This is a genomic window from Photobacterium sp. GB-56, assembly GCF_003026105.1.
Lineage (GTDB): Bacteria > Pseudomonadota > Gammaproteobacteria > Enterobacterales > Vibrionaceae > Photobacterium.
Map to the genome: position 1 here is coordinate 1 of NZ_PYNW01000018.1, position 57,671 is coordinate 57,671.

Annotated in this window: 59 protein-coding genes, 1 rRNA gene and 3 pseudogenes (1 of these 63 running past the window's edge); 20 read left to right on the plus strand and 43 right to left on the minus strand. The window is 43.3% G+C overall.

The genetic code is table 11. From position 1 onward, the window contains the following. A 16S ribosomal RNA gene (locus C9J42_RS18275) occupies nt 1–118 on the minus strand; the annotation flags it as partial. A gap of 424 nt (nt 119–542) precedes the next feature. On the opposite strand from C9J42_RS18275, the gene C9J42_RS18280 reads away from it, so the two are divergent. Beyond that, a complete protein-coding gene (locus C9J42_RS18280; protein ID WP_107287968.1) occupies nt 543–1,091 on the plus strand; it encodes a gamma carbonic anhydrase family protein in 549 nt (182 codons plus the stop codon). Nucleotides 1,092–1,144: 53 nt separating this feature from the next. On the opposite strand, the gene C9J42_RS18285 is transcribed toward C9J42_RS18280, so the two are convergent. The 4 genes from C9J42_RS18285 to C9J42_RS18300 all read right to left on the minus strand — a co-directional run bounded on the left by C9J42_RS18285 (nt 1,145) and on the right by C9J42_RS18300 (nt 3,777). Beyond that, nucleotides 1,145–1,408, minus strand: a complete 264-nt coding sequence (locus C9J42_RS18285; RefSeq protein ID WP_107247637.1) for a DUF1488 domain-containing protein — start codon at nt 1,406–1,408, stop codon at nt 1,145–1,147. 5 nt (nt 1,409–1,413) lie between these two features. Continuing rightward, nucleotides 1,414–2,235, minus strand: coding sequence for a shikimate dehydrogenase (aroE, locus tag C9J42_RS18290; RefSeq protein WP_107208057.1), 822 nt, complete (start codon nt 2,233–2,235; stop codon nt 1,414–1,416). Nucleotides 2,236–2,298: 63 nt separating this feature from the next. Then, nucleotides 2,299–3,207, minus strand: a complete 909-nt coding sequence (gene hemF / locus C9J42_RS18295; protein ID WP_107247635.1) for an oxygen-dependent coproporphyrinogen oxidase — start codon at nt 3,205–3,207, stop codon at nt 2,299–2,301. 12 nt (nt 3,208–3,219) lie between these two features. After that, a complete protein-coding gene (locus C9J42_RS18300) occupies nt 3,220–3,777 on the minus strand; it encodes an L-threonylcarbamoyladenylate synthase (protein ID WP_107287969.1) in 558 nt (185 codons plus the stop codon). A gap of 194 nt (nt 3,778–3,971) precedes the next feature. Here C9J42_RS18300 and purE point away from each other — a divergent pair, with 194 nt between their 5' ends. Together purE and C9J42_RS18310 are read left to right on the plus strand one after the other, a co-directional pair. Continuing rightward, a complete protein-coding gene (gene purE / locus C9J42_RS18305) occupies nt 3,972–4,460 on the plus strand; it encodes a 5-(carboxyamino)imidazole ribonucleotide mutase (RefSeq protein WP_005372382.1) in 489 nt (162 codons plus the stop codon). Beyond that, nucleotides 4,460–5,578, plus strand: a complete 1,119-nt coding sequence (locus tag C9J42_RS18310; protein ID WP_107287970.1) for a 5-(carboxyamino)imidazole ribonucleotide synthase — start codon at nt 4,460–4,462, stop codon at nt 5,576–5,578. Before purE ends, C9J42_RS18310 begins: the two co-directional genes overlap by 1 nt. A 43-nt stretch (nt 5,579–5,621) precedes the next feature. Here the strand turns inward: C9J42_RS18310 and C9J42_RS18315 are convergent, their stop codons facing one another. The 4 genes from C9J42_RS18315 to C9J42_RS18330 form a co-directional block, all read right to left on the minus strand. Continuing rightward, on the minus strand, nt 5,622–6,197 hold the full coding sequence (locus tag C9J42_RS18315; protein ID WP_107247632.1) for a topoisomerase DNA-binding C4 zinc finger domain-containing protein: 576 nt from the start codon (nt 6,195–6,197) through the stop codon (nt 5,622–5,624). Nucleotides 6,198–6,289: 92 nt separating this feature from the next. Next, entirely contained in the window at nt 6,290–6,763 is a 474-nt protein-coding gene (locus C9J42_RS18320) for a DUF494 family protein (RefSeq protein WP_005372379.1), read from the minus strand. Nucleotides 6,764–6,765: 2 nt separating this feature from the next. Then, nucleotides 6,766–7,863: a DNA-processing protein DprA gene (gene dprA / locus C9J42_RS18325; protein ID WP_107287972.1), complete on the minus strand. Its 1,098-nt coding sequence runs from the start codon at nt 7,861–7,863 to the stop codon at nt 6,766–6,768. A 6-nt stretch (nt 7,864–7,869) separates the two neighbouring features. Beyond that, nucleotides 7,870–8,931 carry a LysM peptidoglycan-binding domain-containing protein gene (locus C9J42_RS18330; RefSeq protein ID WP_107247630.1) on the minus strand — a complete coding sequence of 354 codons (1,062 nt, stop codon included), beginning with the start codon at nt 8,929–8,931 and terminating at the stop codon, nt 7,870–7,872. A 357-nt stretch (nt 8,932–9,288) separates the two neighbouring features. Here C9J42_RS18330 and def point away from each other — a divergent pair, with 357 nt between their 5' ends. The 5 genes from def (at nt 9,289) to C9J42_RS18355 (ending at nt 15,077) form a co-directional block, all read left to right on the plus strand. Beyond that, complete coding sequence (gene def, locus C9J42_RS18335; protein WP_045084609.1) at nt 9,289–9,798, plus strand: peptide deformylase; 510 nt, start codon at nt 9,289–9,291, stop codon at nt 9,796–9,798. A gap of 16 nt (nt 9,799–9,814) precedes the next feature. After that, nucleotides 9,815–10,759: a methionyl-tRNA formyltransferase gene (gene fmt, locus C9J42_RS18340; RefSeq protein WP_107208065.1), complete on the plus strand. Its 945-nt coding sequence runs from the start codon at nt 9,815–9,817 to the stop codon at nt 10,757–10,759. Nucleotides 10,760–10,847: 88 nt separating this feature from the next. Then, nucleotides 10,848–12,128 carry a 16S rRNA (cytosine(967)-C(5))-methyltransferase RsmB gene (gene rsmB, locus C9J42_RS18345; protein ID WP_107287973.1) on the plus strand — a complete coding sequence of 427 codons (1,281 nt, stop codon included), beginning with the start codon at nt 10,848–10,850 and terminating at the stop codon, nt 12,126–12,128. 120 nt (nt 12,129–12,248) lie between these two features. After that, entirely contained in the window at nt 12,249–13,625 is a 1,377-nt protein-coding gene (trkA, locus tag C9J42_RS18350) for a Trk system potassium transporter TrkA (protein WP_107208067.1), read from the plus strand. A gap of 6 nt (nt 13,626–13,631) precedes the next feature. Beyond that, a complete protein-coding gene (locus C9J42_RS18355; RefSeq protein WP_107208068.1) occupies nt 13,632–15,077 on the plus strand; it encodes a TrkH family potassium uptake protein in 1,446 nt (481 codons plus the stop codon). A gap of 63 nt (nt 15,078–15,140) precedes the next feature. Here C9J42_RS18355 and C9J42_RS18360 read toward each other — a convergent pair whose 3' ends face one another. Together C9J42_RS18360 and C9J42_RS18365 are read right to left on the minus strand one after the other, a co-directional pair. Then, on the minus strand, nt 15,141–15,800 hold the full coding sequence (locus C9J42_RS18360) for a hemolysin III family protein (protein WP_107208069.1): 660 nt from the start codon (nt 15,798–15,800) through the stop codon (nt 15,141–15,143). 174 nt (nt 15,801–15,974) lie between these two features. Continuing rightward, complete coding sequence (locus C9J42_RS18365) at nt 15,975–16,655, minus strand: FadR/GntR family transcriptional regulator (RefSeq protein ID WP_107208070.1); 681 nt, start codon at nt 16,653–16,655, stop codon at nt 15,975–15,977. 346 nt (nt 16,656–17,001) lie between these two features. On the opposite strand from C9J42_RS18365, the gene C9J42_RS18370 reads away from it, so the two are divergent. From C9J42_RS18370 to C9J42_RS18385, 4 genes are all read left to right on the plus strand, one after another. Continuing rightward, nucleotides 17,002–17,202 (plus strand): hypothetical protein, encoded by a 201-nt coding sequence (locus C9J42_RS18370; RefSeq protein ID WP_107208071.1) that lies wholly within the window; start codon nt 17,002–17,004, stop codon nt 17,200–17,202. A 174-nt stretch (nt 17,203–17,376) separates the two neighbouring features. Further along, a complete protein-coding gene (locus C9J42_RS18375) occupies nt 17,377–17,643 on the plus strand; it encodes a YihD family protein (protein WP_005372361.1) in 267 nt (88 codons plus the stop codon). A gap of 298 nt (nt 17,644–17,941) precedes the next feature. Continuing rightward, entirely contained in the window at nt 17,942–18,928 is a 987-nt protein-coding gene (locus C9J42_RS18380; protein ID WP_107208072.1) for a serine/threonine protein kinase, read from the plus strand. 74 nt (nt 18,929–19,002) lie between these two features. After that, nucleotides 19,003–19,605: a thiol:disulfide interchange protein DsbA/DsbL gene (locus C9J42_RS18385; RefSeq protein WP_107208073.1), complete on the plus strand. Its 603-nt coding sequence runs from the start codon at nt 19,003–19,005 to the stop codon at nt 19,603–19,605. A 65-nt stretch (nt 19,606–19,670) separates the two neighbouring features. Here C9J42_RS18385 and C9J42_RS18390 read toward each other — a convergent pair whose 3' ends face one another. Beyond that, complete coding sequence (locus tag C9J42_RS18390) at nt 19,671–21,197, minus strand: YifB family Mg chelatase-like AAA ATPase (RefSeq protein ID WP_107287974.1); 1,527 nt, start codon at nt 21,195–21,197, stop codon at nt 19,671–19,673. Between the two features lie 390 nt (nt 21,198–21,587). Here C9J42_RS18390 and ilvG point away from each other — a divergent pair, with 390 nt between their 5' ends. The 5 genes from ilvG (at nt 21,588) to ilvA (ending at nt 27,916) form a co-directional block, all read left to right on the plus strand. Next, on the plus strand, nt 21,588–23,234 hold the full coding sequence (gene ilvG, locus C9J42_RS18395) for an acetolactate synthase 2 catalytic subunit (protein ID WP_107287975.1): 1,647 nt from the start codon (nt 21,588–21,590) through the stop codon (nt 23,232–23,234). After that, entirely contained in the window at nt 23,234–23,482 is a 249-nt protein-coding gene (gene ilvM, locus C9J42_RS18400) for an acetolactate synthase 2 small subunit (RefSeq protein WP_005372349.1), read from the plus strand. Before ilvG ends, ilvM begins: the two co-directional genes overlap by 1 nt. 20 nt (nt 23,483–23,502) lie before the next feature. Continuing rightward, a complete protein-coding gene (gene ilvE / locus C9J42_RS18405) occupies nt 23,503–24,435 on the plus strand; it encodes a branched-chain-amino-acid transaminase (protein WP_107287976.1) in 933 nt (310 codons plus the stop codon). Nucleotides 24,436–24,515: 80 nt separating this feature from the next. Continuing rightward, nucleotides 24,516–26,357, plus strand: coding sequence for a dihydroxy-acid dehydratase (ilvD, locus tag C9J42_RS18410; protein ID WP_105061266.1), 1,842 nt, complete (start codon nt 24,516–24,518; stop codon nt 26,355–26,357). Between the two features lie 5 nt (nt 26,358–26,362). Continuing rightward, nucleotides 26,363–27,916 carry a threonine ammonia-lyase, biosynthetic gene (ilvA, locus tag C9J42_RS18415; RefSeq protein ID WP_107287977.1) on the plus strand — a complete coding sequence of 518 codons (1,554 nt, stop codon included), beginning with the start codon at nt 26,363–26,365 and terminating at the stop codon, nt 27,914–27,916. Nucleotides 27,917–27,976: 60 nt separating this feature from the next. Here the strand turns inward: ilvA and C9J42_RS18420 are convergent, their stop codons facing one another. The 22 genes from C9J42_RS18420 to C9J42_RS18525 all read right to left on the minus strand — a co-directional run bounded on the left by C9J42_RS18420 (nt 27,977) and on the right by C9J42_RS18525 (nt 48,976). Beyond that, entirely contained in the window at nt 27,977–28,369 is a 393-nt protein-coding gene (locus C9J42_RS18420; protein WP_107208078.1) for a helix-turn-helix transcriptional regulator, read from the minus strand. Nucleotides 28,370–28,537: 168 nt separating this feature from the next. Beyond that, the gene (locus C9J42_RS18425) at nt 28,538–28,915 is read right to left on the minus strand and encodes a helix-turn-helix transcriptional regulator (RefSeq protein WP_107208079.1); all 378 of its coding nucleotides are present in this window, start codon (nt 28,913–28,915) and stop codon (nt 28,538–28,540) included. A 241-nt stretch (nt 28,916–29,156) separates the two neighbouring features. Further along, on the minus strand, nt 29,157–30,992 hold the full coding sequence (gene glmS / locus C9J42_RS18430; RefSeq protein WP_107208080.1) for a glutamine--fructose-6-phosphate transaminase (isomerizing): 1,836 nt from the start codon (nt 30,990–30,992) through the stop codon (nt 29,157–29,159). A 25-nt stretch (nt 30,993–31,017) separates the two neighbouring features. Further along, nucleotides 31,018–31,788, minus strand: a complete 771-nt coding sequence (locus C9J42_RS18435; RefSeq protein ID WP_107287978.1) for a DeoR family transcriptional regulator — start codon at nt 31,786–31,788, stop codon at nt 31,018–31,020. Between the two features lie 215 nt (nt 31,789–32,003). Next, nucleotides 32,004–33,362: a bifunctional UDP-N-acetylglucosamine diphosphorylase/glucosamine-1-phosphate N-acetyltransferase GlmU gene (glmU, locus tag C9J42_RS18440; RefSeq protein WP_107287979.1), complete on the minus strand. Its 1,359-nt coding sequence runs from the start codon at nt 33,360–33,362 to the stop codon at nt 32,004–32,006. A 242-nt stretch (nt 33,363–33,604) separates the two neighbouring features. Next, nucleotides 33,605–34,027 carry a F0F1 ATP synthase subunit epsilon gene (locus C9J42_RS18445; RefSeq protein ID WP_005372333.1) on the minus strand — a complete coding sequence of 141 codons (423 nt, stop codon included), beginning with the start codon at nt 34,025–34,027 and terminating at the stop codon, nt 33,605–33,607. A gap of 17 nt (nt 34,028–34,044) precedes the next feature. Next, entirely contained in the window at nt 34,045–35,451 is a 1,407-nt protein-coding gene (gene atpD / locus C9J42_RS18450; RefSeq protein WP_107208084.1) for a F0F1 ATP synthase subunit beta, read from the minus strand. 32 nt (nt 35,452–35,483) lie between these two features. Continuing rightward, nucleotides 35,484–36,350: a F0F1 ATP synthase subunit gamma gene (gene atpG, locus C9J42_RS18455; protein ID WP_005372328.1), complete on the minus strand. Its 867-nt coding sequence runs from the start codon at nt 36,348–36,350 to the stop codon at nt 35,484–35,486. Nucleotides 36,351–36,394: 44 nt separating this feature from the next. Beyond that, nucleotides 36,395–37,936, minus strand: a complete 1,542-nt coding sequence (gene atpA, locus C9J42_RS18460; RefSeq protein WP_005372324.1) for a F0F1 ATP synthase subunit alpha — start codon at nt 37,934–37,936, stop codon at nt 36,395–36,397. 16 nt (nt 37,937–37,952) lie between these two features. Next, nucleotides 37,953–38,486 carry a F0F1 ATP synthase subunit delta gene (atpH, locus tag C9J42_RS18465; protein WP_045130846.1) on the minus strand — a complete coding sequence of 178 codons (534 nt, stop codon included), beginning with the start codon at nt 38,484–38,486 and terminating at the stop codon, nt 37,953–37,955. A 16-nt stretch (nt 38,487–38,502) separates the two neighbouring features. Then, on the minus strand, nt 38,503–38,973 hold the full coding sequence (gene atpF, locus C9J42_RS18470) for a F0F1 ATP synthase subunit B (RefSeq protein ID WP_005372318.1): 471 nt from the start codon (nt 38,971–38,973) through the stop codon (nt 38,503–38,505). A 79-nt stretch (nt 38,974–39,052) separates the two neighbouring features. Beyond that, nucleotides 39,053–39,310 (minus strand): F0F1 ATP synthase subunit C, encoded by a 258-nt coding sequence (atpE, locus tag C9J42_RS18475; protein ID WP_005372317.1) that lies wholly within the window; start codon nt 39,308–39,310, stop codon nt 39,053–39,055. A 64-nt stretch (nt 39,311–39,374) separates the two neighbouring features. Further along, complete coding sequence (atpB, locus tag C9J42_RS18480) at nt 39,375–40,178, minus strand: F0F1 ATP synthase subunit A (RefSeq protein WP_107208085.1); 804 nt, start codon at nt 40,176–40,178, stop codon at nt 39,375–39,377. 8 nt (nt 40,179–40,186) lie between these two features. Continuing rightward, on the minus strand, nt 40,187–40,576 hold the full coding sequence (locus C9J42_RS18485) for a F0F1 ATP synthase subunit I (RefSeq protein WP_107208086.1): 390 nt from the start codon (nt 40,574–40,576) through the stop codon (nt 40,187–40,189). Between the two features lie 177 nt (nt 40,577–40,753). Further along, nucleotides 40,754–41,653, minus strand: coding sequence for a ParB/RepB/Spo0J family partition protein (locus C9J42_RS18490; RefSeq protein ID WP_107208087.1), 900 nt, complete (start codon nt 41,651–41,653; stop codon nt 40,754–40,756). 8 nt (nt 41,654–41,661) lie between these two features. Next, the gene (locus C9J42_RS18495; protein ID WP_105061258.1) at nt 41,662–42,459 is read right to left on the minus strand and encodes a ParA family protein; all 798 of its coding nucleotides are present in this window, start codon (nt 42,457–42,459) and stop codon (nt 41,662–41,664) included. A gap of 16 nt (nt 42,460–42,475) precedes the next feature. Next, nucleotides 42,476–43,096, minus strand: a complete 621-nt coding sequence (rsmG, locus tag C9J42_RS18500; protein ID WP_045153763.1) for a 16S rRNA (guanine(527)-N(7))-methyltransferase RsmG — start codon at nt 43,094–43,096, stop codon at nt 42,476–42,478. Between the two features lie 10 nt (nt 43,097–43,106). Continuing rightward, nucleotides 43,107–44,996 carry a tRNA uridine-5-carboxymethylaminomethyl(34) synthesis enzyme MnmG gene (gene mnmG / locus C9J42_RS18505; protein WP_107287980.1) on the minus strand — a complete coding sequence of 630 codons (1,890 nt, stop codon included), beginning with the start codon at nt 44,994–44,996 and terminating at the stop codon, nt 43,107–43,109. Between the two features lie 426 nt (nt 44,997–45,422). Continuing rightward, a complete protein-coding gene (mioC, locus tag C9J42_RS18510; protein ID WP_107208090.1) occupies nt 45,423–45,869 on the minus strand; it encodes an FMN-binding protein MioC in 447 nt (148 codons plus the stop codon). Nucleotides 45,870–46,243: 374 nt separating this feature from the next. Then, nucleotides 46,244–47,005: an ABC transporter ATP-binding protein gene (locus C9J42_RS18515; protein WP_107287981.1), complete on the minus strand. Its 762-nt coding sequence runs from the start codon at nt 47,003–47,005 to the stop codon at nt 46,244–46,246. Further along, nucleotides 47,002–48,036 (minus strand): iron ABC transporter permease, encoded by a 1,035-nt coding sequence (locus tag C9J42_RS18520; RefSeq protein ID WP_107208092.1) that lies wholly within the window; start codon nt 48,034–48,036, stop codon nt 47,002–47,004. Before C9J42_RS18520 ends, C9J42_RS18515 begins: the two co-directional genes overlap by 4 nt. Further along, nucleotides 48,029–48,976 carry an ABC transporter substrate-binding protein gene (locus tag C9J42_RS18525; protein ID WP_233217797.1) on the minus strand — a complete coding sequence of 316 codons (948 nt, stop codon included), beginning with the start codon at nt 48,974–48,976 and terminating at the stop codon, nt 48,029–48,031. The genes C9J42_RS18520 and C9J42_RS18525 overlap by 8 nt, the downstream gene beginning before the upstream one ends. 135 nt (nt 48,977–49,111) lie before the next feature. On the opposite strand from C9J42_RS18525, the gene C9J42_RS18530 reads away from it, so the two are divergent. Beyond that, nucleotides 49,112–49,663, plus strand: coding sequence for a cobalamin adenosyltransferase (locus C9J42_RS18530; protein ID WP_107208094.1), 552 nt, complete (start codon nt 49,112–49,114; stop codon nt 49,661–49,663). Nucleotides 49,664–49,726: 63 nt separating this feature from the next. On the opposite strand, the gene mnmE is transcribed toward C9J42_RS18530, so the two are convergent. From mnmE to C9J42_RS18575, 9 genes and pseudogenes are all read right to left on the minus strand, one after another. Continuing rightward, nucleotides 49,727–51,094 (minus strand): tRNA uridine-5-carboxymethylaminomethyl(34) synthesis GTPase MnmE, encoded by a 1,368-nt coding sequence (gene mnmE, locus C9J42_RS18535; protein ID WP_107208095.1) that lies wholly within the window; start codon nt 51,092–51,094, stop codon nt 49,727–49,729. Nucleotides 51,095–51,207: 113 nt separating this feature from the next. Further along, nucleotides 51,208–51,870: pseudogene (gene yidC, locus C9J42_RS18540) on the minus strand (membrane protein insertase YidC); the annotation flags it as partial. A gap of 151 nt (nt 51,871–52,021) precedes the next feature. Further along, nucleotides 52,022–53,656: a membrane protein insertase YidC gene (yidC, locus tag C9J42_RS18545; protein ID WP_107208097.1), complete on the minus strand. Its 1,635-nt coding sequence runs from the start codon at nt 53,654–53,656 to the stop codon at nt 52,022–52,024. 2 nt (nt 53,657–53,658) lie between these two features. Next, entirely contained in the window at nt 53,659–53,916 is a 258-nt protein-coding gene (gene yidD, locus C9J42_RS18550; RefSeq protein ID WP_083784444.1) for a membrane protein insertion efficiency factor YidD, read from the minus strand. After that, nucleotides 53,883–54,239: a ribonuclease P protein component gene (rnpA, locus tag C9J42_RS18555; RefSeq protein ID WP_005372259.1), complete on the minus strand. Its 357-nt coding sequence runs from the start codon at nt 54,237–54,239 to the stop codon at nt 53,883–53,885. The genes yidD and rnpA overlap by 34 nt, the downstream gene beginning before the upstream one ends. Before the next feature lie 15 nt (nt 54,240–54,254). Next, nucleotides 54,255–54,392, minus strand: a complete 138-nt coding sequence (gene rpmH / locus C9J42_RS18560) for a 50S ribosomal protein L34 (RefSeq protein WP_005372258.1) — start codon at nt 54,390–54,392, stop codon at nt 54,255–54,257. Between the two features lie 204 nt (nt 54,393–54,596). Then, a complete protein-coding gene (locus C9J42_RS18565; RefSeq protein ID WP_233219387.1) occupies nt 54,597–54,824 on the minus strand; it encodes a hypothetical protein in 228 nt (75 codons plus the stop codon). A gap of 53 nt (nt 54,825–54,877) precedes the next feature. Further along, nucleotides 54,878–55,051 (minus strand): annotated as a pseudogene (locus C9J42_RS21750) (amino acid ABC transporter permease); the annotation flags it as partial. Nucleotides 55,052–55,102: 51 nt separating this feature from the next. Next, a pseudogene (locus tag C9J42_RS18575) lies at nt 55,103–55,336 on the minus strand (transporter substrate-binding domain-containing protein); the annotation flags it as partial. A gap of 465 nt (nt 55,337–55,801) precedes the next feature. Between C9J42_RS18575 and dnaA the strand changes: the two are divergent. Both dnaA and dnaN read left to right on the plus strand, forming a co-directional pair. Next, entirely contained in the window at nt 55,802–57,208 is a 1,407-nt protein-coding gene (dnaA, locus tag C9J42_RS18580; protein ID WP_107208098.1) for a chromosomal replication initiator protein DnaA, read from the plus strand. A gap of 1 nt (nt 57,209) precedes the next feature. After that, nucleotides 57,210–57,671 carry the 5' portion of a DNA polymerase III subunit beta gene (gene dnaN, locus C9J42_RS18585; protein ID WP_107261420.1) on the plus strand. 639 nt of this gene lie beyond the right edge of the window, so only the first 462 of its 1,101 coding nucleotides appear in the window; the start codon lies at nt 57,210–57,212; its stop codon lies off the right edge, out of view.

Below are 57,671 nucleotides of genomic sequence, written 5' to 3' on the forward strand. Positions count from 1 at the left end.
TCACCCGTCCGCCGCTCGTCAGCATTGATAGCAAGCTATCAATCTGTTACCGCTCGACTTGCATGTGTTAGGCCTGCCGCCAGCGTTCAATCTGAGCCATGATCAAACTCTTCAATTAAAGTTTTGTGGTCTTTCGACCGGCTCAATGAATACTGTTAAAATACCGCTAACTAGAAGCTAGTTAGGATATTTGAATTGACTGTGCCAAATAATCCTTCTCCATAAAGAGATGAGTTATTTGTATTGGTCACTAGTATCATTGATAAATCTTTCGACTTAACTTTTCAACGAGTGCCCACACAGATTGCATGGTCAAATTGTTAAAGAACAATACTGAACTCGGTAACCGCTTGCGCCGTTGCCTGTCTCAGTGGGGTCGTAGTATAGAGAGTTCGATCACATTAGCAAGGGCTAAAGTGAAATAATTCTGACATATTTAATCACTCGAACAAATAATACTCAGAGTGCTATTGATTGACTACAATTCACGCGTCTATTTAGTTACTCTTGGTTAAAAATCCGTCCCCTATACAGGTATTACTATGACTTCCTCATTACGTAGCTATAAAAATATTCATCCAACACTGGAAAATAATGTCTATGTTGATCCATCTTGTGTTTTAGTGGGGGATATTCGCTGTGATGATGACAGTAGTATTTGGCCTTTAGTCGCTGCGCGTGGCGATGTGAACTACATCACTATCGGTAAACGCACGAATATTCAAGATGGTAGCGTGCTACACGTTAGCCGTGTCAGTGATGATCACCCTGATGGCTTTCCGCTGATTATTGGTGATGATGTAACGGTGGGACATAAAGCGATGTTACATGGTTGCCAAATAGGTCATCGTGTTTTAGTGGGGATGGGCACAATTATTTTAGATGGGGCTATTATCGAAGATGATGTCATCATTGGCGCAGGCAGTTTGGTTCCACCCAATAAACGCATAGCATCTGGTTTTCTTTATGTTGGCAGTCCTGCAAAACAAGCCCGCCCTTTAACGGACAAAGAGAAAGCCTTTTTATCACAATCAGCAGATAACTATGTGCGACTCAAAAATGAGTACCTTTGCGAAGAACTTCCGCTGTAAATAAAAAGAAGCCTTATCTAACGATAAGGCTTCTCGATAATTATTTGAGTGACTTAGCCAATAACGACATCACCATTATCGTCAAAACATTCATCTTCAATCATTTCTTCAGCCAACTCTTCAAGATCAAAACGCAATGAAGAAAACTCAGCGAGGATATCAGCTTCGTTATTTAAGGCTTTACCACTGTGCTGTTGTAGCCAGTTTAAGGTTACCCAACAGATGATCAGTGCGCCGCCTTGCTGAGCTGGGAAGTTAACGGCTTGGCGAACAGCATCCCATGATTGAATATCTGAAAATAGAATATCTTGGTTCATTACTTTTACTCTTGTAAAGTTCGGCGCAACTCACGTTGTACTTGTTTAGCTCCCGGACGAAGCCCGCGCCATAACATAAAGCTTTCCGCAGCTTGTCCAACGAGCATTCCTAACCCATCTAACACCTTTACTGCGCCATGCTCTTTCGCCCAACCATTAAAAGAGGTTATTGCTGAGCCATACACCATGTCATAGCACGTGGTATTCGTACCAATCACCGTTGGAGATATCGCTGGCACATCTCCAGATAGGCTGGCTGACGTTGAGTTGATGATCACATCAAAGGTTTGGTTTTCGAGTTCGGCGTGCTCTAGTGCAATAACATTACCGTAAGAAGAAAACAGCTCTGCCAATTGTTTTGCTTTGCTTACTGTGCGGTTGGCTATAACCAATTGTTTAGGTTGCTGTGCTAATAATGGTAAAAGCACACCACGAGCAGCACCACCGGCACCTAACAATAAGATGCGTTGATCTTTTAATTCGACCTGTTGATTGATCAGATCTTGAACAAGGCCTTCACCATCAGTGTTATCACCTAATACACCGCCGTCATCCAATTTCTTAAGTGTATTTACGGCACCAGCCAAGCGAGCACGTTCAGTTAGCTTGGTCGCATATTGATAAGCTTGCTCTTTAAATGGCACCGTAATGTTACAACCTTTACCACCATCATTAAAAAACATATCTGCCGCTTGCACAAAACCATCAATGGCAACAAGTTGACTGGTATATGTCATCTGTTGACTTGTTTGACGGGCAAATAAGGTATGAATGAATGGAGATTTACTTTGTCCGATTGGGTTACCAAATACGACGTACTTATCCATATACGAATTCTCTCTTTATATTAAGAAGGCTCTATCACTCCGTGATCTGAGCTCAATAATTGATTACCACTCTCGTGGTTTTAAATAATCTTGATACAGTCGCGCTTCTGCTGAATTGGGCTCTGGTTCATAGCAGTACTCCCAACGTGCTAATGGTGGCATCGACATTAAAATAGATTCCGTTCTTCCGCCACTCTGTAAACCAAACAAAGTGCCACGATCATAAACCAAATTAAATTCGACATAACGTCCACGACGGTATAACTGAAACTCCCGTTCACGTTCACCATAGGGTAGATAATAACGCTGTTGTACTATCGGCATGTAGGCATTGATAAAGCCATTACCTACCGCTTGCATATAAGCAAAACTCTTATCAAATCCCCATTGATTGAGATCATCAAAGAATAGACCGCCTATACCGCGGGTTTCATTACGGTGCGGTAAGAAGAAGTATTTATCACACCATGCTTTGTGCTGTTGATAAACATCATCACCAAACGGCGCACACAACTGTTTAGCTGTATCATGCCAGTGTTGGCAATCTTCTTCGAAAGGATAGAACGGGGTAAGATCAAAGCCACCACCAAACCACCAAACCGGAGCTTCACCGTCTTTTTCTGCGATAAAGAAGCGAACATTGGCATGAGAGGTTGGCACATAAGGGTTGCGAGGGTGAATAACCAATGACACGCCCATAGCTTCAAAACGACGACCTGCTAATTCTGGGCGATGTGCTGTTGCAGAAGCTGGCATTTCAGCACCATAAACATGAGAAAAATTCACACCTGCTTGCTCGAAGATTTCGCCATCACGTAATACACGACTACGACCACCGCCACCTTCTTCACGCTGCCATTGGTCTTGTTCAAATACGACGGTTGTTTCTTGTTGCTCTAATGCTTGGCAAATACGATCTTGTAAATCCAACAAAAAGGCTTTAACTGCACTTTTATCTACTTGGCTATCCATACTCTTTATCCCTTACCCTTGACGGAAGATATTGCCATTAAGCGCATCACGTATCTCGGAAGGATTGGTACGTCCGCCTGTTTCACCTTGCAAGATTGCAGCTAAACAATGTCCTAACTGTTGTTCAACCTCTTGCGCTGTTCGACCTGGCTCTTGGCCTGTTAAATTTGCGCTGGTTGAGGTAATAGGTTTACCAAACTCCAAACATAAGCGTTGCACGAGTGGATGATCACTCACACGTACCGCAATCGTAGTAAATTGCCCCGTTAAAAACGAGGAAACATTGGGCTTAGTCGGCATTACCCAAGTCACAGGTCCTGGCCATGTTGCCATCACGGTTTGCTTTTGTTGTTCGGTCAATTGGTTTTCATCAATATATGACAGCAGCTGATCGTAATTCGCCGCGATCAAAATTAAGCCCTTTTCCACTGGGCGTTGTTTGATCGCTAATAGTTTTTCAACCGCTTCTTGATTATCCGGATCACAGCCTACACCAAACACCGCTTCGGTTGGGTACCCGATCACTTCACCTTGCTTTAAAGCTGCGACGACTTGAGCAAAATTCTCCACAGTATCCTCATTATTTGTTCAGCAAATATTGTTGTTTTACTTTCTCAATTTCATTCTACCTACTCCTTAGTCACAACTCCATGCTCGGTTATAAGACAGTCAATATTCATGACGCAAACGTTTTCCTTTGAGCTAAATCACCGTATAATGCAGCCATCAACACGATGTTAAGTTATGACCTGAAGGAGAATGAGATGAAAGTTGGAATTATCATGGGTTCAAAATCTGATTGGCCAACCATGCAACATGCGGCTGAGATGCTTGATCGTTTCAATGTTCCTTATGAGACAAAGGTCGTTTCGGCTCACCGCACGCCACATTTACTAGCCGAATACGCTGAAAGTGCACAAGAGCGTGGCATTAAAGTGATCATCGCAGGTGCTGGCGGTGCAGCTCACTTACCGGGGATGACAGCGGCTTTCACTAGCGTGCCTGTATTAGGCGTACCAGTGCAATCACGTGCATTAAAAGGAATGGATTCATTGCTTTCTATCGTTCAAATGCCGAAAGGTATTGCTGTTGGTACCTTAGCAATTGGTGATGCAGGGGCTGCCAATGCAGGTCTCTTAGCCGCACAAATTATCGGCACTCAAGATGAGCAAGTACTGGCCGCTATTGATGCTTTCCGCAAAGAGCAAACAGAAACGGTATTAAGCAACCCAAATCCAGCAGAGGATGCATAATGAATAATGTGCTAGTCCTTGGTGCTGGCCAACTTGCCCGTATGATGGCACTGGCTGGCGCTCCTATTAACATCAATGTGATCGCTTATGATGTAGAGAGTGATAAAGTGGTTCATCCTCTTACCCAACAAGCAATGTCGAACTCGCTCGTTGAAGCGATTAATGACGTTGATGCGATCACTGCCGAGTTTGAACATATTCCTCACGATATTTTAGATATTTGTGCTGCCAGCGAGAAGTTCTTCCCAACGCCAGAAGCAATCAAAGCCGGTGGCGATCGTCGTCTAGAAAAAGCGTTATTAGATAATGCTGGCGTGCGCAACGCTAAATACCATGAAATCACTGAACGTGCAGATCTTCTTACTGCAATTGAAAAAATCGGGTTACCGCTGGTGTTAAAAAGTGCATTAGGTGGCTACGACGGTAAAGGGCAGTGGCGCTTAAAAGAAAGCGCACAGATTGATGATATTTGGCCTGAAATGGCGCAATGTATTGCTGATTCTCCTAATCAGGCTATTGTTGCTGAGCAATTTATTCCTTTTCAACGCGAAGTATCATTGATTGGTGCCCGTAATCGCAGTGGTGATATTCAGGTATTTAACTTAACTGAGAATGTCCATACTGATGGCGTACTAAGTTTATCAACTGCGATTGTGGGTGACTCACCACTGCAAGCGCAAGCCGATAACATGTTCCGTGCCGTCGCTAATAGCCTTGATTATGTCGGCGTGTTAGCTATCGAGTTTTTCGATCTCGATGGCGAACTACTGGTAAACGAAATCGCACCACGGGTTCATAACTCAGGTCACTGGACACAGCAAGGTGCAGAAACATGTCAGTTTGAAAACCACTTACGCGCGGTATGTGATTTTCCTCTTGGTAGTACTCAACTCATTCGTCCAAGTGCGATGATCAATATCTTAGGTTTAGATAGCATTCCTGATGCGGTTTATGCCCAAGAAGGTTGCCATGTACACTGGTACGGTAAAGAAAAACGAGCAGGGCGTAAAATGGGGCACATTAACGTGTGTGCTGATACACCAGAGCAATTGCAGTATCGTTTGATCATGTTATCAAGCTTGCTGGATGAGAAGGATTTCCCCGCACTGCCGCGTTAATATTTACTCCAATTTAAAAAGCCTGCGTCTGAGCAGGCTTTTTTTATGCTGTTTTATCAACACTATCAGGATCTTGATAAGCATGGCACTTTCTATCTGCACATTGCAGTTTCACACCACTGGCTAATTTCTTTTCAATTAGCAAACCAAAGCCACATTGTTGGCACGTACCGACAACGGGTTTGTTATTCACAGCAAAGCGACAGCTTGGATACTGATCACAGGCATAAAACACTTTGCCATAACGGGATTTACGCTCAGTTAAATGGCCTTTATGACATTCAGGACATCCAACATCGGTATTCTCTGCTTTCTTTTCCGTTGAGGCTAAATAGTGACAAGCAGGGTATGCTGAACACCCAATAAACATCCCATAACGACCTTGGCGTAATACCAATGGGCTCTCACATTCAGGACAAGGCATATCGAGCTCTTTCACTACATGTCCATCGTTGTGATTTAATGGCTGAATATAGTCACAACTCGGATAATGATCGCAACCAAGAAAAGGACCACGCTTACCAAATCGCATCACTAATTCGCCACCACATTGTGGGCACGGTGTATGTGATAACGCCTGCTCATGGGCAGAGAATAAAGGTGGGTTATTGGTTGTCATTACTGCTCGCTTAAAAAGGAATATCGCGTTTTACACGCTATCGCGACAAATAGCATAGATACAATAACGGGCCACTTTAAGGCCCGCTAATTTTAATGCACTGCACCGTCTTCCGCACCGTATAGCAACTCTTCCATCTGGCTATACGCTGTTTCATTACCGGGGGCATTAAACAGCACCATTAAGATAATCCACTTCAAATCATCTAATGAAAATTCATTGGTATCGAGCTCCATGATCCGATCAATCACCATTTCACGGGTATCGGCATTTAGCACATGGATTTGCTCAAGATACATCAAGAAACCGCGACAAGTGACATCCATACGGATCATCTCTTGCTCGGTATACACACGCATAGATGTTGCTGCGCAGTTATTTACATAAGGAGTATGTTCAGTTTCTTGTAACGCTGCGAGTTGTTCTAACCAATTAAGCGCTTTATAAATATCATCTTGATGGAACCCAGCACGAATTAACTCTTCGGAAAGTTCATCTTGATCAAACATCAACTCAGCATCACTTTGGATGTAAGTTTCAAACAGGTACATAAGAATGTCCATCATGACTAGCTCCTCCTCGTTCTGACATAACCACCAGGTACTGCACTGACCAGGCCCAGTAATTCCAACTCTAAAAGTTGGGTTAATACTTCATGGACAGGCTGTTCACAGCGTTCAGCAACTACATCTACGGGTGTTGCTTCGGTGCCTACGTTAGCCAACAGAGCTGGAAATGGCAATTCTTCATTTTCAGGTTGTGGAAAAGGCAAGCCTATTTGGTTATTTATTGCGCACTCAGTTAAGGTTCCGACTTCATTAAAGATATCTGCGGGGCTTTCTACCAGTTTAGCACCAGATTTTATCAATGCATTACAGCCTCGACTTTGCGCATTATAGATAGAGCCTGGAAGGGCAAACACTTCTCGTCCTTGCTCTAACGCATAACGCGCAGTAATCAATGAGCCGCTTTTTTCTGCCGCTTCAACTACCAATACGCCTGTCGACAATCCACTGATCACTCGATTGCGACGCGGAAAGTTTTGTGGACGAGGTTTTTCATCAGGCCAAAACTCTGAAACCAATGCCCCTTGCTCTACAATCTCATTCGCTAACTGACGATGGCGAGCAGGATAAATTTGATCTAAACCAGAGCCTAACACCGCAACGGTAGCGCCGCCGGACTTCAATGCCCCCAGATGAGCTTGTCCATCAATTCCTAAAGCAAGTCCGCTGGTAACCACATACTCCGCTTGCCCTAGTGCATACCCGAAATTAAATGCCGCCTCTCTACCATCAATGGAAGCGGCGCGACTACCAATAATCGCCACTTGTGGTTGAGCTAGATAAGCGACCTCACCACGGACAAATAACAGTGGTGGTGGAGATGATATCTGTTTAAGTAAATAAGGGTAGGCAGGAGAATCTAGAGTCAAAATATGTTGATCTGGGTGTTGCTGCCAACGCAACGCTTGATCGATACGTTGTTGGTTGGGTGAAGTAATCGCAGTGGCTTGTTGGTGAGTCAAACCTAGCTGACACAACTGATCAAATGAAGAGCCAACACATTGTTGCGCCGAAACATGACGCAAGAGTTTATTAATGCGATGACCACCTAAATACGGTGTCATCGCTAATACTAACCATGGGTAGAGTGATTCACTCATGAGATCTTAACGCGTTGGTGGAACAGCAATAACACCCGGCTTGAATGGTTCTAAGCTTTGCATCACCACAGCTAAACTAAAGTGCTCATAAGGACGAAGCACCATTAATTTACCCACTGAGACTTCACCCAACTGGGTAGAGCCTGCTAATGGGTTATCTTTGTAATGGTAACTGCCTTTTTTACCTTGAACTTTGGCACCTTGTTTGTATAAATCAAATACAAAGCCTGATTCCACACCATCTAAATGCCCACGATCTAATACCACAACATCGAAGCTAGAGATGTAGCTACGCCCTTCAAGTTGCCCAATCACATTGGCAGTCATTGACTCTGGCGGTGTTGAGGGTGAAAACGATAAGTTAGGCTCTCCGCTCACTAATAATGGTAATAAAATATCGTTTTGACTGATTTCCTGACGGTAGGTATCAACCCGTAATTGACTGGTTTTATCATCGGCTGCAGTGACGGTTAAATCAGCAATCTCCTTTAATGTCATGACCTTTACATCAACTTCAGGGCTTGTCTCCGTTGCTGAATCATTACGTGTAAACGTTTCTTCAATACGGTAAACACGCCATTGTGTTGTCGGTGCCAAAGGCTGATCTGCCCATACAATATCACCGACAGACAAGTAACCTCGTTCATCGCTTGAGCCTAACACTTGCGGTTGTGTTTTGGCTGATTCTTGACTGATTAATTTATTTTCAGCCACGTACTCCAACATTAAGTATCCCGGTAGGGTCGTAATAGGATCACGAATAACTCGCGCTTTTGGCGACAGTTTTACATGCTTTTTCAAACTCAGTTTTGGCTGCCCATTAACCCAGATAAGATGGAGGCGATCACCTGGGTAAATAAGGTGTGGGTTTTTAATGTAGCTATTCTTTTCCCACAATTGTGGCCATGACCATGGATTTTCGAGAAACACGCCAGAAATATCCCACAACGTATCACCTTTCTTAACGATGTAGACTTCTGGTATATCTTTTTTAAGTAATGGAGATGGCGCAGCAAACAGAGAGGGGATAAAAAGCATAAAGCTAAGAATAATGCCCAATTGCTTCATGAGATCGCTTCCTTGGATAACACAACCGAATCGTAAGGCTCCGCCTTACAACAAATAAAATACGTTTATCGTCTCAGACTGGCATTAGCCTATTGATATGTCGACTGTTTAACGATGAGCAAAAAGCGCTTTTCGGTTCACGTCACTATTTATAGATAACTGTTGCAACTCAATAGCGTCAAGTTTGCTTACGGCTAACACTAATCACTTTGCCAATAAAATACTGACGGACGCTTTTTCATTCTTTGTCTTTCACCTATGACAAAAAATTCGGTACTGTTATTTGATCTTTAAAATGACTAGAATTAGACCAACAGCGTTTTATTTTTTAGTTTCCGTTAACGAATTCGAGTCCTTATGTCTGTATTACACGTTCTAACCTTTCCTGATGAACGCCTACGAACTGTAGCTAAACCAGTCGAAGCGATAACACCTGAAATCCAAACAATTATCGATGATATGTTGGAGACCATGTACGACGAAGAAGGCATTGGTCTTGCGGCAACCCAAGTTGATATTCACCAACGTATTGTAGTGATTGACGTATCAGAAGAACGTAACCAACCTATGGTACTAGTGAACCCTGAAATTACTGAAGAGCACGGTGAAGATGGTATTGAAGAAGGCTGTTTATCGGTTCCTACCGCGCGAGGTTTTGTACCACGCGCAGCAGGCGTAAGTGTTACTGCGCTGGATCGTGACGGTAAAGAATACAGCTTCAAAGCTGATGGCTTATTGGCGATTTGTGTACAACATGAATTAGATCACTTAGCTGGCAAGCTATTTGTTGACTATTTATCACCTTTAAAACGTCAGCGCATTAAACAGAAACTAGAAAAAATTAAACGCCATAACGCAAAAAACTAATTATTTAGAGGTTACCTTGAGCAAACCATTACGCATCGTTTTTGCAGGTACTCCTGACTTCGCCGCCCGTCATTTGGCGGCGTTGTTGTCTTCACAGCACCAAGTTGTTGCTGTTTACACTCAACCTGATCGCCCAGCGGGTCGTGGTAAAAAACTAACGGCAAGCCCAGTTAAAAATATCGCGCTTGAACATGATATTCCGGTTTATCAACCAGCTTCATTACGCAATGAAGAAGCACAACAAGAATTAGCTGCCATTGACGCAGATATCATGGTTGTGGTGGCATACGGCTTATTATTACCGCAAGAAGTATTAGATACGCCACGTTTAGGTTGTATTAATGTACACGGTTCTATTCTTCCACGTTGGCGTGGTGCAGCGCCGATCCAACGCTCTATTTGGGCGGGAGATACAGAAACTGGCGTAACTATCATGCAGATGGATATCGGCCTTGATACGGGTGATATGCTAAAAGTGGCAACCTTGCCAATTGAAGCATCAGATACTAGCGCTACCATGTACGAAAAATTAGCCGATCTTGGCCCTGATGCCTTAATTGATTGCTTATCTGATATTGCTAATGGCACAGCCGTAGCCGTTAAGCAGGACGATGAGCAAGCAAACTACGCCAAGAAGCTGAGCAAAGAAGAAGCGTTAATTGATTGGACAATGGATGCCGCTGCGATTGAGCGCTGCGTTCGTGCGTTTAACCCGTGGCCAATGAGTTACTTCACCGTTGCAGAGCAAAACATCAAAGTTTGGCAAGCGGCTGTTGAAGCTGACAATCAAGGTAAAGCACCGGGTACAATTTTATCTGCTGATAAGCAAGGTATCTTAGTTGCGACAGGTAATGGCGCATTGCGCTTATTATCGCTGCAACCGCCAGGTAAGAAAGCGATGACAGCAGCAGATTTGCTTAATTCTCGTCGAGAATGGTTTGAATCTGGCGCTCAGCTATAAATATCAAGGCCAGTGTGTAGTCACTGGCTTTTCTTTTTAAGTTCCACATTGTTATCGCCAGCACTAACGGCGAGTTCAGGAAACAGCTATGAATGTAAGAGCCACAGCGGCCAAAGTTATTTATCAGGTCGTCGATCAAGGGCAGTCATTAACCGCCGCGCTTCCTGCTGCGCAACAAGATATCAGAGAGCGTGACCACGCTTTATTGCAAGAGATCTGCTATGGCGTACTTCGCTGGCTTCCTCGCTTAGAATCTATTACTCAAGCGTTAATGGATAAGCCGTTAAAAGGTAAGCAACGCGTATTCCACCACTTAATTTTAGTGGGCTTATATCAACTCGGGTACATGCGAATTCCAGCACATGCCGCAGTAGCTGAAACAGTAAATGCAACGAAAACACTTAAAAAGCCACAACTTCGCGGGCTTATTAACGCTATTTTACGTAATTATCAGCGTCAACAAGAAACCTTAGATGCGCAAGCTATCAGCCATGATGCGGGTAAATATGGTCATCCAAGCTGGCTATTAAAGTTATTAAAAGAAAGCTATCCCGAGCAATTTGCTGATATCTGTGAAGCGAATAACACCAAAGCACCGATGTGGCTACGTGTTAATCGCCAACACAATACTCGCGATGCCTACCGCGCTTTATTAGATGCCGAGGACATTGCAACCGAGTTACACCCACAGGCTGCAGATGCGCTACGTTTAGTTTCGCCATGCGATGTCACTCAGCTTCCTGGCTTTAGTGATGGCTGGGTCTCGGTACAAGACGCTGCAGCTCAGTTAGCGGTGGATTATTTACAGCCTAAAGCGGGTGAGTTAATTCTTGATTGCTGCGCAGCTCCTGGTGGTAAAACAGCCCACATCATTGAACATGTACCATCAACCAAAGTGGTTGCGATTGACTGTGATGAAAATCGCCTTAAACGTGTACACGAAAACTTGGCACGTTTGAACCTGGATGCAACCGTATTATGCGCTGATGCCCGTTACCCAGAACAATGGTGGCAAGGTGACAAATTTGATCGTATTTTGCTAGATGCGCCATGTTCAGCGACGGGGGTTATTCGTCGTCACCCAGATATTAAGTGGCTACGTCGTGGCGAAGATATTGCGGCACTGGCAACACTTCAAGCAGAGATCTTTGACGCAATGTGGCTGCAATTAAAACCGGGCGGTACGTTGGTTTACGCGACATGCTCTATTACGCCACAAGAAAACTGCGATCAGGTAAAAGCGTTTTTAGCACGAACGTCAGATGCGACATTAATTGGCAGCGATCCAGCGAAACCTGGTCGTCAAATTCTGCCAGGTGAAGAGTCGATGGATGGTTTTTACTACGCTGTACTAACAAAAGCAGAGTAATCATTGTTGAAATAAAAGCGGAACTTGCTCTCAAGATTCCGCTTTTTCATATTTTATAACGCCGATCAGAACGTTGTACTTACAGCTGATCTCTACAGGCATTTACATCAGGCATAGACTATGAAAATTATTATTCTCGGTGCCGGACAAGTTGGCGGCACCCTTGCTGAAAACTTGGTTGGTGAGAATAACGATATCACTATCGTTGATAAGGATCCCGAGCGTCTGCGTGAACTGCAAGACAAATACGACCTTCGAGTTGTACAAGGCTTTGCCAGTCACCCTCGCACGTTACGAGAAGCAGGGGCACAAGATGCTGATATGTTGGTATCTGTTACGAACTCCGATGAAACTAACATGATCGCATGTCAAATTGCGTTCTCTCTTTTCAATACGCCTAACCGTGTTGCTCGTATTCGTTCACCTGAATACTTACGAGAGAAAGAACAACTGTTTCAATCTGATGCGGTTCCTGTTGATCACTTAATCGCACCAGAAGAATTGGTGACCGATTACATTGAAAAACTGATTGAATACCCAGGCGCATTACAGGTTGTTAGCTTTGCAGAAGATAAAGTCGGCCTTGTTGCGGTAAAAGCCTACTATGGCGGTCCGCTAGTTGGTAATGCATTATCTGCATTGCGTGAACACATGCCACACATCGATACCCGCGTAGCGGCGATTTTCCGTCAAGGTAAACCGATTCGTCCACAAGGTACCACGATCATTGAAGCTGATGATGAAGTCTTCTTTGTCGCCGCAAGTAACCATATTCGTTCCGTAATGAGTGAACTTCAGCGCCTAGAGAAGCCTTATAAGCGTTTGATGATTGTTGGTGGTGGTAACGTTGGTGCTGGTTTAGCTCGTCGTTTAGAGCAAAGCTACAGCATCAAACTGATTGAACGTAATCAAGAGCGTGCTGAGAACTTGTCTGAAATGCTACAAAATACCATCGTATTTTGTGGTGATGCCTCAGATCAGGAATTGCTCAGCGAAGAGCATATCGAGCAGATCGATGTCTTTATTGCGGTTACTAACGATGATGAAGCCAATATCATGTCAGCCATGCTTGCTAAGCGTATGGGCGCAAAGAAAGTGATGGTGCTTATCCAGCGTGGTGCTTACGTTGATTTGGTGCAAGGCGGTACCATTGATATTGCGATTTCACCGCAACAAGCGACGATTTCAGCGCTATTAACCCACGTGCGAAAAGCCGATATCGTTAATGTATCATCATTGCGTCGCGGCGCTGCAGAAGCCATTGAGGCTATCGCTCATGGTGATTCCAGTACCTCTAAAGTCGTTGGTCGTGCAATCAGCGATATTAAATTACCACCGGGTACCACCATTGGTGCTGTTGTCCGTGGAGAAGAAGTATTAATCGCCCATGACCGTACCGTCATCGAGCAAAACGATCACGTGGTGATGTTCCTTGTTGATAAGAAGTACATCCCAGATGTTGAACGTCTCTTCCAACCTAGTCCTTTCTTCTTGTAACTGATCATGGTTAATTATCGTCCCATACTGTTTGTACTAGGGTTAGTGCTGTCTAAGCTAGCCCTGTTCATGTACGTGCCGACATTAGTCGCCTTTTTTACCGGTACCGAAGGGTTTATTGATTTCGCCACTGCGGTGCTGATCACCCATTCTGTTGCCTTTTTATTTTTAACTTTAGGTAAAACCCCAGAGTTTAAGCTTAGCGTGCGAGACATGTTCTTGATCACCACCTTAGTTTGGACTGTCGCCAGTGCTTTTGCGGCCTTACCTTTTGTATTTATTAATCACATTAGTTTTACCGATGCTTACTTTGAAACTATGTCAGGGATCACCACAACGGGCTCTACCGTTTTAAGTGGTTTAGATGATATGGCACCCAGTATTTTGCTGTGGCGATCAACACTGCAATGGCTCGGTGGGGTTGGCTTTATCGTGATGGCAGTAGCGATCCTCCCGATGCTGAACGTCGGTGGTATGCGTTTATTCCAAACCGAATCATCAGATTGGTCAGATAAAAGCTCACCTCGAACCAAGAGCGTTGCAAAGAATATCGTTAATGTTTATCTCACGTTAACTCTGCTCTGCATTATCTCGTTTATGTTTGCAGGGATGAATACATTTGATGCCATTAACCATGCTTTCACAACCATTTCGACGGGCGGTTATTCCACTTCTGATGGCTCCATGAATCACTTCTCGCACAGTGCACAATGGGTTGCCACAGTCTTCATGTTTGCTGGCGGCTTGCCATTTTTGCTGTTTGTCCAAGCCTTGAAAAAACGCCATCCAAAAACCTTATTTGGTGATGCTCAAGTAAAAGGCTATGCCTTGTTTGTGACCGTTGCCAGTTTAATTGTGGCTGCATGCTTGTTCTTCAATAAAGATTATTCGTTGATGGATTCGCTGCGATTATCATTTTTCAACATCATTTCTGTTGTGACAACCACAGGTTTTGGCTTGGGAGATTTCACCGCATGGGGACCATTGCCGAGTATTATTTTCGCCTTCACTTTATTGGTAGGCGCTTGCTCAGGGTCGACCAGTGGCGGAATAAAAATCTTTCGATTCCAGATCGCGTTTGCCTTACTACGTAAGCAAATTATGCAATCTATCCACCCATCGGCGCTATTTGTCCAACGCTATAATGATAGACCTGTCACTGACGATATTGTGCGCTCGGTTGTTGCATTAGTATTGACCTTTATCATGACCATTATCTTCATTGCTGCGATATTAGGTCTGCAAGGGCTTGATCCCATCACCAGCATTACAGGTGCTGTCACCGCAGTTGCTAACGTAGGACCGGGGATGGGGAGCATTATCGGTCCAACGGGTAACTTCGCGAGTTTGCCTGATTTATCAAAATGGACCTTAAGCTTAGGTATGTTGATGGGACGTTTAGAAATTTTGACTGTGTTAGTCGTATTTTCACCTGCATTTTGGCGAGATTAATAGCACTAAAAACAAAAAGGGAGCGCATTGCGCTCCCTTTTTTATCCATTTCAACGCGATGAACTACACAGGTTTGACGTAGAAATAAATCGCACAAAAGTGGCAAATAGAACCACCTAATACAAATAAATGCCAAATTGCATGGTTATACGGAATACGTTTATTGACGTAGAAAATCACCCCAAGTGAATAAATCACACCGCCTAAAGCAAGTAACACTAAACCACCCGTCGATAAAATAAGTGCTAATTGATAAATCATAATTAGCGATAACCAACCCATGGTTAAATAAGTGATCAGTGATAATTTCTCAAATCGATAAACAAATGCAATTTTGGCAATAATACCGATAATCGCCAGTCCCCAAATCACGCTCATCAAACCAATGGCTAATGGCGTCCGCAGAGAAATCAATAAAAAAGGCGTATAAGTACCAGCAATAAGAAGATAAATCGCACAATGATCGAACGTTTTTAACGCACGTTTCGCTTTAGGTGATGAAACCGAATGGTAAAGGGTAGAGGCTAAATAGAGCAATATCATGCTCACCGCATACACGGTATAGCTGATAAGACTTAACGTGTCAGCATTAACAGAGAATGCTTTCTCAAGTAATAAATACAACCCAAGCAAGCCAAATAACAGCCCGATCCCATGGCTTATACTGTTCGCTACTTCCTCTGCAACAGAATACCCTTGTTCTGTTGCCACCGATTTGTTCATCACTCAACCACCTCACGCTAACATGACATTATTCTACTATAACCACACCACTCAGCTTACACTTGTAAGCTGAAAATAAGCAAGTCAGGATTCGTGATATTTATAATAATGAGATAAAAACATACGTAATAAAAACGGAGCGCTCGTGATAAATAAGCAATACTCCGTTAGTTATTATTTTTGTAGTAGTGATAAGGTGGCTTGTCGAGCAGCATCTGGATCGCGAGCAATAATGCCATCAACGATTTGTTGGTGAGCATCAAGTTTTAAAATACGTTCACGCGTAACAACACGGAAGTAGTTTTCAAATACCGCTTTAAACAAGTTACCAAACGGACTAATAAAATGATTTCCAGAGGAAAAATAAATCAGTTGATGGAAACGTGTGTCGACTTCAATCCAATGTTCTTGATCGAAGTTATCGCCCATTTCATGCATTTCAGCCAACAGCTTTTGTAGCTCTTTACGCTCCTCATCTGTTGCGTGAATAGCTGCTAATGCTGCCGCTTCTGGCTCTAACATTAAACGCGCTTGTTGATATTCCTCTAATAATTCAGAATCGGCATCAAAATCTAACCAAGCCAGTAAATCTTGATCAAGATAGTTCCAATTCTTTTTCGGCATCACGCGTGTACCAATACGTGGCCGAGGCAACACCATTCCTTTGGCAGCCAACATTTTGATTGCCTCACGAACAGCTGTACGGCTTACACCATACATGTCACCTAATTCGACTTCACCCGGTAAAATATCACCAGGCGCTGTTTCTCCCGCCAAAATACGGCGGCCTATAGACTCAGCTAATCGATAAGATAAATTTCGGTTGGCAACAATGCGTTGCTGCTCTTGCTCCATACATCCTCTCCAAAGGCTTCTTTTATAATATGGTTATTCCATAAAATATGTGCAGTGTAATACACACATCGTATTACAACATAAACGGATCTGAATACGCCAAGCGAAAGCACTTTTACTATTCTTTTTTTACGGCATGCTTAATCAACCATCTTAATGCTTCAATCTTAGCATTTTAGCGGCTACTTTTTACTCGACTTTTAAAATTGCTATTGTTATTCTCAGCGCAAACTAATTAACAACCAAGCGATATACTGATGGATGGGGTAAACCCAGTAGGGAATTTTCCCTTCAGCGATCAGCTTGCTAACTTCCGGCCATGGATGAGCCTGACAACAGGTGATTTATGCGACCAGCATCTCCCGTCAGGTATGTAAGTACCCCTCGTAGCCCTTCACGCCTTCGTGCAACGGCTCATGCTCCACATTTTAAAACGAAACAGACAGCCGTTGTTGAGATTTCATTGACGAATAACGATATAAAACTAAAGCGTGATGAGTTAGAGACTCAAATACAGTCATTAATCGCCAAGCAAAATATCGCGTAATGATAATAAAGCGATTGAGATAAAGCAGCTTCGGCTGCTTTTTTTACTTCGTTTTGTCATTACAACACCGCACAACAGATTGTAACCCCGTGTGCTTTGTTATAATTTACCCCTATTAAAACTATGACAATTTGCTCGTAATAACGATCACTCAGCCTCAACTACGGAGTCACTATGAAAACGCATCGCGTCAATGAGCTCATCGAACTGCTTCATCCTGAATGGCAAAAAGATCCTGATCTAAATTTAGTGGAGTTTTTATTAAAGCTGGCTGAAGAAGCAAAGTATAACGGCCCATTAGAGTCACTCACTGATGATGTACTGATTTATCATTTGAAGATGCGTAACAGTGATAAAGACGCCATGATCCCTGGGCTTGCAAAAGATTGTGAAGATGATTTCAAAACCGCTATCTTACGCGCTCGCGGTATTATTAAATAATCTCACTATTATTTAACGTTAAAAGCCAGTGAATATTCACTGGCTTTTTTGTGCCCAAACCACCAGTTTAAGCACTGATTTTAGGCTGAACCATCGCCTTGCGTTACAATTATGTTATTAACAAAGCGTGATACATATTAATGGTTAACACTCAGCGCCGACACTCGATTTATTCGTCGTCTTCGCTAAACTAATGACAACACATGTTCGCTAGGGCGGGAGAGATCTACCCCTGAATTCTCGTTATCTCAAGATTAAGGTAAACTGCAGCCTTAATTTCCATCTTTAAGGCTGTTTCATGGAAAAAAACGATTTTTGTTTTTCGAATCTCACACCTGATTTGCTACTTGATGCCTTAGATAGCATTGATGTTCGTGCAGAATCAGGATTACTGGCTCTCAATAGTTATGAAAATCGGGTCTACCAGTTTAAAGCAGAAGATGGCGCACGTTATGTCACCAAGTTCTATCGCTCAGAACGTTGGAGTGATGAGCAAATTGAAGAAGAGCACCAATTTACACAAGAATTGGCTGACAATGAAATTCCTGTTGCCGCACCTCTAAATATCAATGGGAAAACACTACATACCTTTAATGGTCATCGTTTTGCTTTATTTCCAAGTGTCGGCGGTCGACAATTTGAAGTCGATAATTTTGACCAATTAGAATGGGTCGGTCGCTATTTAGGTCGCATTCATCTCGTGGGGCAACGCCAGCCTTTTCAACACCGTCCAACCATGGGTCTGGATGAATACGTCTATCAGCCTCGAAAATTATTAGAGCACAGTCAGTTTATACCCGATCATCTTAAGAATGTTTTTTTTGCCGATCTTGATCTACTGATTAAAAACCTTGAACAGCATTGGTCGTCTGATTGGCAAGCGATTCGTCTTCATGGTGACTGTCACCCAGGTAATATTTTATGGCGTGATGGCCCAATGTTTGTCGATCTTGATGATGCCCGTAATGGTCCTGCTGTCCAAGATTTATGGATGCTATTAAACGGTGAGCGCGCCGATCAACTAGCCCAACTGGATACGTTACTTGAAGCTTATGGTGAATTTGCAGATTTTGATCAACGTCAATTGCAACTAATCGAGCCTTTACGCGGTCTTAGAATGGTGCATTATATGGCATGGTTAGCAAAACGATGGCAAGATCCTGCATTTCCCCGTGCATTCCCTTGGTTTGCTGATGCAAAATACTGGGAAGGGCAAGTTCTTGCATTCAAAGAACAAATTGCCTCGCTGCATGATGCACCATTACAACTCATGCCACAGTGGTAAACACAAAAACGTATTAACATAAAAATTCAGGTTATATTTATAACCGTGATAAGGATAATCAGGGAGTTATATCAATGTTCAAGAAGTTACTCACGCTAGCTAGTGCAGCGTTACTATCATTTTCAGTGCACGCCGCAAAATTTACTGAAGGTGATTACTACAAAGTTCTCGATCTACCAAAATCTGAAACCCCCATTGTGACTGAGTACTTCTCTTTATACTGCCCGCATTGCTATCAGTTTGAACCTATGATCAAACAGCTAAAAACTAAATTGCCTGAAAATGTAAAGTTCCAAAAAAGGCATGTTTCATTTATGGGCGGCCCAATGGGTAAAGTAATGAGTAAAGCCTTCGCGACTTCTGTGGTATTAGGTGTTCAAGATAAAATGGTACCGGTGTTCTTTAACCGTATCCACACCATGAACAAGCCACCACGTAATGAAGAAGAAGTGCGTCAAATCTTCATTGATGAGGGAGTTCCTGCGGCTGAATTTGATGGTGCATATAATAGCTTTGCAGTAAATTCAATGGTAAGCCGTTCTGATAAAGCCTTTGAAGATGCAGGCCTAACCGGTGTGCCTGCTGTTGTGGTTAACAACAAGTACCTTGTACAAACAGGTAAAATCAAATCAGCGAACGAATACTTTGAGTTAGTAAACTACTTACTGAAAAAGTAATCTCATCTAAAAATAAAAAAGGGCTGTAATGCCCTTTTTTATTATCCAAATAACGACACTTTTTGTTATATAACTTGGCTATTAATCTGCTTAAGCAGCCTATCCATTGCGCGATAGCCTAACGCTTCCGCTAAGTGCCCTCTAGAGATATCAGGCTCTCCCGCCAAATCCGCTATCGTACGCGCCACTTTAATGATTCGATGATAAGCTCGTACCGATAAACCTAACTGATGAAGCGCATTTTCTAAAAATGCCGCATCAGCTTGCTGAAGTGGGCAATACTGCTCTAACTCTCGCGTCGATAACAGCGCATTCACCTTACCACTGCGAGTCAACATTAGCTGACGAGCATGATCGACCCGCGCTTTAATCGTTACTGTTGAATCACCTCGATCTCCCCCTTTAGTTAACGTTCCTCGGGGTAGAGCAGGGATCTCAATCGACATATCAAACCTATCAAGTAATGGGCCACTCAACCGACTTAAATAACGTAATATCGCCTGTGGGTTGGTACGTGTTTGGTTACCGTCATAATACCCAGAAGGGCTTGGGTTCAACGCACCGATCAATTGAAATCGCGCAGGAAACGTTGTTTTACTGGTCGCACGAGAAATCACAATATGACCTGACTCTAATGGCTCGCGTAAAGAATCTAAAACTTTACGTTCAAATTCAGGCATCTCGTCTAAAAATAAAAGCCCATTGTGCGCCAACGATATTTCTCCCGGTTTAGGTACCGAACCACCGCCCACTAATGCCGCCATAGAGCTCGAATGGTGTGGCGTACGAAAAGGCCTTTTTAACCAATTTCCTTGGTGTAAGGATTGTGGTGTGAGCGAGGTGACGGCCGCGGTTTCTAACGCTTCCTCATGACTCATCGGCGGCAGTAAATCACATAACCTTGATGCCAACATAGTTTTTCCCGTCCCCGGAGGACCGAGGAACAAAACATTATGACCGCCTGCGGCGGCTATTTCTAGCGCACGTTTCCCTTGTTGCTGCCCGATAATATCTTGCATATCTCGCTCTAAAGGAGCCGCTGTTTCTTTAAGCTGCTCACTAAAATTTAATGCTAATTGTTGTTGACCGCATAAATAGCCACAAACGGCTAATAGATTGGATGCTGATTTATGAACCTCTTTACCGACGAGAGCCACTTGATCGCCATTACTGTCAGGCACCACAAAGCAACGCTTCACCTTTAATGCAGCTAAAGCCGCAGGCAGTGCCCCCTTTACAGGTCGTAACTCTCCCGATAATGCTAATTCACCGATAAACTCATGCTCTGATAATTTATCTGTTGGGATCTGACCTGATGCCGCTAAAATACCTAACGCTATAGGTAAATCAAATCGCCCTCCTTCTTTAGGCAAATCAGCAGGGGCTAAGTTGACAGTGATACGTCGTGATGGGAACTCAAAATTCGCATTAATAATTGCACTTCGAACCCGATCTTTAGCCTCTTTTACCGTAGTTTCAGGTAGCCCTACTAATGTAAAACTTGGCAACCCATTACTTAAGTGGACTTCTACCGTTACAGGTGGAGCCTGCACTCCCACACAAGCTCGACTATGAACAATCGCAAGCGTCATGAACCATCACCTCACTGAGATAAAAAAACATTCGTTAATGAAATATTTATTTTTAGTTTCATAAGATGCCTGTAAATGCAGCTCGTTTGCTAAAAAAACCACAGTTTTTGCTTGTCATGCGATAGATGTCTGTGTTACCACTAACATATAGCAACAACTAGACAACAAAAGTTGGACAAATATACATGCGCTTAACAACATCCCTCGTACTCATTATTAAAGTCATTGTGGTGATTATGTCACCGCAGCGGGGATTTGCTGGCGCAAAGTAGCGCAAAGACGCAAACAAAAAGCCCCCGCACTGAGAAGTTCGGGGGCTTTTTTCAACAAATGGATTTGAGTAATCGTTATCATCTCAAATAGATCTCGCAAAGCAAGCAAGGAGCTGCGATGACAGGGGCAGAATTAGTCGTAAAAGCGCTGCATCAGCAGGGTATCAAAACCGTATTTGGTTACCCAGGCGGTGCCATCATGCCAATTTATGACGCGTTATATGATGGTGGAGTAGAGCATATCCTCTGCCGTCACGAACAAGGAGCAGCAATGGCTGCTATTGGTATGGCCCGATCCACCCAAGATGTCGCTGTCTGTATGGCAACATCAGGTCCAGGTGCCACAAACCTCGTCACTGGACTTGCTGACGCCTTTATGGATTCAGTCCCCCTAGTTGCGATTACTGGACAAGTTGCCAGCACCCATATTGGAACCGATGCCTTCCAAGAAATGGATGTGATTGGGATGTCTTTATCATGTACCAAACACAGCTATCTGGTCACCGATATCAATGAACTTGCACCAACCCTTGCTGAAGCATTCGTAGTCGCTAAAGCCGGTCGTCCGGGCCCTGTTATTGTCGATATAGCCAAAGATGTACAGCTTGCACAAGCGCCAACCGAATTACTCCCCCCAATTGAACCACCAGCGGTTCCAACGGTTAATAGTGAAGCTATCACTGCAGCGCAACAATTATTAGATCAAAGTCATCGTCCCGTAATGTATGTCGGTGGTGGGGTGCAAATTGCCCATGCAACCGATACGTTACGTCAATTTTTAAACCTTAATCCAATGCCTTCGGTCAGTACTTTAAAAGGCTTAGGGTCTATTGAACGCCATGATCCCCATTACCTTGGCATGCTTGGTATGCACGGCACAAAAGCAGCCAACCTAGTGGTACAAGAAGCGGATTTATTAATTGTGGTTGGCGCCCGATTTGATGATCGCGTAACCGGAAAATTGGATACCTTTGCGCCACACGCAAAAGTAATTCATATTGATATTGATGCGGCTGAATTTAGTAAATTACGTCATGCTGATGCGCCATTACGTGGCGATATTAATACTATTTTGCCTCAGTTAGAGCTGAGCCAAGATATCAGCCGTTGGCTCACTCACAGTGAACATATTCGTAAAATCGGTAAATGGCGCTATGACCATCCTAGCGAGCTGATTTACGCACCATTACTGCTTAAACAATTATCAGATATGATGCCTGATAGCAGCATGATATCGACTGATGTTGGTCAGCACCAAATGTGGGCTGCACAGCATATTCAACCTCGTGCGCCACAAAACTACATTACATCAGCCGGTCTTGGCACCATGGGTTTTGGCTTGCCAGCGGCAATGGGAGCCAGTGTTGCCCGTCCTGATGATCAATCTATTCTGATCTCTGGTGATGGCTCGTTTATGATGAATGTACAAGAATTGGGAACCTTAAAGCGCCGCAGTATTCCCGTCAAAATGGTACTTATCAATAACCAGCGCTTAGGTATGGTACGTCAATGGCAATCGCTGTTTTTTGATGGTCGCCACAGTGAAACCATCCTAGATGATAACCCTGATTTTGTGATGTTAGCTAAAGCGTTTAATATTCCGGGAAAAACCATTACTCGCAAAGAAGAAGTGGTTCCTGCACTGGAAGAAATGCTCGCCAGTAAAACCGCTTACTTACTGCATGTGCTAATTGATGAAGAACAAAATGTATGGCCACTGGTTCCACCGGGTGCTGCAAACCAAGATATGCTGGAGAACACCTAATGGAAAGATATTTACTCAACATTACCGCTAATGATAAGCCTGTATTACTTGAGCGAATTTTACGTGTGATCCGCCATCGAGGCTTCATCATAAAAAAAGTCGATGCAACACAAAATCATCACAGCAAGATAGCCAGAATCGAAATTATCGTCGATAGTACTCGTCCTATATCGACGCTTATCAACCAAATTGAAAAACTGTGGGACATCATCAGTGTAGAGACTTCCCCCCTGCAGTTACTGGATTAAATTTTAGAAAGGAATTCAACATGGCAAATACAGCAGATTACATTTGGTTTAACGGTGAAATAGTGCCTTGGGCTGATGCTAATGTTCACGTTTTAACCCACGCAATGCACTATGGTACTTCAGTATTTGAAGGGATCCGTTGCTACAACACGCCAAAAGGCCCAGCCGTTTTTCGTCATGAAGAACATATGGTACGGCTAAAAAATTCAGCAAAAATTTATCGCTTCCCAATCCCATACAGCTGCGATGAACTAATGGAAATTTGCCGTGAAACGATCCGAGTCAATAAACTCGATTCTGCTTACATTCGCCCATTGGGTTATGTGGGGAATGTTGGCCTAGGGGTTTGTCCTCCCGTTGATACAAAAATGGATTTGATTGTTGCCGCTTTCCCTTGGGGCTCTTACTTAGGTGAAGAAGCACTGGAAAATGGCGTTGATGCGATGATTTCTAGCTGGAATCGTGCCGCACCAAATACCATTCCAACGGCTGCAAAAGCAGGTGGTAACTACCTATCATCACTACTGGTTGGTAGCGAAGCACGTCGCCATGGTTACGCAGAAGGGATCGCATTAAGTGTTGATGGTTATCTATCAGAAGGCGCTGGCGAAAATATCTTTGTCATTCGTAACGGCATTCTTTCAACACCACCAACAACTAGCGCAATTTTACCCGGCATCACCCGTGACACGATTATGATCCTAGCTAAAGAACGGGGTTACGAAGTACGTGAAGAAAACATTGCTCGTGAAGCACTTTACCTTGCCGATGAAATCTTCATGACAGGGACAGCAGCTGAAATCGTACCGGTACGCAGTGTGGATCAAATTACCGTCGGTGAAGGTAAACGAGGCCCTATCACCAAAGAGCTGCAAGCCGCTTACTTCGGTCTGTTCAATGGTGAAACAGAAGATAAATGGGGCTGGTTAGATTACGTTTATCCACAAAAGTAATTGCCCTTCACAACCCAACCAATACATATCAAAACTGTCGCTAATGCATTAGCGACAGTGCTCAAAAAGGATTTTCTGTTATGCCTAAATACCGTTCTGCAACCACAACCCATGGCCGAAATATGGCTGGTGCTCGTGCGCTTTGGCGTGCCACTGGCGTCAAAGATGAAGATTTCGGTAAGCCGATTATTGCCGTTGTGAACTCGTTTACCCAATTTGTTCCCGGTCACGTCCACTTAAAAGATCTCGGTCAATTAGTCGCAAAGCAAATCGAAGAAGCGGGCGGTATTGCCAAAGAGTTTAATACCATTGCTGTTGATGACGGCATTGCGATGGGGCATGGCGGTATGCTGTATTCACTCCCATCACGTGAGCTTATTTCAGATTCTGTTGAGTACATGGTGAATGCCCACTGTGCCGATGCGATGGTATGTATCTCAAACTGTGACAAAATCACCCCTGGAATGTTAATGGCATCACTTCGCTTAAATATTCCGGTTATTTTTGTTTCTGGCGGACCAATGGAAGCCGGTAAAACCAAGCTTTCAGAGCAAGTGATCAAACTCGATTTGGTTGATGCAATGATCCAAGGTGCCGATCCTAAAGTGTCAGATGAACAAAGTGAGCAGATCGAACGTTCCGCCTGTCCTACCTGTGGTTCGTGCTCTGGTATGTTCACAGCGAACTCAATGAACTGTTTAACCGAAGCATTAGGTTTAAGCCAACCGGGTAACGGTTCGATGCTGGCAACACACGCAGATCGCGAGCAGCTATTTATTAATGCCGGTAAACGTATTGTGGCACTGACGAAGCGCTACTACGAGCAAGATGATGAATCAGCACTGCCACGTAACATTGCCAATAAGAAAGCCTTCGAAAATGCGATGGCATTAGATATTGCAATGGGGGGATCAACTAATACCGTTTTACACCTTTTAGCCGCAGCGCAAGAAGGTGAAATTGATTTCACCATGACCGATATTGATCGCATGTCTCGTATTGTTCCACACCTCTGTAAAGTTGCACCATCAACACCGAAATATCATATGGAAGATGTTCACCGAGCAGGTGGCGTTTACAGTATTTTAGGTGAACTGGATCGCGCAGGTCTCTTCCATAACGATTGTCACAATATTCTGGGTGAAACCTTTGCCGAAAGCTTCAAACACTACGATATTAAAGTAACGGATTCAGAAGAAATTAAAACGTTCTTCCGCGCAGGCCCTGCGGGTATCCGAACCACGCAAGCATTCTCGCAAGATTGCCGTTGGGAAACGCTTGACGATGATCGAGAAAATGGCTGTATTCGTAGTAAAGAGTTTGCCTTTAGCCAAGATGGCGGTCTTGCTGTACTGTCAGGCAATATGGCACTTGATGGCTGTATTGTTAAAACCGCAGGCGTTGATGAAAGTTGCTTAACCTTTACAGGTCCTGCCGTTGTGTTTGAAAGCCAAGATACCGCTGTTGAAGCGATTCTTGCAGGTAAAGTGAAAGCAGGCGATGTCGTGGTTATTCGTTATGAAGGACCTAAAGGTGGCCCTGGTATGCAAGAAATGTTGTACCCGACCACTTACCTTAAATCTATGGGTCTTGGCAAAGAATGTGCGTTGATCACTGACGGTCGATTCTCTGGCGGTACCAGTGGCCTATCTATTGGTCACGTTTCGCCTGAAGCAGCAAACGGTGGCACGATTGGCCTGATCGAAAATGGCGACATTATCGCCATTGATATTCCAAACCGTAGCATTGAGCTCAATGTCGATGATGCAACCCTCGCGGCACGTCGTGAAGCAACAAACCAACGCGGTTGGAAGCCTGTCGATCGTGAACGTCAGGTTTCTTTTGCCCTAAAAGCCTATGCCAACCTCGCCACCAGTGCAGATAAAGGCGCAGTGCGCGATAAGTCTAAACTAGAAGGATAATCATCATGAGCGAAGTGAAACAGGCCACGGATGAAGTGCTACTTAGCGGAGCCGACTATCTTCGCAATATCCTTCGAGCGCCAGTATATGAGGTGGCACAAGTCACCCCATTGCAAAATATGTCTCGTCTGAGCGCAAGGATTACAAATCAGATCCAACTAAAACGAGAAGATCGCCAGCCGGTTCACTCGTTTAAGTTACGTGGCGCTTATAACATGATGTCGCAGCTGACTGAGCCGCAAAAAGCGGCAGGAGTGATTGCAGCCTCTGCGGGTAATCATGCACAAGGTTTAGCCTTATCGAGCCAGCAACTCGGGGTTAAAGCCACGATTGTGATGCCACGTACGACACCTGATATCAAGGTGGATGCGGTACGTAGTTTTGGTGGTATTGTCGTGCTGCATGGCAGTAATTTTGATGAAGCTAAGGGCTATGCCGAACAATTAGCGCAACAACACGGCTATACCTTTATTCCGCCTTTCGATCACCCATCGGTGATCGCAGGACAAGGCACAATTGGTATTGAGTTGGTGCAACAAAATGGTCATCTTGATTGTGTTTTTGTACCGGTTGGTGGCGGTGGTTTGGCGGCAGGCGTTGCCGTTTTACTCAAACAGCTACTACCTGAAATTAAAGTGGTTGGGGTTGAGGCTGAAGATTCTGCCTGTTTAAAAGCAGCGCTTGATGCAGGCCAACCAGTCACATTAGATCAAGTCGGCATGTTTGCTGATGGTGTAGCTGTGAAACGTATTGGTAGTGAAACCTTCCGTTTATGTCAGCAATACCTTGATGATGTTATCACGGTCAGCAGTGATGAAATTTGCTCGGCGGTTAAAGATATCTTTGAAGATACCCGCGCGATTGCTGAACCTTCGGGGGCACTTTCTCTTGCTGGGCTAAAAAAATACGTCGAGCTGCATCAAATCCGCGACCAGCAACTTGCTGCGATTTTATCAGGCGCAAACTTGAATTTTCATGGTCTACGCTATGTTTCAGAACGTTGTGAGTTAGGTGAAAAACGTGAAGGGTTATTAGCCGTTACGATCCCTGAACGTCCTGGGGCTTTTCTTGATTTCTGCCATTTGATTGGGGGGAGAGCGGTAACCGAGTTTAACTACCGTTATAACGATGATGCGCTGGCCAATGTTTTTGTCGGTGTGCGTTTAATGCAAGGCCAAGAAGAACTTGATGGCATCATTAAAGATCTGCGAAAAGGCGGATATCCGGTGGTCGATTTATCTGATGACGAAATGGCGAAAGTCCATGTTCGTTATATGATTGGGGGTAGGCCATCAAAACCGCTTAAAGAACGTTTATATAGCTTTGAGTTCCCTGAATACCCAGGTGCACTTATTCGCTTTTTAAATACCCTTGGTTGTCATTGGAATATTAGCTTATTTAATTATCGTAATCATGGGGCAGATTATGGTCGTGTTTTATGTGGCTTTGAACTTGAAGACAAAGATTTGCTGTCATTTACTAGCCACTTACGCGAATTGGGCTATCAATGGAAAGACGAAACAGAAAATCCAGCCTATAAGTTTTTTCTTGCTCAGTAATGAATAGTCCCTAACAAAAAAGCAGCGTAATCGCTGCTTTTTTTATAACAATCAACATGATTAACGACTGTTTGAAACATATTCAAGGCAACAGGAAATCAAATTAATATTTTGTTCGATCATTTTTTGGCGTAAAGGAGAAGGTACCTGCGCATACATAACTGATAATCGATTGATATCACCATATTCAGGTGTACTGTCGTCTGAAATAAACCAATGCAAAGGACGCCCTGTTATCTTTGCTATATTCATTAGCATTAATATTCGAGGCTCTGTTTTCCCCGACTCTACATCAAGGTAAGTTTGACGAGCAACACCTAGCTGCTTAGCCATACTCACTTGAGTGACCCCTTTCCATTCTCTCGCTTCTCGAATCTTTTGTGCAATATGCGCTATTTCTGTTATTGCGTTATTAATCTCACGCTCAACACTATATTCACTCATCATCGACATTTATACCGCACTAAACCCATAAACTTTGTTTAAACTATTCTTCGCTAAAATAGATGTCTATGGGTGCTAGTACAAAAATGTGATACGCCATATTCACTGTCATCAAAGATAGACAATAAAAAGATCGAAATGAACAATTAAGTAGGCACCAAGGAAAATCGTTATTCGCTACTTATTTTTATGTGTTAAAGCACGGGTGTATTCCGCCATAAAACTCGCTAAGTTGATACATTGCTGCAAAATAACGTGGCGAGCAGAATGTGGCAAGTGACTAAAAAATTGCAATAAGCGATCAATTTCTTCCTTATACTCACTTTCTAAAATTTCAATCCCTTCATCACCATAAACAAACCAAGTTAATGGCCTCTCAGTGATCTCCGAGATCTCAGACAATAATCGTACTTTAGGCTCTGTTTTTCCGGTCTCTAGATCAAGATACGTTTGGCGAGCGACTTTCAACTGCTGGGCCATATGTACTTGGGTTAATCCTTTCCATTCACGAGCCTCCTTGATCCTAGCGGCAATCTTTGTCTTTGGCTCTGTCATACACCTTCTCCAATCAGATAGTGAAGAACGCTTCACTATTTGTTGCAGTGCAGATGATGAGCCAATTTTTCATTTTTTTTAATTCTTAATATTCAATAAGATAAAATCAAAGCAGACTTTTATTCTTAATTTGAATCGCACATCGTATGGATAATCAGGCATTTTTTTATTTCGCAACACGGTAAACGTTATCAAGAGTACCGATAAAAAAGACGCAAGTTGCGCCTTTTCTCATTTGACATTACTCAACAGTCACCGCTTTGGCTAAATTACGAGGCTGATCAACATCAGTACCTTTAATTAAAGCCACGTGATACGACAACAACTGCATCGGAATGGTATAAAAAATCGGTGCGATGATTTCATCCACACTGGGCATGGTCATGATTTTCATGCCGCTGGTCTCTTCAAATCCAGCTTCACTATCGGCAAACACATACAGTAAGCCACCGCGAGCACGTACTTCTTCAATATTAGATTTGAGCTTTTCTAATAAATCATTGGTAGGTGCCACCACGATAACAGGCATCTCAGCATCAACTAACGCAAGTGGGCCATGCTTTAATTCACCAGCCGCATAAGCCTCTGCATGAATGTACGAGATCTCTTTTAATTTAAGTGAAGCTTCAACAGCAATCGGGTAGAACTCACCACGACCTAAAAATAATGCATGTTGTTTATCGCTGAATTCTTCAGCCAATAGCTCAATCGACTTATCAAGCGTTAATGCTTTCTCAATAAAGCTTGGTAATTGCTGTAGTGAATGAACGATTTTTTCTTCTTGCTCATTATCAATCGTACCTTGCTGCTTACCTAATGCAGTTACAAGCATTAATAATGCGACTAACTGCGTAGTAAACGCTTTAGTTGATGCGACCCCAATTTCAGCCCCCGCGCGGGTCATAAAAGCTAAATCAGATTCACGTACCAAAGATGAGCCTGCAACATTACAAATTGTCATCGCAGCCATATAGCCTTTTTCTTTTGCTAAACGCAGTGCCGCTAAGGTATCTGCTGTTTCACCTGATTGAGAAAGGGTGATCAGTAAGCTATTTGGACGGGTAACAAATTTGCGGTAGCGAAATTCAGAGGCAATTTCAACATCACAGCTAATTCCTGCAATAGATTCAAACCAGTAACGTGCCACCATGCCCGCGTTATAGGAGGTACCACAAGCAATAATTTGAATATGCTCAACATGATCAAAGATCGTTTTCGCTTCATTACCAAAACTTTCCAAGATCACGCGATTGTTGCGGATCCTGCCTTCCATGGTATTGATCAGAGCGCTTGGCTGCTCAAAGATCTCTTTTTGCATATAGTGACGATAATGACCTTTATCCGTATCATCATGTTGAATATGAGATTCGGTGACTTCACGTTCAACCAACTCATCTTGTTGATTATAAACTCGAATATCACGACGGGTGACTTCGGCAACATCACCTTCTTCTAAAAACATAAAGCGACGAGTCACATTCAGCAAAGCCAATTGATCAGACGCAATAAAGTTTTCACCTACACCTAATCCGATCACCAACGGGCTACCAGAGCGCGCAACAACCAAACGTTCCGGATCGCGACTATCCATCACTACGGTACCATAAGCGCCTTCTAGTTGAGCAACAGCTTGCTTCACAGCGGCTAATAAAGAATCGGCAGTTCGCAGTTCCCACTCAACTAAATGTGCAATTACTTCAGTATCGGTTTGAGAATGAAACACATAACCTCGTTGTTGTAATAGATCACGCAATGCTTGGTGATTCTCAATAATCCCATTATGAACAATCGCTATATGCTCACCAGAGACATGAGGGTGGGCGTTAGCTTCTGAGGGTTCGCCATGTGTTGCCCAACGTGTATGCGCGATCCCCGTTCCACCAATAACTTGCGTTTCATTAACCGCCTCAGCTAAGGCTTGAACTTTCCCCATACGTCGTAAGCGTTGTAATTTAAATTGTTCATCAACAACGGCAAGACCTGCTGAGTCATACCCGCGATATTCTAATCGACGTAAGCCTTCTACTAAGATCTCTGCTACATCACGTTGTGCTACCGCACCTACAATCCCACACATAACTGCTATCCTTTATAACTTGTTATTATTCACTATAGGCACGAATCACGCGCACACCCTGTTGTTCTATCGCAACAGTATCAGCATCACTCATGCCATCATCGGTAATTAAAGTATCGATCCCTTGCCACGTTAACTCTAAATTCGGAATTTTTCGTCCGACCTTACAAGACTCAATCATTACCACCACTTCGCGAGAAACTTCCGCCATCACTCGACTTAGCCCCGTCAGCTCATTAAAGGTGGTTGTGCCACGCGTGATATCAATGCCATCAGCACCAATAAATAGCTGATCAAAATCGTATGAACGCAATACGGATTCTGCAACTTTGCCTTGAAATGATTCCGAATGCGGATCCCATGTACCGCCCGTCATCAATAAGGTCGGTTCATTTTCAAGTGCATTTAGTGCATTCGCGACTTGCAAAGAATTAGTCATTACCACTAAGCCTTGTTTAGTGCTTAGTAGGTTAATTAATGCTGCTGTTGTACTACCACAATCAACGATAATGCGATTGTGATCTCGGATCAGATCAGCGGCAGCAATCGCAATCGCTGACTTTCGTTCTGAAACTTTTTCTTCTAAGCCAGTTGCAACTATTTCACTCGGCATAGCAATGGCGCCACCGTATCGGCGTAGCAATAAGCCAGAACTTTCTAATGCCGCGAGATCTTTACGAATTGTGACCTCAGAGGTCGAGAAGTGACTGGCAAGTGTATCCACACTAACTTCACCTTCAATACCAACCATAGCTGCAATAGCATGGCGACGTTGTTGCGTATTACGTTTAGACATAAGTTTTGAAATGATAGATTAAGTTTCAGTTTGAAACTTAGTATAGCGTTTTAAAAATTAATCGATCAATAACAAATACGCAGATTCGGTATAATTTTTCTCTCGAAATAACTACTGGAATGGAAAAGCTAGAGGAATATAGGGGCGGGGTTTGGAGATAGACAATAAAAAAGCAGGAGAAACTCCTGCTTTAAAAATGATAACGTAATTGAAAATTACTTCTTGGTTGGGCGTTTCCAGCCTTGAATCGTTCGTGCGGGTGCGCGAGTGATCACTAACTCACCTTCTCCAACATTACGATTAATCGTTGCACCGGCACCAATAGTTGCACCGCTTGCAACTTTAACTGGGGCGATAAGTTGAGTATCAGAGCCAACAAATACATCATCGCCAATTTCAGTTTTAAATTTGTTCGCGCCATCGTAGTTACAAGTAATAGTACCTGCACCGATATTGACGTTAGCACCAATCTCAGCATCACCAAGGTAAGTTAAATGACCCGCTTTAGAGCCTTCACCTAAACGCGTTTGCTTGATTTCAACAAAATTACCCACATGCGCTTGAGCTTGAAGCTCCGTACCTGGACGTAAACGAGCAAATGGACCGACCGTACAGGCTTCACCTACCGTCGCACCATCAATCACACTGTATGGGCTGATAATTGAGTTATCATCAATCTCACAATCTTTAAGCACACAACCGGCGCCAATCACGACGTTATCACCAATACTCACGCTGCCTTCAATCACCACGTTAACATCAATTTCAACATCGGTACCGCATTGTAATTCGCCACGTAAATCAAAACGAGCAGGATCGAGTAACATCACACCTTGCTCTAATAAACGCTCAGCTTGTTGAGCTTGGAAAGCTCGCTCAAGGCGCGCAAGTTGAATACGGTTATTTACACCTTCAACCTCAATAGGGCTTACAGGGTGTACCGCTTCGACGGCACGACCTTCATCATGGGCAATCTCAATAATATCGGTTAGGTAATATTCACCTTGCGCATTATCATTTTTAAGCGCCGCTAACCAACGCTTAAGATCACCGCCATTAGCCACCATGACACCAGTATTGATTTCTTTTATGAGCTTTTGCTCTTCAGTGGCATCTTTTTGCTCTACGATCGCAACTACGGGGCCATTACGACGCACAATACGCCCGTAGCCGCTCGGATCATCAAGAACAACAGTCAGTAAGGCAATGCCACCGTCAGGCTGAGCATCAAGCAGGTTTTCTAACGTTTGTGCACTAATCAGTGGCACATCACCGTATAAAATCAGTGCTTTTTCATCATCAGCAAGGTTCGGGGTCGCTTGATTAACCGCGTGTCCTGTTCCTAATTGCTCGGCCTGTAGTACCCAATTTACTGACTCTTGAGCCAATACTTGTTGCATGGTGTCACCACCATGGCCATAAACTAAATTAATATTTTTCGCACCAAGATCATTACATGTGTCAATCACATGTTTGACCATCGGCTTTCCTGCTAAAGTATGAAGCACTTTTGGCAAGTTAGAATACATACGGGTGCCTTTTCCCGCAGCTAAAATCACAGCACTGAAGCTCATGATGGGATGTCCCTCTTGATGCATAAATTTGTTATTTAATTGGTATTGTACCGTCAAGTTTTACTGGGTTTAAGCGTAATTGTTTAATTCTCACTAAGAAATAACAGGTGTACCTCGCAAAAGTCTTAATCGAAAATCATTTTTGTAATAATAAATATCCCCAAACAACATCAATCAGTAAGATTTTTAGCAATAAAAAAAGCGACCTTAATGGTCGCTTTTTATATTACTTTAGCGTCAGACTAGCGTGCGCGTTTAGTTAGTTCAATCACTCGAAGCTGAGCAATAGCTTTCGCTAAATCACTGGCTGCCTGTGCGAAGTCAATATCGCCATGCTGATTATGGATACGCTCCTCAGCTTGACGTTTAGCTTCTTCTGCCTTCGCGGCGTCTAAATCAACACCACGAATAGCTGTATCGGCTAATACCGTCACTGCAGAAGGCTGAACTTCAAGCATACCGCCAGAAAGATAGATTACATCTTCCTCACCACCTTGCTTGGTAATACGTACCATGCCAGGGGTAATAGCTGTAAGTAGTGGCGTGTGACCGGCATGAATACCTAGCTCACCTTCACTACCCGTTACTTGAATATTTTCAGCACGACCAGAGAACAGACGTTTCTCAGCACTGACTACTTCCAAATGGAAAGTTATCGCTGCCATGTCGCCTCCTAATTAGCTTACAGCTTCTTCGCGTTTTCTAATACGTCTTCAATCGCACCACAGTACATAAATGCCTGTTCTGGGATATCGTCGTATTCGCCCGCTAATAAGCCTTTGAAGCTACGTAGTGTGTCTTTCAACGTTACGTAGATACCTGGGTCACCAGTAAAGACTTCTGCTACGTGGTAAGGCTGAGTTAGGAAACGTTCAATCTTACGTGCACGCGATACAGCTTGCTTATCTTCTTCAGATAGCTCGTCCATACCAAGAATAGCGATGATGTCTTTTAGCTCTTTATAACGTTGAAGTAGACTCTGAACGCCACGTGCAATGTCGTAGTGCTCTTGACCTACTACCAATGGATCAAGCATACGTGATGTTGAATCCAATGGGTCGATCGCAGGGTATAGACCTAGCGATGCGATCTGACGCGAAAGTACAACTGTTGCATCTAAGTGAGCAAAGGTTGTTGCTGGTGATGGGTCAGTCAAGTCATCGGCAGGTACGTATACCGCCTGAACTGACGTGATAGAACCAGACTTCGTTGACGTGATACGCTCCTGAAGTACACCCATCTCTTCTGCTAGTGTAGGCTGGTAACCTACGGCAGATGGCATACGACCTAGTAGTGCTGATACTTCAGTACCTGCAAGGGTGTAACGGTAGATGTTATCGATAAATAACAGTACGTCACGACCTTCGTCACGGAAACGCTCAGCCATAGTAAGGCCAGTCAATGCAACACGTAGACGGTTACCTGGTGGCTCGTTCATCTGACCGTAAACCATTGCTACTTTTGATTCTTCAGGTTTTTCGATGTTAACAACACCTGCTTCCTGCATTTCAAAGTAGAAATCGTTACCTTCACGTGTACGCTCACCAACACCTGCAAACACAGATAAACCTGAGTGTTTTAGGGCGATGTTGTTGATAAGTTCCATCATGTTAACGGTCTTACCAACACCCGCACCACCAAACAGACCGATCTTACCACCCTTAGCGAATGGACAGATTAAGTCGATAACTTTAACACCTGTTTCTAGGAGTTCAGTTACGTTTGACTGATCTTCATAGCTTGGTGCTTCACGGTGAATAGCGTAACGCTCTTGCTCACCGATCTCACCACACTCATCAATAGGTTGACCAAGAACGTTCATGATACGTCCTAAAGTCGCTGTACCTACTGGCACTTCAATTGGGCGGCCTGTGTTTTCAACAGACAAACCACGACGTAAGCCATCAGAAGTACCCATAGCGATACCACGAACAACACCACCACCAAGTTGCTGCTGAACTTCCAGTACTAGTGTACCGTTCTCTTTCGCATCAACATGAAGGGCATCGTATACCTGTGGTACAGAGTCCTGTGGAAACTCTACGTCGACTACCGCACCGATGATCTGTACGATCTTACCTGTAGCCATCGTTAATCCTCTAAACTTATTAATTCTTTGCCTTAAACAGCAGATGCGCCAGAAACGATTTCTGACAGTTCTTGTGTGATCGCAGCCTGACGGGCTTTGTTGTACACAAGTTGCAGTTCATCAATCAGATCCCCTGCATTATCTGTTGCAGCTTTCATCGCTACCATTCGTGCCGCTTGCTCACTGGCAAGGTTCTCAACCACACCTTGGTACACTTGTGATTCGGCATAGCGAACCAATAGGGTATCTAGTAGCGGTTTAGGCTCGGGCTCATAAATATAATCCCAAGAATGGTTGCGCTGCATTTCTTCGTCTTCTGACTTAGGCAAAGGCAACAATTGATCAATCACTGGTTGCTGTACCATGGTATTTACAAACTGGTTGTAAACCACATACAGACGATCCAGTTGGCCTTCATCATATTTCTTCAGCATTACGCCAACAGTACCAATCAACTCATCAACACTTGGCGTGTCACCAAGGCCTGATACTTGAGCTGCTACGTTACCGCCGTAGCTATTAAAGAATGCTGTTGCTTTAGCTCCAATTAGCGCTAAATCAACATCGGCACCTTTATCTGACCATGTTTTAATATCGGTGATCGCTTTTTTGAACAAGTTAATGTTCAAGCCACCACACAAACCACGGTCAGTTGAAACAATGATGTAACCAACGCGCTTGGCTTCACGCTCTTCAAGATAAGGATGCTTATACTCGAGGCTACCAAGGGCGATATGACCGATCACTTTGCGCATAGTTTGTGCGTATGGACGTGATGACTCCATTGCTTCCTGCGTTTTACGCATTTTAGAAGCAGCCACCATTTCCATCGCTTTAGTGATCTTTTGCGTGTTTTTAACACTACCGATCTTGTTACGAATCTCTTTTGCGCCGGCCATCGTTACTCTCCGTTAGAAGGTGATCGCAAGCGATCACCAACCAATTACCAAGTCTGGGTCGCTTTGAAATCTTCTAGCAGTTTTGCAAACTGCGCAGCGATTTCATCGTTGTAAGCACCCGTTTCATCTATCTGAGCTACAAGCTCAGCAAACTGACCTTTCGCGTAAGAAAGTAACGCTGCTTCGAAATCAGCAAGCTTAGTTAGCTCAACATCATTCAAGTAGCCTTTTTCAGCTGCAAAGATAACAACCGCTTGCTCAAATACAGACATTGGCGCGTATTGTTTTTGCTTCATCAGTTCAGTTACTTTCTGACCATGATCTAGCTGTTTCTTAGTGGCGTCATCAAGGTCAGACGAGAACTGTGCAAACGCTGCAAGTTCACGGTACTGTGCAAGTGCGGTACGAATACCACCCGACAGTTTCTTGATGATCTTGGTTTGGGCAGCACCACCTACACGCGATACAGAGATACCTGGGTCAACAGCAGGGCGAATACCAGCGTTGAATAGCTCTGTTTGTAGGAAGATCTGACCATCGGTGATAGAGATAACGTTAGTCGGTACGAATGCCGATACGTCACCCGCTTGGGTTTCGATAATCGGTAGTGCCGTTAGCGATCCGGTTTGACCTTTCACTTCACCATTAGTGAATTTCTCAACATAGTGCTCGCTTACACGAGAAGCACGCTCTAGAAGACGCGAGTGAAGGTAGAAAACATCACCAGGGAATGCTTCACGGCCTGGTGGACGCTTAAGCAATAGTGAGATTTGACGGTAAGCAACAGCCTGCTTAGACAGGTCATCGTATACGATCAGTGCATCTTCGCCGCGGTCACGGAAGTATTCGCCCATCGCACAACCAGAGTATGGTGCTAGGTATTGTAGCGCAGCAGCTTCTGATGCTGATGCTACAACTACGATAGTGTTTTCCAGTGCGCCGTGCTCTTCCAGCTTACGAACTACGTTAGCGATAGTTGAAGCTTTCTGGCCAATAGCCACATACACAGAGTAGATACCAGAATTTTTCTGGTTGATGATGGCATCGATAGCCATCGCTGTTTTACCAGTCTGACGGTCACCGATGATAAGCTCACGCTGACCACGGCCGATTGGGATCATTGAGTCAACTGCTTTGTAACCAGTTTGTACTGGTTGATCAACAGATTTACGATCGATTACACCCGGTGCAATTACTTCAACAGGAGAGAATGTCTCTGTTTCAATTGGACCTTTACCATCGATAGGCTGACCTAGTGTGTTTACAACACGACCAAGTAGCGCAGGACCTACAGGTACTTCAAGAATACGACCAGTACCGGTTACCTTCATGCCTTCCTGTAGAGAAGCATAAGGGCCCATTACAACTGCACCTACCGAGTCACGCTCAAGGTTAAGTGCTAGTGCGAATAGTCCGCCTGGTAGTTCAATCATTTCACCTTGCATTACGTCAGCAAGGCCATGGATACGAATAATACCGTCGCTTACAGAAACGATAGTACCTTCGTTACGCGCTTCACTTACAACGTTGAAGTTTTCAATACGTTGTTTGATCAGTGCGCTAATTTCCGTGGAATTAAGTTGCATGCTCCAATTCCCCAAATCAAGACTGCAAAGTATCGCTCAGACGGTTCAATTTGCCCCGTACAGAGTTATCGATAACAAGGTCTCCAGCTCTAATTACAACCCCGGCAATCAGGGTCTCGTCTACACTGCAAGTCAGCATAACTTTACGCGCTAAACGCTGCTCAAGTTTCACGCTAATGGCATCTAGTTGATTATCATCTAAAGCAATAGCAGAAATTACTGTCGCTTCGATGGTGTGCTCATGCTCATGTTTCATCAGCATGAATTCATCACAGACATCAGGTAGCGCCTTAAGGCGTCCATTTTCAGCCATCACCTTTAGAAGGTTTTGACCGAATTCATCGAGTTGCTCACCGCATACTGAAACAAAAATTTCAGTTAGCTTATCCGCAGCAAATCCGCTATCCAGTACATCCTGCATAGTGTCATTTTTTGCTACTTCACTGGCAAAGTTCAGCATTTCTGCCCACTGAGCTAGTTGGTTCGTCTCGACCGCAAAGTCAAAAGCTGCTTTAGCGTAGGGGCGTGCGATTGTAGTCATTTGTGACATATGCTTGCCCCTTTAATTACAGTTCTGCAGTGACTTTGTTAAGAATATCGGCTTGAGCATCCACATCAATGGAGCGCTCAATGATCTTCTCAGCACCAATCACAGCTAGAGTTGCAACTTGTTTTCTTAACTCATCACGAGCACGATTACGTTCCGCTTCAATTTCAGCCATACCTTGCGCAAGGATTTTCTCACGCTCAGTTTGTGCTTCCGTTTTCGCTTCATCGATAATTTGAGCTTTACGCTTGTTTGCTTGCTCGATCAACTCGCTCGCAGCGCGTTTCGCTTCTTTTAGTTGATCAGAAGCATTCGCTTGTGCAAGGTCAAGGTCTTTAGCTGCGCGATCTGCGGCAGCCAAGCCGTCAGCAATTTTTTTCTGACGTTCTTCAATCGCTTCCATAATCGGTGGCCATACATATTTCATGCAGAACACCACGAAGAGGAAGAAAGCGATAGCTTGACCCAGCAAAGTTGCATTCATATTCACAACGCATCTCCTTTAAAAGGGTTGCTAGAGTCCATTTGCTACTTAATGTCAGCTTGAAACAAGCTGACATTACGATTTATTAACCAGCTAGCTGACCAACAAATGGGTTTGCGAATGTGAATAGCAGCGCGATTACGATACCGATCATTGGTACCGCATCAAGTAGACCAGCGATGATGAACATCTTAACTTGAAGCATTGGAGCCATTTCAGGTTGACGTGCAGCACCCTCAAGGAATTTACCACCTAGAAGTGCGAAGCCGATCGCTGTACCAAGGGAAGCAAGACCTACAATGATGCCCACGGCAATTGCAGAAAAGCTTAGTAAAGTTTCCATCACTATCTCCAGTTTATAGTTGTCGGCAAAACGCCAATATAATAAAAAATGTTACAAAAAATCGTTAATGATTGTCTTCATGTGCCTGAGACAGGTACACGATAGTTAACATCATGAATACGAAAGCTTGAATTGTAATGACCAGAATGTGGAAAATAGCCCACGGTACCGAGCCTAGCCATTGAGCCCACCACGGCATTAGTGCCGCGATTAGGATAAACACCACCTCACCTGCAAACATGTTACCGAATAAACGCATACCTAGTGAAATAGGCTTCGCTAATAGCGATACCACTTCAAGAAGAAGGTTAAACGGGATCATGATAGGGTGATTGAACGGGTGAAGAGCCAGTTCTTTAGCAAAACCGACAAGACCTTTCACTTTGATGCTGTAGTAAATCATCAATGCGAACACGCCTAGCGCCATTGCCATGGTGATGTTAACGTCAGCACTTGGAACCACTTTCATATAAGGGATCCCGATACTTTGTGCGGCATACGGAATGAAATCAATAGGCACAAGGTCCATGATATTCATCAGTAAAATCCAGCAGAAAATAGTTAGTGCTAACGGAGCTACAAGTGGATTGCGGCCATGGAAAGTATCTTTGACGTTGGTATCAACGAATTCAACAACCATTTCAACAAAACATTGTACTTTACTTGGAACTCCTGATGATGCCTTCTTCGCTACTGAACGAAATAGCCATAGAAAAGCTAAACCGGTCAAAACAGAGAAGATAAGGCTATCTATGTTTACCGCCCAAAAGCTACCTTCACTCACTAAGCCCAATTTATCGGTTGATAAGTTGGTCAAGTGGTGAGTGATATAACTTGCAGACGTTAGCGCTTCACCTTGCGCAGCCATAACTCATCCTATTTGTTGTTGTTAATGAATAAAACCGGTCCAAAAATATTAATACCAAGGGCCAGCAAATAGGTTAGTTTGAGAGGAACAAGTTCCACTCCCATATACAGGTAAGCAATGGCAAAAAGGATGACTGTGATAAGAATTTTAAGCACTTCTCCGCCATAAAATGACGCCATGACTAGCCGTGCATTCCTAGCACCACTAAACATGAAGGCACACATCGCGAAGACAGTATTGGCAATAACAAAGATGCCACCGCCAATCAATGCAGAGATTCCCCAGTCAACATTGACAGCAAAAACTGCCGTTAATGCCGTTGCTATCACGACGCCAGATTGTAGTAACAGCAACCGTTTTGCCAGTTGGCGTCCCGGTTTAGCTAGCGTCGATACCATGTATTCGTTCCTCGAGTCCATTCCTTTACACAATCCGTGCTTGGGAAAACAGCGAAAATTATACGGCTCATTAGATTGATTGCAATCAAATAGCAGCAAAAAAAACAGTTAGATTTTACAACACTCTAACTTGATCACGATGATGTTATTTTTTTAACAAAAATTGCAGCTCTAACATCACATTTTATTATCGAGAATTGCAAGAATTTGCTCTAACTTGTCTTGCTGTTCAAAGTTAATAACGATTTTTCCTTTGCCACTTTTAGTTTGATTAATCGCCACCTTAGTGCCTAATTGCTCAGTTAGCCTGTTTTGTAATAAAACAACATGTTCACTTTGTGATGCAGGCACTTTAGGTATTGATGGATTTAAAAGTGTTTTAACCAGTTTTTCAGTTTCACGTACAGTTAACAAATTATTGACAATTTTTTGTGCTACAGCTAACTGTTGTGTTTCATCTAAGGATAATAAAGCCCTTGCATGACCCATTTCGAGTTTTTTCTGCTCCACTAATTGTTTAACAGGCTCGCTTAACTGGTTTAAACGCAATAAGTTAGAGACGGCAGCACGTGATTTCCCGACCGCTTCAGCAATTTGCTGGTGAGTCAGTGAAAACTCTTGCTGTAGTCGTGCTAAAGCCACCGCTTCTTCTATTACATTGAGATCTTCACGTTGAATATTTTCAATCAACGCAATAGCAATTGTCGCGCGATCATCAACGCTTTTAACCAAACAAGGCACCGTCGTTAATCCTGCGATTTTAGCCGCTTGCCAACGACGCTCACCGGCAATAATTTCAAAACGTTGATCAGCTAAACGTCGAACAACAATAGGTTGAATGATCCCTTGGGCTTGAATCGATTCAGCAAGCTCCGCAAGCGTATCATCAGCCATCGATTTACGCGGCTGGAACTGACCCGATTGCAGCAGTTCAATCGCAAGGTCCCGTAATTCACTGTCATTGTTTGAAGTCGAAAGTGCTGTTTGTTGATGGGTTTGTTGCTTAGCTTGTGCGACTGCACTGGTAGAAAGCAAGGCATCAAGGCCTTTGCCTAAACCACGTTTATTAAAATTCATGAAAAGCCTTATGCGTCCTCAGAAGTCACCGTTTGTAATGCTAATTCATCACGACGAATCATTTCACCCGCCAGCGCTAAATAGGCTTTAGCGCCACTAGAATACTTATCGTAATACATCGCAGGACGACCATGGCTTGGCGCTTCTGCTAAACGGACATTGCGTGGAATAACGGTACGATAGACTTTGTCACCAAAGTGTTTTTTCAGCTGTTGAGAGACTTCGTTAGCTAATCTATTCCGAGGATCAAACATGGTGCGCAGTAAACCTTCTATTTTAAGTTCACTATTCACCACCGCTGTTAACTTGCTAATGGTATCCATTAATGCTGTTAAGCCTTCAAGAGCAAAATACTCACATTGCATCGGCACTAATACGGAATCCGCCGCTGTCATAGCATTAATGGTGAGTAAGTTTAGCGAAGGGGGACAGTCAATAAAAATATAGTCGTAGTCATCACGAACCTTGGCAAGTGCAGTACGTAGACGCACTTCACGGGCAAACACTTCCATCAACTTTATTTCAGCAGCAGTGACATCACCATTAGCGGCTATCAAATGATAGCCCCCCGTCGTTTCTTTTATAACAACGTCATTAAATGGCGTTTCCTCGACCAAAAGATCATAAGCGGTGGCATCAACTTGGTATTTATCAACCCCACTGGCCATGGTTGCATTACCTTGTGGATCAAGATCAACCACTAATACTTTACGTTGGGTTGCAGCCAAGGATGCTGCTAAATTTACACAGGTGGTGGTTTTACCCACACCACCTTTTTGATTTGCTACCGCTATGATTCTTCCCACAAGAAAACCTCAACAATTAATCCTTTGCCGTCAAGACTACTAGATGACGCTCACCTTCTAAATCAGGAACCTGTAAAGATTTCACTTCTATAACTGAGCACCATTCTGGCAGTTCTGCCGCTTCTTGCTCGTTATATTGGCCTTTCAATGCGAGGAACTGACCACCTGATTTTGGTAGATGGTGGCACCAGTTAACCATATCGGCCATTGAAGCAAACGCACGACTTAACACTGCATCAAAGCCATCACCGGCTTCAAACTCTTCAACGCGACTTTGTACTGGCGTCACATTGGTAATTTTTAGCTCATGGATCACTTGGCGAATAAAACGGATGCGTTTACCTAAGCTATCTAACAAGGTAAATGATTTATCAGGACACATAATCGCCAACGGAATACCTGGCAGTCCCGGTCCTGTTCCAACATCAATGTAACTAGCGCCATCTAAATACTGGCTGACGACAATACTATCCATAATATGTTTAACTAACATTTCGTTAGGATCACGGACTGACGTCAGATTATACGCTTTATTCCATTTGTGCAGCAGTTCTACATAACCGATCAGCTGGTCAAGTTGCTGTTCTGTGACCTGCAGTTCAGTTTGGGCGATAAGTTGTACTAATCGTTGTTTCATTGTTTAGCCCTTATTCGCCTTTTTTTAATAAGCCGTGTTTTTTCAAATAAACCAATAACAGCGAAATCGCAGCAGGGGTAATACCTGAAATACGTGATGCCATACCAATTGATTCAGGTTTTGCATCATTAAGTTTTACCACTACTTCATTCGATAGGCCTTTAACATTGCTGTAATCAATATCAAATGGCAGCTTAGTAGTTTCATGACGCAGGGATTTTTCAACTTCATCACGCTGACGATCAATATAACCTTGGTATTTCACCTGGATCTCAACTTGCTCACGCGCTTCAATATCGTCAAGCGCTGGTGCAAATGTTTCGATGCTTGTCAGTTGTTCGTAAGTCACTTCAGGACGACGAAGAAGATCTTCACCACTCGCTTCACGAGCGATCGGCGCTTTAAGAATTTTGTTTAATTCATCAACATGATCCGATTTTGGATTGATCCAAATATCTTTCAGACGTTGACGTTCAAGTTCCATATTTTCAATTTTTTGATTGAAACGAGACCAGCGAGCATCATCAACTAAACCAAACTCATGACCCATTGGGGTTAAGCGTAAATCAGCATTGTCTTCACGAAGCAATAAGCGGTATTCGGCACGAGAAGTAAACATACGGTATGGTTCTTTAGTACCAATCGTTGATAGATCATCAATCAATACGCCCATGTATGCTTGATCACGACGAGGACTCCAGCCTTCTTTATCTTGAACTTGAAGCGCGGCGTTCATACCCGCCATTAAGCCTTGTGCTGCCGCTTCTTCGTAACCTGTCGTACCGTTAATTTGTCCTGCAAAGAACAGACCATCGATATATTTGTTTTCGAAGGTTTGTTTTAGATCGCGAGGGTCAAAGAAATCATATTCAATCGCATAACCTGGACGCATAATGGTTGCGTTCTCAAAGCCTTTCATTGAACGAACAATTTGCATTTGTACATCAAACGGTAAGCTGGTGGAGATCCCGTTTGGATATAATTCATTTGTCGTTAAGCCTTCCGGCTCAATGAAGATCTGGTGACTATTTTTATCTGCAAAACGCATCACTTTATCTTCAATCGAAGGACAGTAACGTGGACCAATTCCTTCAATAACACCGGCATACATTGGGCTACGATCCAAATTATTGCGGATCACTTCATGTGTGCGTTCATTGGTGTAAGTAATAAAACATGGGATTTGACGTGGATGATCCGACGACTTACCCATAAATGAAAATGTTGGTGTCGGGTTATCACCGTGCTGCTCTTCAAGCACACTGAAATCAACACTGCGCGCATCAATACGTGGAGGAGTACCTGTTTTTAAGCGATCAACACGTAATGGTAATTCGCGTAGACGATCCGCGAGGGCATTCGATGCAGGATCACCAGTACGTCCGCCACTGTAGTTTTCCATACCAATGTGGATCTTACCACCAAGGAAAGTACCAACAGTTAACACAACGGCTTTGGCGTGAAACTTTAAGCCCATTTCCGTTACAACACCAACAGCACGGTGATTTTCAACAATTAAATCAGTGACGGCTTGTTGGAAAATCATTAGATTTTCTTGGTTTTCTAATACGTTACGAACAGCTGCTTTGTATAATGCGCGGTCTGCTTGAGCACGAGTCGCACGTACTGCAGGACCTTTCGATGAGTTCAGTGTACGAAATTGAATACCACCTTTATCAATGGCTTGCGCCATTAATCCACCAAGGGCATCAACTTCTTTAACCAGGTGTCCTTTCCCGATCCCGCCAATAGCTGGGTTGCACGACATTTGGCCCAACGTATCGATATTATGGGTCAACAGTAAGGTTTTTTGTCCCATTCGGGCTGCTGCCAATGCGGCTTCTGTGCCTGCATGACCACCACCCACAACGATGACATCAAATTTTTCCTGGTAAAACATGGAACTTCCTCAGGTATTTAAATAGCCAGTGAGTTAACTCGAGCAAAGGGCGGACATTCTATCCTTTTTCTGTGCAAGAGAGAATATTTCATCAAGATCATTTGATCAGTTTAATTACGCTCTTTAAATATATATAAGATCTTTTTAAAGAGATCTTCTATTAGATCTACTATTAGGATCGTACGATCGTGTGGATAACCGACAAATGATCCTAATGATCATGTATTTAAGAAGGATCATTTCTTGTGCAGGAGCTTGGATCTGATCGTGTATAGGCTGGGATCAAAAAAGCCACTTATGCACAGGGGGAGGAAGTCATATAAGTTATTAAATGGATAACTATGGGTTGATCACCGTTTAGATCTATAGTTATCCACAGAAAAAAGATCGAAATAAGCTGGAAACTGAGTAACTATTGATGGTTTTTTAATCAGTAATTAAGTTTTTCCAGTTATTAAACCATGCTTCAGCAGGCTCTTCAGGCACTGGTGTCTCTGAAACATCAATATCAAGACGTTCACCGATCTGGTTTGCACCTAAAGAAAGTAATAATCCTTCTATTTTCTTACCTGCCGCACAGAAGGTATCGTAATTACTATCACCAAGCCCAATGACAGCAAATTTAACACCGCTCAGTGTGGGTTGTTGTTGAGTGAGTTGCTCTACAAATGGCAAAAAGTTATCAGGATAGTCGCCAGCACCGTGAGTTGAGCAAATGATTAGCCAGATAGTGTCTTGATCGAGCTCTGAAAACTCTGCTTGATTGATGACTTCAGCTTGGTGGCCATTATCTTCGAGCAATTCTGCTAAATGATCGGCGACATATTCAGCGCCACCTAAAGTACTACCGGTAATAAGGCTAAGTGAGCTCATAGTTATCCTTTATATAGATAGAAAAAGCTAGAGCCTTTGAATTAGCAAAGATCTAGCTCGTGTTGATTGTTAATTTCGATGATTTTTATCATCAATTAGATATTCTTTGCTGTAGGTTATCGCCATTTTATTCACTTATCTATGGCTAACTGATATCCACCAGCAAATTAAGTCTTAATTAAGAGGAAAATATGTGGGTACTTTATAAGAAAAGGTCGAGTTATAAAGTAGATAGATGATCTTAGATTGGAGATCATACTGTTGTGGATAATATATCACTAATGATCTTACCCACACGATCTTGATATTTTAATCACAGGCTTATGATCATAACAAACAGGTCGATCCTATCGTTTTATGATGAAAGAAAGGATCTATTTTCTTCGTGGCGTCAGATAAAGTTTATCGGATGTTGGGTGGCGACAAATCGTGATGTTATCTTGGTATAACTGATGTAATCGAGAAGGAGTTAATACGTTATCTGGGGTATTAAAGGCAATTAATTCACCCTGCTGTAAAAGTAATAACTGATCGCAGAACTCAAGTGCAGTATTGAGGTTGTGAATTGCCACCAGCGCCGTTTTGCCTTGTTGGCATTGCGCTGCGAGGATATTCATTAACTCAGATTCATGGCCGATATCTAGGCTGGCTGTGGGCTCGTCCAGTAACATACAATCAGCGTTTTGAAGTAATAGACGAGCAAAGTGTACACGTTGTTGTTCTCCTCCCGATAGTTGATTAAGTGGTTGATTTAATAGTTTTTCAATGTTTAATTGATGGATGATTCTATTAAACTCTTTGTCACTTATTGGGTTGTTGTGGCTATAGCGGCCGTAATCAATTACATCTTTGACTAAAAAAGCGAACGCTGGCTCTGTATGTTGGGGGAGATAACTCATGTGCTGTGCACGTTGTTGGTGACGATAACTGGAAAGTCGTTTTTCTTTGAGAAATATCTCGCCAGATGACGGCGTCAAATAGCCCGCTAAACACTTTAATAATGTACTTTTTCCTGCACCATTTGGACCAATAATCCCAACCAGTTCACCTGCGCCAATTGTGAAATTGATATCGGTTAATAACGGCTTGTTTCCTTGCTGAAAAGAAAGGTGTTTGGCTTGAATGATCGTATTCATTGGGCTATCCCTTGGTACTGACTACGGATCAATAGGGCAATAAAATAAATGCCACCAATCACGGCGGTAATGATCCCTGTTTTCAATTCATTGGGAGCGATCACGGTTCGCGCTAGAAGATCGCACAGTAATAAAAATAAAGCGCCGAAAATAGCTGAAAATGGCAGTAACCGTCGATTATCTGGTCCTAAAAGAAGGCGAACCAAATGCGGTACGATTAAGCCGATAAAGCCAATCGGGCCTGCTACCGCAATAGCCATTGCGGTGAGTACGGTGGTTAATACCAGTAATGTGAATCGGCTGCGCCTGACATTAACGCCCATACCATGGGCATTTTGTTCACCTAAAGCCAGCAAGTTTAAAACTTGGCCATGGCGTAACAGCACGATTGCTGCAATAACAATGATCGGTGTGGGCCATAGCAACTGTTGCCAGATGCGAGAGTCTAATCCTCCCATTGTCCAGAAGACAAACTCGCTGATCTCATATTGTTGTGCAGTCAGTAATACGCCCATGGTTAAGCCTCCTAGCAAGCTTGATACTGCGAGACCTGCCAAGATAATAAATAGTCCTTGTTGGTGAGATTTAGCCGCGAGCATATACACCAATAAAGCGCTAGTAAGTGCGCCAATAGTCGTGAAAAGAGGTAGCCAACCTATAGCTGTGGCACTGATCCCTGTGACGATGGCGATAACAGCAGCAAAGCTGCTACCGGCACTGATCCCTAAAATATCAGGGCTGGCCAAGGGGTTTTTAAATAATCCTTGGCTACAAGCACCAGCAAGGGCTAATGCACCACCCGCTAATATGGCGGCACAAGCACGGGGGAGGCGAATATGGAGCACGATAGCATTGGCGAGTGGATATTGCTCCGCTGCTGCGTGGCTACCTTGGACGAGATAAGTATGTAGCAGACCTGTGATATCTGTTATTGGGATAGAGACAGAGCCTAAGCTGAGATACGCTATAACAGTAATAATAAAGATGACGCTCGTCAGTAACCACTGATAGGAAGTTGCTAATTTAGGCATGAGGTTTACCATAAACGCGATGGTTTAAATAGATAATGGCATCAACAATATACTGGCTATCTGTTGAACGTAGTGCTTGAGGCAAACAGATCACTTTGTGGTGTTTTATGGCGTTTAATTGTTGTAGTGAAGGATCGTTTAATAACTCCTGACGAAAGGTGTTACTGCTATCATTGGTATCTTTACCACAGGTTCCAGGAACAATAATGACATCAGGATTGATAAGTAATAACTGCTCTTTTGCCAGTGGTACTTGACCGTATTTATCCCCTTGGGTTGCAGCAATGGCATTGATTAAGCCTGCTTGCTCAAAAATGGTATTAATGGTTGATTGGCGGTTGCTTGATGCGCCCCATGGGGTGTATTCAACGGCGGTAAGTCGGTGCTTGGGAATGATGACGTGTTGTTTTAATTTACGATCCATCGTCTCGACTAACTGCTGAGCGCGTTGGTTTTGATTAACTAATTTACCTAACATGAGAATGTTTTTTTCAATATCAGCTAATGTATATACGGTATTAAATACAAAAACATTGATACCTGCTTGACGCAGGATATTCACTTTTTGTTGGTCGCTCCAATTGGCTGCAATCAGTAAATCAGGTTGGTTAGCGATAGTGCGTTCAATATTCAGATCCAATAGTGGGATTGTTGGCGGTAATTTATTAGCGATCAAAGAGTAAGTCGGATCGTTACTTAATCGACTTAAGCTTGTGATTTGATGAGCTGGTAGTAATTCAATTAATACCTGATCACTGAACATACTTTTTGATGATACACGCAATGGTGGGTTGTTGAGAGAGACCATTTTTTGAGTCGCATCCATTACTGTAAGCGGGTAGGTTGTTGCTTGTTCAGCATTACTTGGGCTGCTGAGTAGTAATATGGTACACAGTGAAAAAGCATGAAAAAATTGGCGCATAATAGTCATCGAAAGCATGATAAAGGCTGCTTGTCGCTCTTCCTTGGGCGAACTAAAGGTGGCGTCATAGTTAGCGATTTTGATTATGCTGTCAATTACAGTCGTGTATCACTCTGTTAATATCGCAGGATTCGTTATCTTAAGGTGGTACCAATGACATTAAAGTTCTCAGGTGATATTGATGAGCTGGCTTATCCCTTTATATTTGAAGACTCCCCCCTGTGTGATTTTGAAATTCTAACCGATGAATTATGCACCTATACAGGGCTGGCATTATCTCAACTTGAAGAGGGGGAGATCCGCCAATCATTAGCATGGTTACAGCCACATCTGTTCCATCTCAATGGTTCTATTCGGGGAAAATGTGGGATTTTTGAAACTGATATCGAGAAACTCAAATCGGATTACCACCATTTCCGAGATCAGGTGACGGATAACAATAAACGCTTTGTTTTGCCTCGTGGTGTTGGTTCGGTTGTGCTGTTGCATCAATGTCGAAGTTTAGCGAAGAAAGTGGTTCGTCAATTAGTGTTAGTGGACGCTTCGGGTAAAAATGTACCAGAGACCTTACCGCGCTTTACTAACTTGTTAGTGAACTACTATTTTGCATTGACCCGAGTATTAAACCAACAAGCGGGTATTGAAGAGCCAGAATATATCAGTATTAATTATCCTAAAGCGCCGAAAAGTGAAGATAAAAAATAATAAAAAACGTCATATATCAAAGATATATGACGTTTTCTTGTTTCTGTTATCAATGGTTAGTATTTACTTACCAATACAGAACGAGGTAAAGATACGACCGAGTAAATCATCCGATGTAAATTCACCGGTGATCTCACTTAAGTGTTGTTGAGCAAGACGTAACTCTTCAGCAAGAATTTCACCTGCCATAAAGCCTTCAAGCTGCTCTTTACCAATATCGAGGTGCTCAGCGGCACGCTCTAGGGCATCTAAGTGACGACGGCGAGCCATAAAGCCGCCTTCAGTGGTGCCAGAGAAACCCATACATTGTTTTAGGTGTTCACGTAGGGCATCTACGCCATCGCCTGTACGTGCTGATAATCGAATTAAGGTTGGATTATTGGCATGACAGATACCCGCTTGTTCACCGGTAAGCTCTGCTTTGTTACGAATCACAGTTAAACCCATATCAGCCGGCAGACGTTCAATGAAATCAGGCCAGATCTCTTTGGGATCGGTCGCATCTGTCGTGGTGCTATCAACCATAAACAGAACGCGATCAGCATGCTCAATTTCATCCCACGCACGTTCAATACCAATGCGCTCTACTTCATCAGAGGCTTCACGCAAACCTGCGGTATCAATAATGTGCAGTGGCATGCCATCAATGTGGATATGCTCACGCAATACGTCACGAGTCGTACCTGCAATATCTGTCACAATCGCGCTATCTTTACCAGATAGAGCATTCAACAGGCTAGATTTACCTGCATTAGGGCGACCCGCAATGACGACTTTCATGCCTTCACGCATAATTGCGCCTTGGTTGGCTTCTTTACGTACTGCATTTAAGCGCTCGATAATGCCATTTAAATCACCACCGACTTTACCATCAGAAAGAAAATCAATTTCTTCTTCTGGGAAATCAATTGCTGCTTCTACAAAAATACGTAAATGGATCAAGGCTTCAACCAGTTCATTTACTTTGGTTGAGAATGCCCCTTGCAGTGATTTAAACGCACTCTTTGCCGCTTCTTCAGAGCTTGCATCAATTAAGTCGGCAATCGCTTCTGCTTGCGCTAAATCGAGCTTATCGTTCATAAAGGCGCGCTCTGAGAACTCACCAGGACGTGCAGCACGGATCCCGTCAATTTTTAAGATACGACGGATCATCATATCCATCAGTACAGGGCCACCATGACCTTGGAGTTCCAACACATCTTCGCCAGTAAATGAGTTAGGGCCTTTAAAAAAGAGGGCGATGCCTTGATCCAGTGCGGTGCCATCTTCATTTTTAAAAGGAAGGTATTCAGCGTAACGCGTTTTCAGTTCGCGACCTGCAACAGCAAGCGCAACCTCTTTGGCTTTAGGACCTGAAACGCGGATGATGCCGACGCCACCACGACCCGGCGGTGTCGCTTGAGCGACGATAGTATCGATGTGTTGATTCATAATCTTGGCTTTGCTTGATAAAAACAGGGGAATTGTAAACTAGTGTTGCGTGTAACACCTAATTAGGCAAATAAAAAAGGTGGCTAAAAAGCCACCTCAGTGCAAATATTCTCTTACTTCGTCTTTTTTCGACTATGTAAGCCCTGCTGTTCTAATTTACGGAAAATAATGGTTTGTTGGATCAAGGTGACAATATTGGAGGTTAACCAGTACAGCACAAGTCCAGCAGGGAAGTACAAGAAGAAAACCGTGAATATTACTGGCATAAACGTCATGATTTTCTTTTGCATGGGATCAGTGACGGTAGAGGGGTTATTCTTTTGGATAAAGAACATAGTGATACCCATTAAAATCGGCAGTACATAGTATGGGTCTTGCGCTGATAAGTTTTGGATCCACCCAAAAAAGGGCGCGTTACGCAGCTCTGTAGATAGATTCAATACGGTATAAAGCGCAATAAAAATGGGCATTTGTATTAGCAAAGGTAAGCAGCCACCCAATGGGTTAACTTTCTCTTTCTTGTACAGCGCCATCATCTCTTGGCTTTGACGTTGGCGGTCGTCGCCGAAACGCTCACGCATCGCTTGGATTTTCGGTTGCAGCATACGCATCTTAGCCATTGATGTGTATTGCGCTTTAGTTAGTGGATACATTAAGCCACGGACAATCAACGTTAGAATAATGATAGCGACGCCCCAGTTACCCACGATGCCATGAATGAATGCAAGAAGTTCATGTAAGGGAGTGGCGATAAATGATGACCAACCGTAATCAGGGAGTGCTGCTGTATTTAAATCTGGATTCATAATGTCGTGCCGGGCTCTGCCATAGAAAGATTAAATTTTAACCAATAATATTCGTACTAAAGTCCGAGTAATGCAAATAAAAAAGGCGACCCGAGGGTCGCCTTTTTAGTGCTAGAGAAGATTACTTCGCTTTTTTACTGCTGTGTAAGCCTTTTTTCTCAAGGGCACGGAAAATAATCGTTTGCTGGATCAGTGTAACGATGTTTGACACTAACCAGTAAAGTACTAGACCTGAAGGGAAGAACAGGAAGAAGAAAGTAAACATAACCGGCATAAAGGTCATGATCTTCTGCTGCATAGGGTCTGTCACTGTTGACGGACTCATCTTCTGGATAAAGAACATAGTGATACCCATTAAGATAGGTAGCACGTAGTACGGGTCTTGTGCTGACAAGTCATGGATCCAACCGAAGAATGGCGCGTGACGCAATTCAACCGATTCCATTAATGCCCAGTACAGTGCAATGAAGATTGGCATCTGTAGTAAGATAGGAAGACAGCCACCCAGTGGGTTAACTTTCTCTTTCTTGTACAGTTCCATCATCTCTTGGCTTTGACGTTGACGGTCATCACCTAGACGCTCGCGCATTGCTTGGATCTTAGGCTGAAGCATACGCATTTTAGCCATCGACGTGTATTGCGCTTTTGTTAGTGGATACATCGCACCACGAACGATAAACGTTAGGATGATGATTGCAATACCCCAGTTACCCACAAGGCTATGGATAAATGATAACAGCTTGTGTAGCGGGCTAGCAATGAACCATAACCAACCGTAATCAACTGTTAGGTTAAGGTTCTTCGCCGTTGCAGCCATTTCGTTTTGTAGCTTAGGACCGACCCAAAGTGTTGCTTTGATTTCTTTACTCTTACCAGGTGCAATTGTTTCGATTGGCATGCGTACACCAATATAGCCGTTACCGTTGCTAGTTGTAGAGTAAACTTGAGACGTTTGATCTGCGCCATCGCGTGGGATCCAAGCAGAAACAAAGTAGTGTTGCATGATAGCAACCCAACCTTCGTTCGCAGCAACATCAAGGTTCTTCTCCTTCATGTCGTCGAAACTGTATTTCTTGTACTTAGTATCGTTTGCAGAATATGCGCCACCAAGGTAAGTAGGCATAGTTAGGCTACCGCCTGAATCACTTAGCTTATGACGAAGCTGTGCATACATCTGCACGCTTGCTGCTTTATCAGTGTTGTTCGCAACGGTGTAATCAACGTTAACAGCGTAATCATTACGCTTAAGAACAAATGTTTTAGTGTAATTGATGCCATCTTTAGTAAATGTCATCGGTACACGTAATTCATTTTGATCAGGACCCATTACAAAGTCTTTTGCTGTTACGCTGTATTGCGCACGGCCACCTTGTTGAGAATCAGCACCATTCGGGCCGATTAAACCTGATTGTGCAATGTATTCATGACCATCTGTATCATTAAGCAGTACAAACGGGTCTTTTGAATCGAGTGTGTTGTTGTATTTTAGCAGCTTAGCATCAACTACATCACCACCAAGCGTATCGACTGTTAATTCCAGTACATTCGTTTTTATGGTAATTAAGTTTTGTGAGCTAGTTTGATCAGTTAGAGGCTGACCTTCAGCAGAATGTGACGGGATATCACTGTTTTGTGTCGATTGTTGCGCTACACCTTGGCTTTGAGGCTTAGGGGTTTTGTCAGCATTCCATTGTTGAAATAATAAGAATGAGACAAAAAGTAGGGCAATTAACAGAATATTACGTTGGGAACCCATAGTTAATGTTCTCTGTCGTTATGCTTAGTAGGCGGAACGGGGTCGTAACCACCGTCATTTAAAGGATGACATTTTAATAGACGTTTCGCCGCTAACCAACAACCTTTTAGCGCTCCATGCGTTTTTACAGCTTCGATCGCATATTGAGAGCAGGTCGGAGTGAAACGACATCGTGGCCCAAGGAGAGGACTGATTGCCATTTGGTAAAAGCGGACTAGTCCAACGACTAGCCACGCGAAGGGCGAGACAGGCGATGCCATAACTTATCTAACAACTTGAAGAGTTCTTCGTTGCTCAACTCGTTAGCTGATTTCTTTGCAATCACTACGAAGTCTTTTGCTGGAAGCTGATGTTGTTTCAGACGAAAACTTTCACGCACAATGCGTTTAAAGCGATTTCTATCTACAGCAGTTTTAATCTGTTTTTTTGGAACAGCCAGACCAAGACGGGGGCAGTTTAGTTCGTTAGAACGGGCAAGAATAGTTAAGTGAGGAGAGCCAGCACGATGAGCTTGCTGGAAGACAGTTTTATAATGTTCGGGAGTTAACAAGCGTAACTCCCGAGAAAAAGCGTAGTTCTTCAAAATAATCGTCGATGATTACTTAGAAAGACGCTTACGGCCTTTAGCGCGACGTGCATTGATTGTTGCACGACCGTTCTTAGTAGCCATGCGAGCACGGAAACCGTGAGTACGCTTACGCTTAAGAACAGTTGGTTGGAAAGTACGTTTAGACATTTTGTTACCTTAAATTAACTGATCAGTTTTTAAGTGTGTTACCAGTCTTTGACTTAAATTAGTCAAACACCTCTAACAAAGAGGCGGAATTGTAATCACTGACTAACAAAGAGTCAATAAATATACGTGTAACTGGCAACGGGCGCTGCATTATACTTTTTATTAGCCGAAGTTCAAGGATCCTTATTGGATCTCAATTTGTGTTCAGAACGCTTGTGGCCGTAGATCCTTAGGTTGACTGAAGATCTGGTGTGGTGGTCCTTGCTCGACAAATTCGCCGTCAGCGATGAAGATCACGCTATCGGCGACTTCACGGGAAAACTGTAATTTATGAGTACTGATCAACATGGTTTGCTGTTGTTGCGCTAATTGTTTGATCAAGCTTAATACCTCATTTACCCATAGGGGGATCCAACACTGATGTTGGCTCATCAAGTAACAATCATTCAGCGTCTAATGCCATTGCTTGACCAATGCTTATACGTTGTTGTTAACCGCCTAAGAGTGCTGCTGGATAAGCGTTGGTTTCGATCACCCCCTATTATAATTGCAGCACGAATACTTTCAGACATGTAAGCGGCATAATGCAGGCTAAGACTCATCACGGCTGCGCTAAATGCATCTAGCCCGACCAAGCTTGGCATGATCTGAGGTAAGCCGTTATCAAACCCTTTGGTTGAAATAGTATCAATACGCCCTGTTTATCATTGTCCAAACAATCCAGAGAAACTTGCGATAACAAATTTAACCTTATAGTCATTACGTTGACTTATCTCATGCCATAGGTCGACTTCAAATCCCTGTAATTTGTTGTTACTAACAAATGTAAAAGGGAAATGACGTCCTGACATACCGACTTTTACCATAGTTTCTGCCATAACGCTGGTGGTAGAACATGCAACCAGCGTTATGGCAACCATGGTCGGTGTAATCCCATTTTTCATTCGATATTTACCTTTTATTCGTCGTGTTTTATGTGCGTAATCAATTCTGCCTTGGCACTAAATAATAATTAACAGCTATCTGAAATAACTATTTGTTTAATTGCTAGCATATTACCGTGTGTCATCATGTCTTTTTTGTATGTCTGAGCGAGGAAATTGATAGAAAAGGTTACCCACAATGAAAACTTTTCCCTGTGGATGATAATTGGCGATGATAAAATGGTCATTCTTAAGTAAAAATAGCATTAAACGGGGAATGAAAGACTTATCTTTGTGCTAGCTGTGTTAATATAGCTGTGGGTAATGGTGGGTTAATTTGTGCTGATCTTACATCTTGTTGTGCGATCTATGTGCATAAGTTCGATCTTATTCACTGGATCTGCGATCTCTTTACTGGTGATCCTTGTTCAGCGAGTATAAAATTATCTTCCTTTTATGTTTTGTTTATTCAGTGTGGAGTCTACCTTGTCATCTTCGCTATGGTTGCAGTGCCTTCAACGCCTTCAAGAAGAACTCCCTGCGACAGAATTCAGTATGTGGCTACGTCCGCTTCAGGCTGAATTAAATGATCATACTTTGACATTATTTGCTCCTAATCGATTTGTATTAGATTGGGTTCGCGATAAATATCTTAATAACATCAATCGTCTACTTAATGAGTTTTGTGGTGCAGATGCACCGAGCCTGCATTTTGAAGTTGGGAGCAAACCTGTTGCAGCACCGCCGCAGCCAGTTGCGCCTCCTGTTTTTACTTTGCCAAAATCAAAACCTGAAGTAGAACCTCAACCAGCCGTCCACCATGAGCCAGCGTCTGCGCCTTCTCCGGTGCAAAATGAATCGCCAGGTGGATACCGTTCTAACGTCAACCCAAAACATAATTTTAATAATTTTGTTGAAGGTAAATCTAACCAGTTAGGTTTAGCGGCGTGTCGTCAGGTATCTGATAATCCGGGAGCGGCGTATAATCCATTGTTTTTATATGGCGGTACCGGGTTAGGTAAAACGCACCTATTGCATGCGGTCGGTAATGCGATTGCTAACCGTAAACCGAACGCCAAAGTGGTTTACATGCATTCAGAACGTTTTGTGCAGGATATGGTCAAAGCCTTACAAAATAATGCGATTGAAGAGTTTAAACGTTATTACCGTAGCGTTGATGCATTATTGATTGATGATATTCAATTCTTTGCTAATAAAGAGCGTTCTCAAGAAGAGTTCTTCCATACCTTTAATGCGTTATTAGAAGGTAATCAGCAAATCATTTTGACTTCAGATCGTTACCCGCGTGAAATTAACGGGGTTGAGGATCGATTAAAATCACGTTTTGGTTGGGGTTTAACGGTGGCAATTGAGCCGCCAGAGCTTGAAACACGCGTTGCTATTTTAATGAAGAAGGCGGAAGATCATAATATTCGTCTGGCTGATGAAGTGGCGTTCTTTATTGCTAAGCGTCTTCGTTCAAATGTCCGCGAATTAGAAGGGGCATTGAACCGTGTTATTGCCAATGCAAACTTCACTGGTCGTGCGATCACGATTGATTTTGTTCGTGAAGCATTGCGTGACTTACTAGCACTGCAAGAAAAGCTGGTCACGATAGATAATATTCAGAAGACTGTTGCTGAATACTATAAAATAAAGATGGCAGATATGTTGTCTAAGCGTCGTTCTCGCAGTGTTGCACGTCCTCGTCAGATGGCAATGGCACTGGCAAAAGAATTGACCAACCACAGTCTTCCTGAGATCGGTGATGCTTTTGGTGGTCGCGATCATACTACCGTGCTTCATGCTTGCCGTAAGATCGAGCAACTGCGTGAAGAGAGCCACGATATTAAAGAAGATTATTCAAACCTAATTAGAACATTGTCGTCTTGATATGAAATTTACCGTCGAACGCGAATATTTATTAAAGCCTTTACAACAAGTTGCTGCGGCACTTGGTGGTCGTCCATCATTGCCTATTTTAGGTAATATCTTGTTGAAAGTAGAAGATGGTTGCTTGTCGATGACGGGTACCGATCTTGAAGTTGAACTTATCGCCAAGGTTGCCCTTGAAGGGGATTATGAATCCGGTACGGTTACTGTACCTTCTCGTAAGTTCCTCGATATTTGTCGTGGTTTACCAAGTAATGCCACTATCTCGGTGAGTTACGAAGGTGATCGCGTACTTATTCGTTCAAGCCGTAGCCGTTATACATTAACCACACTGCCTGCTGCTGATTTCCCAAATATTGAAGATTGGCAAAGCGAAGTTGAATTTACGCTTGAACAAGGCCGTATGCGTCAGTTGATTGATAGCACGCAGTTTTCAATGGCTAACCAAGATGTTCGTTACTAC

Bases quoted from the DNA above. Each gene is read 5' to 3' on its own strand.
- C9J42_RS18280 (WP_107287968.1), top strand. From the start codon at position 543: ATGACTTCCTCATTACGTAGCTATAAAAATATTCATCCAACACTGGAA.
- C9J42_RS18285 (WP_107247637.1), bottom strand. From the start codon at position 1,408: ATGAACCAAGATATTCTATTTTCAGATATTCAATCATGGGATGCTGTT.
- aroE (WP_107208057.1), bottom strand. From the start codon at position 2,235: ATGGATAAGTACGTCGTATTTGGTAACCCAATCGGACAAAGTAAATCT.
- hemF (WP_107247635.1), bottom strand. From the start codon at position 3,207: ATGGATAGCCAAGTAGATAAAAGTGCAGTTAAAGCCTTTTTGTTGGAT.
- purE (WP_005372382.1), top strand. From the start codon at position 3,972: ATGAAAGTTGGAATTATCATGGGTTCAAAATCTGATTGGCCAACCATG.
- C9J42_RS18310 (WP_107287970.1), top strand. From the start codon at position 4,460: ATGAATAATGTGCTAGTCCTTGGTGCTGGCCAACTTGCCCGTATGATG.
- C9J42_RS18315 (WP_107247632.1), bottom strand. From the start codon at position 6,197: ATGACAACCAATAACCCACCTTTATTCTCTGCCCATGAGCAGGCGTTA.
- C9J42_RS18320 (WP_005372379.1), bottom strand. From the start codon at position 6,763: ATGATGGACATTCTTATGTACCTGTTTGAAACTTACATCCAAAGTGAT.
- dprA (WP_107287972.1), bottom strand. From the start codon at position 7,863: ATGAGTGAATCACTCTACCCATGGTTAGTATTAGCGATGACACCGTAT.
- C9J42_RS18330 (WP_107247630.1), bottom strand. From the start codon at position 8,931: ATGAAGCAATTGGGCATTATTCTTAGCTTTATGCTTTTTATCCCCTCT.
- def (WP_045084609.1), top strand. From the start codon at position 9,289: ATGTCTGTATTACACGTTCTAACCTTTCCTGATGAACGCCTACGAACT.
- rsmB (WP_107287973.1), top strand. From the start codon at position 10,848: ATGAATGTAAGAGCCACAGCGGCCAAAGTTATTTATCAGGTCGTCGAT.
- trkA (WP_107208067.1), top strand. From the start codon at position 12,249: ATGAAAATTATTATTCTCGGTGCCGGACAAGTTGGCGGCACCCTTGCT.
- C9J42_RS18355 (WP_107208068.1), top strand. From the start codon at position 13,632: ATGGTTAATTATCGTCCCATACTGTTTGTACTAGGGTTAGTGCTGTCT.
- C9J42_RS18360 (WP_107208069.1), bottom strand. From the start codon at position 15,800: ATGAACAAATCGGTGGCAACAGAACAAGGGTATTCTGTTGCAGAGGAA.
- C9J42_RS18365 (WP_107208070.1), bottom strand. From the start codon at position 16,655: ATGGAGCAAGAGCAGCAACGCATTGTTGCCAACCGAAATTTATCTTAT.
- C9J42_RS18370 (WP_107208071.1), top strand. From the start codon at position 17,002: ATGCGACCAGCATCTCCCGTCAGGTATGTAAGTACCCCTCGTAGCCCT.
- C9J42_RS18375 (WP_005372361.1), top strand. From the start codon at position 17,377: ATGAAAACGCATCGCGTCAATGAGCTCATCGAACTGCTTCATCCTGAA.
- C9J42_RS18380 (WP_107208072.1), top strand. From the start codon at position 17,942: ATGGAAAAAAACGATTTTTGTTTTTCGAATCTCACACCTGATTTGCTA.
- C9J42_RS18385 (WP_107208073.1), top strand. From the start codon at position 19,003: ATGTTCAAGAAGTTACTCACGCTAGCTAGTGCAGCGTTACTATCATTT.
- C9J42_RS18390 (WP_107287974.1), bottom strand. From the start codon at position 21,197: ATGACGCTTGCGATTGTTCATAGTCGAGCTTGTGTGGGAGTGCAGGCT.
- ilvG (WP_107287975.1), top strand. From the start codon at position 21,588: ATGACAGGGGCAGAATTAGTCGTAAAAGCGCTGCATCAGCAGGGTATC.
- ilvM (WP_005372349.1), top strand. From the start codon at position 23,234: ATGGAAAGATATTTACTCAACATTACCGCTAATGATAAGCCTGTATTA.
- ilvE (WP_107287976.1), top strand. From the start codon at position 23,503: ATGGCAAATACAGCAGATTACATTTGGTTTAACGGTGAAATAGTGCCT.
- ilvD (WP_105061266.1), top strand. From the start codon at position 24,516: ATGCCTAAATACCGTTCTGCAACCACAACCCATGGCCGAAATATGGCT.
- ilvA (WP_107287977.1), top strand. From the start codon at position 26,363: ATGAGCGAAGTGAAACAGGCCACGGATGAAGTGCTACTTAGCGGAGCC.
- C9J42_RS18420 (WP_107208078.1), bottom strand. From the start codon at position 28,369: ATGTCGATGATGAGTGAATATAGTGTTGAGCGTGAGATTAATAACGCA.
- C9J42_RS18425 (WP_107208079.1), bottom strand. From the start codon at position 28,915: ATGACAGAGCCAAAGACAAAGATTGCCGCTAGGATCAAGGAGGCTCGT.
- glmS (WP_107208080.1), bottom strand. From the start codon at position 30,992: ATGTGTGGGATTGTAGGTGCGGTAGCACAACGTGATGTAGCAGAGATC.
- C9J42_RS18435 (WP_107287978.1), bottom strand. From the start codon at position 31,788: ATGTCTAAACGTAATACGCAACAACGTCGCCATGCTATTGCAGCTATG.
- glmU (WP_107287979.1), bottom strand. From the start codon at position 33,362: ATGAGCTTCAGTGCTGTGATTTTAGCTGCGGGAAAAGGCACCCGTATG.
- C9J42_RS18445 (WP_005372333.1), bottom strand. From the start codon at position 34,027: ATGGCAGCGATAACTTTCCATTTGGAAGTAGTCAGTGCTGAGAAACGT.
- atpD (WP_107208084.1), bottom strand. From the start codon at position 35,451: ATGGCTACAGGTAAGATCGTACAGATCATCGGTGCGGTAGTCGACGTA.
- atpG (WP_005372328.1), bottom strand. From the start codon at position 36,350: ATGGCCGGCGCAAAAGAGATTCGTAACAAGATCGGTAGTGTTAAAAAC.
- atpA (WP_005372324.1), bottom strand. From the start codon at position 37,936: ATGCAACTTAATTCCACGGAAATTAGCGCACTGATCAAACAACGTATT.
- atpH (WP_045130846.1), bottom strand. From the start codon at position 38,486: ATGTCACAAATGACTACAATCGCACGCCCCTACGCTAAAGCAGCTTTT.
- atpE (WP_005372317.1), bottom strand. From the start codon at position 39,310: ATGGAAACTTTACTAAGCTTTTCTGCAATTGCCGTGGGCATCATTGTA.
- atpB (WP_107208085.1), bottom strand. From the start codon at position 40,178: ATGGCTGCGCAAGGTGAAGCGCTAACGTCTGCAAGTTATATCACTCAC.
- C9J42_RS18485 (WP_107208086.1), bottom strand. From the start codon at position 40,576: ATGGTATCGACGCTAGCTAAACCGGGACGCCAACTGGCAAAACGGTTG.
- C9J42_RS18490 (WP_107208087.1), bottom strand. From the start codon at position 41,653: ATGAATTTTAATAAACGTGGTTTAGGCAAAGGCCTTGATGCCTTGCTT.
- rsmG (WP_045153763.1), bottom strand. From the start codon at position 43,096: ATGAAACAACGATTAGTACAACTTATCGCCCAAACTGAACTGCAGGTC.
- mnmG (WP_107287980.1), bottom strand. From the start codon at position 44,996: ATGTTTTACCAGGAAAAATTTGATGTCATCGTTGTGGGTGGTGGTCAT.
- mioC (WP_107208090.1), bottom strand. From the start codon at position 45,869: ATGAGCTCACTTAGCCTTATTACCGGTAGTACTTTAGGTGGCGCTGAA.
- C9J42_RS18515 (WP_107287981.1), bottom strand. From the start codon at position 47,005: ATGAATACGATCATTCAAGCCAAACACCTTTCTTTTCAGCAAGGAAAC.
- C9J42_RS18520 (WP_107208092.1), bottom strand. From the start codon at position 48,036: ATGCCTAAATTAGCAACTTCCTATCAGTGGTTACTGACGAGCGTCATC.
- C9J42_RS18525 (WP_233217797.1), bottom strand. From the start codon at position 48,976: ATGCTTTCGATGACTATTATGCGCCAATTTTTTCATGCTTTTTCACTG.
- C9J42_RS18530 (WP_107208094.1), top strand. From the start codon at position 49,112: ATGACATTAAAGTTCTCAGGTGATATTGATGAGCTGGCTTATCCCTTT.
- mnmE (WP_107208095.1), bottom strand. From the start codon at position 51,094: ATGAATCAACACATCGATACTATCGTCGCTCAAGCGACACCGCCGGGT.
- yidC (WP_107208097.1), bottom strand. From the start codon at position 53,656: ATGGGTTCCCAACGTAATATTCTGTTAATTGCCCTACTTTTTGTCTCA.
- yidD (WP_083784444.1), bottom strand. From the start codon at position 53,916: ATGGCATCGCCTGTCTCGCCCTTCGCGTGGCTAGTCGTTGGACTAGTC.
- rpmH (WP_005372258.1), bottom strand. From the start codon at position 54,392: ATGTCTAAACGTACTTTCCAACCAACTGTTCTTAAGCGTAAGCGTACT.
- C9J42_RS18565 (WP_233219387.1), bottom strand. From the start codon at position 54,824: ATGAGCCAACATCAGTGTTGGATCCCCCTATGGGTAAATGAGGTATTA.